We start from the raw sequence: 57,671 nt of genomic DNA, 5'->3' as shown, positions 1-57,671 counted from the left end.
ATCTAACAGAATAAATCAAAACTATGTGATTATCTGTAGTGGCAAGAATCAAACTTAAGCTAGGGGAAAATGAGATTGAGGTTGACTCTAGAGATTTTTATGTAGATAATCAAACCTTGGGAGAAATCATTGATAACATTTCACAGCATTTACCAGATAATCAAGCAAAAATCGTTTATGAAACCGATTCCATTCAAAAACCAACTGAATCTGGGCACAACACTCACTTTGGTCTAGAACATCTAGATGATGCTGAAGCATATGAGCCAGAATTTAATGAACCAAGATACATTACCCCTCATGAAATTAAATCAAAATTAAGAATTTTAGAGACAAGTAGATTCTTTGATTCTCCAAGAACAGTCACTGAAACTGTACAACAACTCAGAGAATATGGGTGGGCTACAGGCCCATTGGATGTATCGAAAGCTTTAGCAAAAATGGCTTTAAATAAAGAAATTATGAAAAATTCTAGTGAAAATAGAACCCATTATTTTACTCAAGAACTACTAGTAACTAACTAAAATAATAATTACATTTTTCACAGTTAGAAAAAACTTCACCATCTAAATGATCAAAATGAGTATTACATTGTTTACAAGTATGATGCATATCAAAATATCCGTCATCTTCCACTTGTCCAACTCTATTTGATTCAAGTTCAATACTTTTGCATTTTATACAATGACAACTGCATTCAATTTTCATGAATTATTCTCCAACAATGTATGTATAATTGTAATACATATACAAATTATTGGAAAAGAAAAGGGAGATTCCCTTGGAAATTGATGACCATTTCAAACTTTTTGGGAAAGAACCATGGGAAGTAGAATATGGAGAAAAATGCCCTGTTTGTGATGTCCGAATCGATGAATATGGCTTTTGTAGTTGTGGTTCTAGTGGAGATTGAATTTTTGAATAAATGGTACCAAAAATACCATTAAAAATCCTATTACAAGTGGAGCAATAATAGGAAATTCAGGAATTGCTGTAGTTCCTATGATTACAATTTCTCCCGATGTTTCCGGTTTCATATTAAGCCAAACATGAGTTCCGTTGTTGTTATATTCATGAAAATAAATTTTTTCATCATTAAGAAATACTGAATATGGTTTCCATAACAATTCCAATGGAATTAATGTTGTTACAAATCTATCTTCATCAGAGACATTAAAAGTAATACTTTTTGTTGGTTGATCAAAATTAAATTTTTCAATATTAGAGTGACTGTTAATTTCTACTATAAACTGTTTTTCCTCCCATTTCACATTTTCTAAAATTTTTGGTTCATTGATAGAATATTCTAAAACCATTTGGCATCCATGACATGTAATTCCTTTTTTTTCATCCAAGTATACCGGACTACCATTTGCAAAAATCAGATCAACCTCTTCAGGCAAAATAAACGAAGTTGTTTCAAGATATCTAAAATTCCATGCCAAAACATTATTTTCTTGAATGAGTGCATCTTCAATATTGTATTTTAAAATAGAATTTTCATTAGATGGCATTATCAATACCCCATTATTGGCTCCAATAACTGAGAATTGTTGTTCTTTACCATGTTCATTTGTTACTTGAATATTTGAGATGGTTCCATTAACTAATTCAACCTGTTTTGGTGTGTTTGCTGGGTTTATCACATGCTTAACGTGAACGTCACCTGCTGAATTTATGACCACTTCAACAGATCTCTGTACGGCTTTTTCTCCCACTGAAATTTGTGCGTTAACCATAGGAATTATAGATATTATCAATAAAATTACTAAAAAACCAAAGATCTTTACTTCCATTTATTCCACTGTTACACTAATCATAGATACTTTTTCTAAAGGGCAGTCATTACCATCTCTTTGAAGATTTACAATTTTATCTGCAACATCCATTCCTTGAATTACTTCACCAAAAACAGTATATTGTCTGTCTAGGAATGTACTGTCAGATGTTACTATGAAAAACTGTGAACCTGCACTATCTGGATCTTGTGATCTAGCCATGGAAACTATGCCACGTAAATGAGATCTTGAATTGAATTCAGCCTTTATGTTGTATCCTGGTCCACCCATTCCCCATGAACCTTTGTTATTGGTCTTAGTATTAGGATCACCACCTTGAATCATGAATCCAGGAATTACTCTGTGAAAAAGAGTTCCATTGTAGAATCCATCTTTAGCTAATTTTTCAAAATTTCTTACAGTTTCAGGAGCCAACTCAGGCAAAAGTTTAAACGATATTTTTCCTAAGTTAGTTTCTATATTTACTGTGACCAACAAAAGATCAAATATAATTATATCATAAGAGTCTTGTGAAAAATTCTTCAAAATTTCTTACAGATTTTTAATGTATTTTAAAAAATTCATACACGCCAAACATTTCTTGTAGATATGCTATATGTAAAAACTTTTTAAGAATTTTCTTTTTTTCAAAGTCAAAATTTGGATTTATTAAATATTATAATTCTAAAATTTAGAAAGTTATAGTCTTATATAGAACAATTAAAATTTAGAATTCGTTGAATCGTACAAACCAAAGCACGATAATTAAAGAAGCAATTAATTCTTATCTTGACAAAGGGGTAACCGACAAGCAGGATATCTACACCAAAGTTGTTGATGAACTTGGTGTTCCAAGACCTACTGTAAGAAGAGTGGCACGAGATCTGAGAACCGAACTATTACAAAAGATCCAAATCTTACAATCTGACATGCCCAAAACAACTACTGCCTCTGAAGAAGACGAATAAATTCTGCTCTTTTTTCTTTTTAATTATATCTTTTTATGATTTTTAGCATTACCATTATAAATAATGAATTTTTAGAACAAATATGGGATATTTGGGAAATCATTTGGCCACTGTTTCTACAGGAATTTTTGCAGCTGTACTTACAGGACTTTGGGCATTTTGGGATTTATCACCAGTGCTGGATTTCGTATTTCTGATGGCTGTTCCAATAACATGGTTTATGGTTTTTACATGTTGGATATCTCAAAAAAGCACCGATTACATGCACAATCATGCTCCTTCTCATGCTAGAACTGAAAAAAAAAGCTTGATTAATACACAAACTATTCAAACAACAACTAGTGGTAATCAAATAGGTCTTTCAGAAATAAAACAAGTTCAATCTGAATTATCTACCGAACTTAATAGCTTAAAGGAATTTGTAAAACTAAAAGATGGTGAAATTGAAAGATTAAACCAAGAAATTTTAAATTTACAAACACTTGTTCAAATTGAATCATTAAAAGCAGAATTGACTAATCTTAAAATGTTAGCCTCTAAAAGAAAATAACTATATCTAATTTTTGCAGTGAGAACACTCTATGCCATGATTTTTCTTACAGCTAGGACAACTAACTGCTCCTCCATAATGACATTTACATGAACACAATTCTGTTGGATCTTTTTTCAAACTCATTAATTTCGTTACCATATAATGTTAATATTTTGGTTTTATTTTTTTAAAAACGAATAGATCTTTTATTTTAGATTATCTTTAACATATCAATACACTAGTTTCGATATAATTTAGAAGCTATTTGTAAAGTTTCGTCTACCATTTCTTTTAGTTTTTTCTGTCCATCTGTATCTGAAAAAGAATTTTCAGTAATACATTCTGTAGTAAGAAATACTGGTTTTGGGTTTGTTATTACTCTGAAATATGATAATAATTGTGTAACCAACGTTTGAACATTTATAAAACCAATTGTACCAGCGCCCAAAATTGTAATCCCTGCAACTTTTCCCAGAGTTTTTTTATAATTGATATATTCAAACAGATTTTTTAATGCTGAACTAAAAAATGAGTTATAGATCGGTGTACCAATTAACCATACATCTGCATTTGTAATATCATCAACTGCTGCCTTTGTAATATCGTTATATTCTTCATCTGGTCCTCTATAACATTCAATTTGACCTTCAGAAAGATTAATTAATTTTGTTTCTTGGTTTTTTGATTTAACATATTCATAGACATATCTCATAATTATTTGTGTATTAGAATTTTTTCTTGGACTACCAGAAATTACAACTATTTTCATATTTACAACTAATTGTCTCTATATTTAAATTCCAATAAAAATTTGAAACAAAACGGGTTTGGAGGGCTTCGATCCCTCGACCTGTAACTTAGGAGGCTACTGCGCTATCCATGTTTCGCGTCAAATTGACTCTGCGCCACAAACCCAGCAAAAAAAACATTCTTAATTATTTAAGCGTAATCCATATTTTCTTTGATCATATTTTGAATACTTTTCCAATTTTCATTTTCTTTATCATTCCATTTTTCAAAGTATATTACATCTTTCAAATCAAGTCTTGGTAACCAACCTACATTTTCAAGATCTGGTTTTTCTGCAAAATCTTCTACATACCCTAAACACAAGTATGCAACAGGAATAACATGGTCTGGTAATTCTAGAGTTTTTTTTAGCATTTCATTTGACAGTATACTTACCCATCCAAGACCAACACCTTCTGTTCTTGCTGATAACCACAAATTTTGAATTGCACAACATACACTATACAGACCAGCTTCTGGAATACTTGATCTACCAATTACAAATGGACCAAATTTTGTAGGATCATAAGTTACACAAAGATTTACCGGCGATTCTAAAATTCCTTCTAACTTAAATGAAAGATATTCTGATTTTTTTGGATTTTCTATTAATTGTGATGAACGATTTTTCTCTTTGTTAAATGATTCTTTGATTTTCTTTTTTGTTTCAATATTTTTTATTAAAACAAAATTCCACGGTTGAGAAAATCCTACTGATGGAGCATGATGTGCAGCATGAAGAATTTTTGATAAAATATCGTCTTCAATAGGTCTTGAGGTAAAATGTGATCTCACATCTCTTCTTGAATAAATTGCTTTGTAGAAACCTCTTTTCTCCTCTTCAGTAAAATCACTAGTCATCTATTTTATTCCTCTTTTCTTTTTATTCATTCTTTTGTTAAACGTTAATAATTCCCCCTCATGTCTTGTACTTCAATGGGCCGGTAGTCTAGCTGGTTAGGATACTGCCTCGACACGGCAGTGATCGTGAGTTCGAATCTCACTCGGCCCACTTTTTAATTAGTAACCAGTTTTGAATTCTTTCTCAGATTCACTCCATGAAGTTTGTGTAATAATCATCCCTTCAGCTGTAAAACTAGTAATTTTATCATTTATCATATCCTCATAGATTTCCGAATTTACATCAGATTTACTTAGAATAAACATATTTTTCAAAGGAACTTCTGCGCCTGAATAAATTGCTGCTCTTCCTGGCATAGCAATATCAGCTGTGGAATATAACCCTGAACCCAATAATACTCCATTACCATAAAGCTGATAATCTATTGTTGAAACGGTTAATGTTGTATCACTTGGATTTTTTATCAAAAATGTAACATCCATTTTTACTTGATTGTTTTCCAAGTTTATCTCTCTCAATTCTACATTTGTTAATTCAATTTTAACTTGTTCAAGGTCAACATTGTCCGATGTAAAGAAAACAATTCCACCCATTAACGCAAAGACTCCACCAATTGCCGCATAAACTGTCATTTTGCTTTGAAGTGCCATTTCAATGTCTACAGATTTGCACAACTAAAAAAGGTTGTCAAGATCCAAATACATAATATTTGAATTAAAATAGAATAATCTATGAGTGCAATAGAACAAGCTATTCTTACTTGGATTCATCTTGTTTCTGCAGCAATATGGGTTGGAGGCTCCCTTTTCATTGGAATTGTATTCTCACCACTTCTAAAAACGTTGAGCAACTCTGTTGAAGAAAGAATGCAAATAATGATTCGTGTTGGAAGACGATTTAACAAAATTGCAGTTCCGTCATTAATTATTCTCATGGCAACTGGATTGTATAGCTCATATGCCCTTCTTAGTAAACCGGATTTGCTTGTTGGAACAAGTTATGGCACATTTCTAATAATTAAAATAATACTTGTCGTTGCACTGATTGTAACTTATATAATTCATGTACGAGTTATTCGTAAAGATATAGAAGTTAAAATCATGTCTAACCAAATGTTAGCACCTGAAATTCAAAAATTAAGGAAAAAAATAATAATTCTAGGAGAAATTACTGTAGTTTTGTCAGTTGCAATACTATTTTTTGCATCATTACTTGATGCTGGAGTCTGAAATTCCTTTAATAATTATCTCAAATCCTCCGTTTATCTTCCTAACTCCATATTTACAACCTGTAATTTTTGATGTTACAAACAAATTTGTTTCCAAATGTTTTGTAATTTCTCTAACTTGAAATGTTGTTTTTTCATTTCCTAAACTTGCGGGAACAACCAACATGTCTGCTAAATTATCGTCTACTGCCAAAGAATTTATAAATTTACCAAATTCTACATCAAATCTTTGCATTTTTTTATCAAATAACGTATCAACTCCTATAATTGAATTTTCATCAATACTATAAATCAGCAACGATGCCCCTGAATCAATTGCTTCTTGATTTTTTATTTTAATCTCAACAATAAAATTCTTATCAACTAATTTTCTTTTAATCCATTCAATTTGATCCTTAATCTTCTCTTCTGATATTTTTGAAAATGTACAAATCAATTTTACATTATTAGTTGTTCTTTTTGTAAATGATATTGATTTTAAATGTGAAGGATATACTTGTAAACAAATTTCTCCTCCTCCTCTTGAATAATATCCACGTTTAGTTAATTTAAGTGAAAATTTTATTCCCATTCTAGAATATGCTTCTCTTAGAACATGTTGAGTATAATCAATTGTAGGACTCCAAAGAACATCTGTTCCACCTTTAATTATTAAATTAAGTTTTTTTTGAGAAATAGCAACAACAGGAATCAAAACTTGTAAAATTAATGAAATACTTCCAGCTGTTCTTACATCTTCAACTAATTCTAAACTTTCAATATTATTTGGAATAAATTTTAATTCTGTAGATCCAATCTCTGCTCCGATAACTTTAGCGTTTGCTATCTTTTGAAGAATTATTATTGCAGTAAGATGTTGTGGTCTTATTCCCGGAATTTTTCTATTTTCTCTAATATTTTCTAGATGAATTGGTTGTTTAGTGATACATGAAAGTATAATAGCCGAGCGGATAATTTGTCCACCACCCTCACCATATGCTCCATTGATTTTTAGAAAATCCACAATTGTTTTTGATAATTACTCTTTATGATAGTTTTTAAAAACAGTCCTTCTATATCTATTTATGAATGGCTTATTGATAGGAAGATTCCAACCTTTTCATTTAGGTCATCTTGAAGCTTTACGTTTTGCATTATCAAAAGTTGATAAATTATGGGTAGGCTTGGGCAGTTCTAACAAACCCATAGAAAAAAATAATCCATTTACTGCTGAAGAGCGAAAAGAAATGATTCTATCCTCAATTGATGATTCAATGAAAGAGAACATTTCTATTTTTTTTATCCCTGATGTAGACAATCATGTAAAATGGATTGAGAAAATAGATACAATAGTTCCAAAATTTGATATAATTTTTTCTAATGATGAGTTAACAAAACATCTGTATTCTAAAAGAACAACTCAAGTTGTTTCTATTCCATTTTTGAACAGAGATAAATTATCTGGAACCAATATCCGAGATCTAATTGTTAGCGATCAAAAATGGGAGGATCTTGTTCCTGAAGGTACAAAGAATTTCTTGATAAATACTAGTGCTAAAGAGCATTTAAAAAATCTCTAATTATAAATAAACCCCATATTGTATTGACACAGATAACATATGGAATATCTTTCAATGCTTCCTGGTCCAACAAATGTACCTAATAGAGTAATGAGAGCAATGCTTGCACCTATAATTAATCATAGAAGTGATGATTTTGTTGAATTATACACTGATGTTGTGAAAAAAACCCAACAAGTTTTTGAAACACAAAATGATATTGTTGCTTTATCTGCATCTGGAACTGGTGCAGTAGAAGCAGGTGTAGTAAATTTAGTTAAAAAAGGCGATAAAATTATCATTCCAATTAATGGAGAATTTAGTGGCAGACTGTCACAATTAATTGAGAATCAAGGAACTAATGTTATAAAACTTCAAACCCCACCAGGGCAAAATGCAACTTTTGATCAAGTAAAAGAAGCATTTGATAATAATAAAGATGTCAAAGCTTTCTATGTTGTTCACAATGAAACTTCAACAGGGACAATGGTAAATTATCTTGATAAAGTATCTGATTTAACATCAAGAAATGACGCATTCTATGTTGTAGATTCTGTTTCATTACTTGGTGGTGCACAACTTCCAGTTGATAAATGGAATATTGATGTATGCATGACTGGTGCACAAAAAGCAATTGCTGCCCCACCAGGTATTTCGCCAATTTCTGTTAGCGCTAAAGCCAAAAAATACATGATAGCAAATCCACCACCAACAATGTATTTCAATTTAGCAAGATATTTCAAATATTATGATGAGGAAAAACATACTCCTTTTACACCTGCACTTCCATTACTTTATGCATACCGAGAAGCATTATCCATAATGTTGGAAGAAGGATTACAAAATGTCTTTAAACGTCACAAGGTTTGTTCTGATGCGTTATATTCTGGATTGAGTGCAATGGGTCTTTCTCCATTTGCTAAAGAAGAGGATCGTTCAATTTCAATTGTAGCATTGAATTATTTGGATGGACTTGAAGACAAAACTTTCAGAAATACACTAGCTGATAAATTCAAAGTATTAGTTGCAGGTGGATTTGGAAATCTTAAAGGTAAAGTATTCCGAGTTGGATGTATGGGAGAAGTTAGTCCCTATCATGTAATGAGAACAATCTCCGCAATTTCATCCACCTTAACAATGATGGGATATGATGTAGATGCTCAAGTGGGACTGAAGACTGCAGAAGAAAAACTAAAAGCTCTTTAAAATCATGTTAACTTAATATAAGGAAATTCGAGACCGAACACATTGACTTTCAATAAAGGCTCATTAATTCTAATTGATTATACTGCAACGGTAAAAGACAGTAACGAGGTTTTTGATACAACCATTGAAGAAAATGCAAAAAAATATTCTATTCATGAACAAAATGTCAAATATCAACCAAAACTAGTTTCTATTGGTGAAATATCTTATCCTGTTCTGAAAGGATTGGATGAAGCACTTGCAAAAACCTCAGTTGGGGATAAACTAGTTGTTGAAGTAACACCTGACAAAGGTTTTGGTGAAAGAGATGCTGGCAAAGTTAGAATGATACCTGTTAGGAAATTGGGAGAAGATGCAGAAAAAGTTTCAGTAGGTGATACTATTGAAGTTGATAATAAAAGAGGAATTATTCGTTTTATTGGTTCTGGTAGAGTTCAAATAGATTACAACCATCGATATGCAGGAAAAACAATTGTTTTTGATGTAAATGTTATACAATCACTTGAATCCCCAAGTGATAAAATTGACTCAATTCTTAAAAATAGACTTCCGGTAGAAGACACAAAAATTTCGTTTGATTTGAAGGATAAAGAAGTAAATATCGTAATACCTGAAGAAATTTTACGTGCTGATGGTTTACAAATTATGAAACATTTTATCCAGCTAGATATTTTTAAATTTGTTCCAATTTTGGAAAAGATACACTTTGTTGAGACACATATTAATAAAAAAACTCAAGAAAAGAAATCTGAACCAAAAGAAGTACCTGAACCAAAAGAAGAAGTATCTAAACAAAAAACTGCTTAAATTAAATCACTTTACTAGACTTTGCAAGATTTCTTGCTCTTCTTTCTGTCATTTCTATTTCTTTTAGAATTGTATATCTTTCAGGCCTCAAGTCTTGCGCAATCATTAGTGCATCTATGATTTGCTCTTCGTTTAAACCAATTTGTTTTGCGGTTGTTGGAGCTCCTACATCTTTTAGTGTTTTTATAATTTTTTTCCAATCTTGACCTTGAAGTTTTGTAATCATTATTGCGCCCAATCCACATTTTTCACCATGAAGTCCTTTTCCAGGTGCAATTTTATCTAGTGCATGAGAAAAGAGATGTTCTGCACCAGAACATGGTCTACTGCTTCCAGCAATACAAGATGCAACTCCTGCACTAATGAGAGCCTCTACAATTACTCTTGCATCAAGTCCTTTCTTTGCATAATGACTTGATTTTTCCATTACTATCTTTGCACTCATTATGGCCAAATTTGCTGAATATCTCCCATAATACTCTCCAGTTTTATCACGTCCCAATTTCCAATCTTTTACTGCACATATGTTTGCCACAAGATCCCCACATCCACTTGCAAGTAATCTGGCGGGTGCTTTTTTGATTATGTCTATATCTACAAAAACACCTAAAGGAGCTGTTGCAATAATTGAATGGGGTTTGTCACTTTTTATTGAAACAAATGGACTTGCCATTCCATCATGTGATGCTGCCGTAGGCACACTAACAAATGAAATATCTAAATTAAAGGCAATTAGTTTTGCTGTATCTACAGAACGACCGCCACCTATACCAATTATTACATCACTACGATCTTTTTTCACCTCTTTTTGAATTTCATTTAAAGTGTTGATCTGATTATCTTTTGATGTATGCCAAGTAAATTTGATTTTTTTAAATTTTAATGATTTTTCAACTCTTTGTTTAATGATTTTTTTAACGTGAATTCCTGAAATTAGAGAAACTTTCTTTGGTTTAGTTAGATTATGTAGAAATTCTCCAAACTCACTAATATTTTTTTCACCTACAACAATCTGCCTTGGTAATTCCATTGTATGTGAATACATGCGATCATGATTTTTTCTCATTATTTATCATTTCAGGGGATCAAAAAGTTATTTAAAAGGGTTAGATGCCATTTACTTTATCTTAATAGGTGTATTTTGTCAAATAACGTTGAAGAAAAAATTCTGCATGGGACCACCACTGTAGGTATCAAGGCTAAAGACGGTGTTGTATTATGTGCTGATATGAGAGCTAGTGCTGGCTATTTTATTGCAAATAATAACACAATGAAAATTCAGAAAATCGATTTACATGCAGGATTAACTTTGGCTGGAGGCGTTGCAGATGCACAAAACATTGTTGATATTTTACGTTATCATTCTAATCTTCATAGAGTGGAAAAACAGGAACCAATCTCAATCCACTCACTTGCAAGACTTTGCTCTTTAATATTCCATCAGAATAGAGGTTATCCATTTATGGCTGATATCTTAGTTGGTGGTTTTGATGCAAATGGGCCTGCATTATTTAACATTGACATGTTTGGTTCAGTTGAGGAGAAATCATATGTTACAACTGGTAGCGGTTCACCAGTAGCATATGGTTTGCTTGAAGAAGAATACAAAAAAGATCTAACAATTGAGGAAGCCAAGAAAATTGCTTTACGAGCTGTTAAAGCTGCAATAGTTAGAAATATTGGTACTGGAGATGGAATTAACATCGCAGTAATGGATAAAGATGGATTCCGTCTTTTAACCGATGAACAAAAAAAAGCAGTCATCGAACTTTAGTGATTTAATGCAAAAAAAACAATTACAAAGAGATTTAGATCCTAGTAGCCAAAGTATTATGGCAACCATACTGCAAAGTATACCCAAGGAAGCAAGTGTTACAAAAATAGAATATGAAGGACCAAGAATTGCTCTTTACACAAATACTCCACGGTATCTGATGGAAAACAATGATACAATATCCAATCTTGTAAATATAATTAAAAAACGAATTGTTGTTAGAACTGATGAATCAATAAGAAAACCTGAAGAAGAAGCTAGAAAAATCATTGCAGAATATGTTCCAAAAGAAGCAAATCTACAAGCAACTCTTTTTGATGCTACAACTGGTGAAGTATCAATTGAAGCAAAAAGACCTTGGCTATTACAAAGAAATGCAAAAGAATTCAATCATGTGGAAGTAACTGAGATAACAGGCTGGAGATTACGCATTAGAAAAGCAACAACCATACCATCACGTACAATTCAAACAATTAATGCAACTCTAAAACAATCTTCCTCTGAAAGGAGTAAACAGCTTAAACAAGTCGGTGATGAAATTTTTAGACCTCGGTTATCTCCAAGAACTGAAGTTTCGCTTTATACTCTTGGTGGATTTGGTCAAGTAGGACGATCTTCATTACTATTATCCACACCTGAAAGTAAGATCCTAATTGATTGTGGCATAAATCCTGGTGCAAGATCTCCTATGGATGCATTTCCTAGATTAGACTCGCTCAATATCACGCTAGATGAACTTGACGCAATAGTCATTGGGCATGCACATTTAGATCACACTGGATTTTTACCGACTTTATGCAAATATGGTTATAAAGGTCCAATTTATTGTACTGAACCAACACTTCCAATGATGAATCTTATTCAGTTAGATGCAATCAAAGTAGCATCTGCTCAAGGTAGAACCCCAATTTATGCTGAACGAGATGTAAAACAGATTATGAGACAAGCAATTACATTACCTTATGGAACAGTTACTGATATTTCACCTGATATTAAACTAGTTTTTGCAAATGCTGGTCATATACTAGGTTCTGCCTTGTGTCATTTTCATATTGGAAATGGAGTTCACAACTTTGTTTATTCAGGTGATATTAAATTTGGAAAGAGTATTTTGTTCGAAGCTGCTAGTTGGAATTTCCCAAGGGTTGAAACATTATTGATTGAAAGTACGTATGGTCTTAAAGAAGATATTCAACCAACTAGACAAGAAGTAGAATCTGCATTCATTAATGCTGTTAACAACACATTAGCAGATGGAGGAAAAGTTCTGATACCTATTCCCGCGGTTGGACGTGCACAAGAAATCATGATGGTAATTGATCATTATATGAAATCGGGTGAAATGATCGAAGCCCCTGTATTTACTGAAGGAATGATATCTGAAGCATCAGCAATACATGAATTCTATCCTGAATATCTTGCAAGAGAACTTAAACAAAAGATTCTAGAAACTGATGATAACCCATTTGATTCTGAATACTTTACAAATATTGAACATGGAGATGCTAGAGAAGAACCAATGAGAGATAACTCCCCATGTATTATCTTAGCAACATCTGGAATGTTAGAAGGTGGACCAGTTTTAGAATATTTCAAAAATATTGCACCTGATAAAAAAAATAAAGTACTGTTTGTTTCTTATCAAGTTAATGGAACTTTAGGAAGAAGAGTTCTTGACGGTTCTAAACAAGCAACCATGTTGGGAAAAGAGGGAAAAGTTGAAGTTGTCTCAATTAACTGTGGTGTGGAAAAACTAGATGGATTTAGTGGGCATAGTGATTATAATCAATTAATGTCATTTGTGCAAAGACTAAGACCAAAACTTCGTCGTGTGTTAGTTAATCATGGTGAACGTAAAAAATCAGAAAACCTTGCTATGAATATTAGAAGAATGTATAAAGTACCTGCACATTATCCGCAAGTCCAAGAAGCGATAAAATTATTTTAGATCATATTCCGGTTTCCAGATCTTTATACTTGATGGTGCAACAATAATTCGCTCTTCTCCTAATCTGGCTATCTCTGCATCTGCAGCTTTTGCAATAGAATACAATTCTTCTACAACTTTACGAAGCTGTTCAACATCCTTTTGTGCTAATGGTGTAACTCTTAGAATCAAAATCATATCTTTTTTTATGTCCTCTTTGATAGAATGAATATCACTGATATCTCTAATTGTTATGGCCTTGAGATATGTTGGATTTTCTTGTTTTTGCATCCTTGTTGAAAATGAGATTTACTCACTCAAAAACTCTTCCTTAGTTTTAACTAATTTTTTAAAAAATTCACGCCTACATTCTAAATTTAATATAATATTCTTCTATTGCACAATTTGAACTAATTTCTTCAGATAAATTATCATTTTTGACAATAACAATTCCCTGCTCATTTTCTGGTGCATCTGAATATCTTAGAGTTACAGATGCTGCAAATTCAATATGAGATTTTGTATTCTTACCACGTAATATTGAAACTGGCCCTACGTAATCTTTCGCTTCAAATAAAATATCTCCTGGTAATGCTAATGCTTTGATCATTTCATTTTCATCTTTATTTCTTCCAACAACAAATTTTGTTTCTTCATCTAATCTAAAATGTCTACCAATTTTTAATAAGTCAATATCATTAATTGTTGGAGTTTCAATATGTTCAAACAAATCTTTAGCTTTAATTCCAAACTGTGGTTCTGTTAACAAGCAACCCCCTCCTGCATTAGGTGGATTTTCAATACCATATTTTTTTGCCATTTCTAATTGATTTCTTCGTGTTCTCCCTTTGATCATTCCAAGATCTTCTCTTTTGATCAAACCATTTTTTTCAGGATCTGTTGCTGGAAGTAATCCTGCTGATAACGGTCTAACAATTTTTCCAATAAGGTTTGAATCTTTTTCAATCATTCTTAATGAATCTAAATGTTGACTCATTGGACGTTGGCCTAATACTTCACCTGATATGATAAATTCTGCACCAATTTCTTCCATGTGTTTTTTTGCCGCATCAAACATCATAGTTCGACAATCAACACATGGATTAAAACCAGCACCAATTCCATGTTTTGGATGTTTTAACATCTCAATGTATTCATCACCAAGATATACTGTCTTTAAATTAACATTTAGATCATCTGCTCTCTCTCTAATTTCAAATCCACACCCTCGCCCACAATCAAAATCACAAAAAGGAGTTTTTATTGCAACAGCTGAAACTTCAAAACCTTGCTCTTGCATTATTCTTACTGCAAGTTGACTATCTAGACCACCTGATAGTAAGGCAACTACTTTTTTTTTCTCTTTTTTTTCTGCCACAAAAAATTAATCTAATTTTCCATATACAAACTTTACATCAAACATAAATTAAGAATCAAAGATATTTTTGTATGAAGCAGAGAAGAAAGAATCTTCTAAAATTTGCTCAAAAAATTAATTGTGATACCTTGGTCACTTTTGAACCTGAAAATTTGTTTTACATGACTGGATTTTGGGGTGAAGCCATTGGATTACTTGAAAAAAATGGAAAAACTACCATTATTACACCAGAACTAGAAGTAGGTAGAGCAAAAGAAGAATCTGAAGATTGTAATGTAATTACTGCAGAACGTGGAACCGGCTTGCTTTCTTCTTTGATTAAAAACATAAATAAAAATCAAGTTTGTACTGATTGTCAAAACTATTCTACTATGATGACCCTAAAGAAACATGTTCCTACAATAACATCAAATACGGAACCGTTTTACAATTCCCGAATAATTAAAGAAGAAAAAGAAATTCTAATACTTAAAAAAGCATCAAAAATCATAGATGAAATGTTTGAGATTTGTTCGAAAAAAATGAAAGTAGGTCAAAAAGAATCAGAATTGCAGACAATTTTGATGACTTATGCGATGGAACAAGAAATGTTTGACACTGGATACAAGTCTACACTCAATCCCTTGATAATTGCTGGAGGTCCCAACGGTGCTCTTCCTCATGCCCAAGTTACTCAAAGAAAGTTCAAAAAAGGTGATCTTGTGGTAACTGATCTTACATTGAGATACAAAGGATATGTTTCAGATGCAACTAGAACATTTGCTATTGGAAAAATTTCATCGGAAGCAAAAGAAGCATATGACATAGTTAAAGAATCTCAAAATCTAGGTCTAAAAGCTGTCAAACCAAATGTAAATTGTAAAGAAATAGATCTTGCATGCAGAAAATATATTGAAGAAAAAAATTATGGTAAATACTTTATCCATTCAACTGGTCATGGGATTGGATTAGAAGTACATGAGCTTCCAACTATTTCTTACAGAAGTGATACAAAATTAAAAAAAAATATGGCAATTACAGTAGAACCTGGAATCTATATTGAAAATAAATTTGGAATCAGGATAGAAGATTCACTAATTGTAAAAGAACGACCAATTGTAATGCACAAATTTACTAAAAATCTAGTCACAGTTTAAGCTTAATCATAAAAGTCTACTAAATCAATAATGTGTTTTGATTCTGGATTATTTGAAGTAAGTTTTTTAGAACTTGTATTTACATTCCAATCATAATTTATTTCTCCTTTATGTGATTGAAAATTCAAAACAACTCTATATTCATCTGAATCTATTTTTAATATGTCTAATTTAATTTTGGTTTTTTTATCATCAAAAATTTTCTCATCTGGATACTCTTCTTTAATTTTGGTTTCAATTGCTTTTAATACTGTTAGCCCTGTTTCATTTGGACCATTATACTTCATTAGAATATCTACAATTTGTTGGTCTTCAGATCCAAGTTCTGGTATACTATTTTCTAGATTCTTTTCTGATAATACTCCATATGCTGAAATTACAATTAATGCAATGGCTGCAAGGTAAAATGGTGCCCTTTTTCGCAGAAATGCTTTAAAATCTGATTTTTTTGGTTTTTCCTCTTTTTTCTTTTTATCTTTACCCATTTCTTTCTCCTTAGAATCTCTAGTATTTAGCTGTTGAAATTAAAACTTGCCAAGGGAATAGAATTTGACCATTTTTCTTTGTATATTTAGCTGTTTTCTCTTTTACTAATAATTTCAATTCCTTTCGTTTTGAATATTCTAAAGCATTTAGTTTTTCTTTTAGTGGCTTTGGAATGTATTTTATGTAATTTTTCCAATATTCCTCAAACACTCCAGGATTGTATTGAAAAAGAAATTCTTTTACTATAACATTTGAAAATCCTGCTTTAGAAATTTCAGATCTTAATGCAAATTTTGTTCCAAACCTATCTAGATCTGGTGAATTTGGAGGAACATAATCTGGAATGTATTTAATTACTGAATCTAAAATACTGTTAAAAAATGGAACATTATTTCCATGAACTGATATTCCAATTTTACCTGATTTTTTGAGGCTATTTCTCATGTTTTTTAATGCTTTTTGAGCATTTGGAAAAAAGAATAATGCATACTGACAAGTTACAACATCAAATTTTTTAGAAAAACTAAATTTCTCTGCATCGATATTTAGAAAAACTAAATTTGATTTATTATCATTCCATTTTTTTGCAATTTTAATTGCAGCAATTGAAGTATCTATGCCAACAACATATCCTGAATTATGAATTTTTTTTTGAATTTCTTTTGTTAAAGCACCTGTACCACATGCAAGATCTAGTACTAAATCACCTTTATTGATGCCAACTAATTCAATTAATTTTTTACTGCTTTGAAATGGTCCCTTGTTTACGCTTGCCCACTTTTTATGATAACGAGGGGCAACTTCATTCCAAATTTTCATATTCCTTTGTTTGTATTCAAAATGAATCAATTTCATTTGTATAACTTTGATCTATCAAGTATTTTATGTAATCTCTTGAAGATCATCTTTTTGTATTTTACTTGTCTCATGATAATATCTATGTTCAATTATCGCTAATTTTTCTTTTAATTTGTTGTATTTTTGGTTTTCTATTTTTTTTAAATTCCTTATAGTCAGGTAAGTTTTCGTAGTTCTAATTTCTTCATTCTATGTTTAATTCTATTTGTTTTCTAATAAATTTGGCAATTTTTTGTTTTTTCATCCAACTTGTTGAAACTACTTTTTTAGAATTTATGATAATTACTTGATTATTTTGAGGATTTTTTTTATATTTCAGTGAACCAATATCATTAGCTATTATCATGTCTGATGATGAATCTCTTAATTTTTTTTGTGCAGATTTAATCAATTGATTTTTTGAAACGTTTGCTTCTGCTTTAAAACCAACCAAAAATACGCTCTTTTGATATTTTTTGATTTGATCTATAATTTTTGGTGATTTTTTGAGATTAATTCTTAATTCTGATTTTGAACTTTTTATTTTATTTTTACTTGCTTTCACTGGAATATAGTCAGCTATTGCTGCTGCCATGATAACAATATCAAATTTTTTCTTTAATTCTCTTCTAATTGCATCGTGCATATCATTACTAGATTCAACATTGATTATTTTTGCTCCCTTTGGTGGTTTTTCTTCTCCCGGACCATAAACAAAAGTAACTTTAGCTCCTGCAGAAATCAATTCAGATGCTAAAAACACTCCCGTTTTTCCTGAGCTAAGATTTGTTATTACTCTTACAGGATCAATATATTCAATTGTTGGGCCGGCAGTTATCAACACTTTTTTATTTTTTAACACTGAAGAAAATCCAAACTTTGATAGAACATATTCTAAAACATCCTCAGGTTCTGAAGCTTTTGCTTTACCTTCAATCATATTGGGAGCCAGAAATTCAATTTTGTTTTTCAAATAGTCTATGTTTTTTTTAACTGCCAAATTATCATACATTGATGCATGCATGGCCAGACACATCAAAATTGGAATTTTTGATCCAAATCCTACAGTAAGTATTGTGGAAATTGGGGTATCATCAATACCATTTGCTAATTTCCCTAATGTGTTTGCCGTAGCAGGATATACTATTATAAGATCTGATTGATTATAATCTGCTAACCTAATATGCTCTAATTCTCCTGTCAGCTTAGTTATTACTTCATTACCTGTAGCCCATTTGAAATATTCAGGTTGCACTAGCTTTGTAACTGCATTGCTTGTTACACATGTTACATCGGCACCGTGTCTCATAAGTAATCTTGCTAATTCAATTGCTTTGTATGCTGCAACACTACCTGCAACGCAAAGCACAATTTTCTTGCCAGATATTTCTATACCATGTGAATTGACAATATCTAAAGATGGATGATCTTTTTGCTTTACCTTTTTTTTAACTACCAATTTGCTCACGTAATTTCTTTAACTCTTCCTCATTCATTGAGAACCAGTTTTCTTGTGCTGGAAATATGCCTGATTCGACATCTTTCTTATAATTTTCAAGCGAATTTACTATATCTTCAGATAAATTCATGTATCTTTTTGCAAATTTTGGCTTAATCTTATCATACATTCCTAACACGTCTTGTACTACCAACACTTGACCGTCACAGCCTGCTCCTGAACCAATTCCAATAGTTGGTATACTGATTGTTTCAGAGATTATTTCAGCTACTTCATGACTTACCATTTCCAATGCAATACTAAATACACCTGCATTTTCTAGCTCTTTTGCATCGTCAATTAACTTCATTGCCGAATCTTTTGTTTTTCCTTGTATTTTGTATCCTTCTGAAAGTATTGCTGTTTGAGGTTGCAATCCTATATGTCCCATTACTGGTATTCCTATATCAACAATTTCACTAATCGTTTCTGCCATAACCGAACCTCCTTCCAGCTTTACTGCATCAGCACCAGCTTTGATCAACCTGCCAGAATTACTTATTGCGTCTTCAATACTTGTTTGATATGACATGAATGGTAAATCTGATACTAGTAGAGAATTTTTTCTTGCTCTACTTACTGCCCCGGTAAACATACACATTTGATCCATTGTCACTGAAATTGTATTTTCATATCCTAGTATGACCATTCCAGCACTATCACCTACCAGTAACACATCAATTCCTGCTCTGTCACATAGAGAAGCTAATGTGTAGTCATAACTTGTAATTACTGAAATTTTCTTTTTTTCTTTTTTCATAGTTAAAATGTCTTGGACTGTTTTATGCAATCTTAGCTCTCCTTGTTAAATTATTTTTGATTTGATTTACACTTTCTATAAGATTTTTCTTATTGTCAAAATTAGCAATAATTTTTTGAAGATTTTTTTTATTGTTTTTTGACATTTTTTTACATTCCTCAATAAGTAAATCAATTGCCCTAGTTACATTATCTACAATTGTAATGTTTGCAGTCTGTGAAGTTCTTGATAGAGGATTTAGATCAAATGTGATGACCGTTTTTCCGACTTTTCTTAATGCCATTGTTCTATCCCCATCTTCTAATGGTACTACAACAACATCAGCAACAAAAATTCCATTCTTATCTACAATTCTTCTTGCAGAATCAATACCTGACAGTTTTGTTGATGAACTAATTCTTGACCCTAGAATTTCTAAGGCACCATTTTTTTTAAGAGTCTTAATAATTGCCCGCTTTCGATTCTCATTAGCATAGAATAGATTTACTTCAATTTTTGCTTTAATTTGTTTTGATAATTTCACAATTTGTTTAGGGCATAATGCGGCAACATTCCCATTAACTGAAATTACAGGCGTTTCAGCTAATAGGAGTTGTGCAGCTGCAGCTTTGATTGCACGTACTGCAGTTTTTCCTGTTTTTTCACCTAATAGATAATCAAAAGCTTCTCCTCTACCTTGTGCCAAAAGTCCTTCTTTTGCAACCAATCCGTTATCAAATCCATTAACTAGTTTTTCACGTATTAAAAGTGATTTTGCTCTTGGATGTGATTTAGGAATTATTTGCATGTAATTTCAATTAATTATAAAGTACTCTTGCTCCAACATTATCTAATTCTGATTTTATTATAATTCCATTATCATATTTTTGTAAAATTTTCAAAATTTTGGATTCATTTTCTTTTGGAATCATAGAAAAAATAGTTTCACCAAAGAGTGCAATTCCACATTTAATATTATTTTCAGAAAGATCTCTAACTAATTTCTCCATTCTAGGTGTCATCACATCTACATATTTTGCAAATTCTAAAGACATGTCTTGAAAATGTTCATAATTTTTTGATTCTAATAGTTTATCAACCATTTTTCCACCAAGACCATTAATTTGTGCTAAACGCTCTTTGATGAATTTGTTTGTAGATATGGGGGAGAAACAGATCATAATTACAGACATTTCATCTGTATCGATTTTTTTAATAGACCCAATTCCTGGTGCACCAGGTTTTACACGAATTTCAAAACCTCCATGATATGATGCTAATACATCGCCTAATCCTGTTTTACAATTTACTTCAGCATTGTGTGCAATTTGTCCAATTTTTATTTTATCTAATTTTGTCTCAAGAACCCTATCTAATGCAAATGACAATGATAAAGCAACAGCACTGCTTGATCCTAAACCATACCCGACTGGAATTGATATGTTGTGCTCAATATCAATAAACTTATTTGAAAATTCACCAAGCTTTAGAAATTCATTTAACACATATTTTGAAACATCTGTTTTATCTGATTGATATCCATTAGTTGTAATTCTAAAATTAGATTTTTGATTATTTCTTGTATTTATTTTCACTTTGGTTGTAACGCCTTCTTTAATTGAGAAGCCTGCGCCAGTAGAACCTAAATTTTCTAAAGCATCATGTTGGTCTTCTAAATGGGCTTTGAAAAAACCAGTGATATGTGCAGGACAAAATGCTGTAGCCTCCATTGATCTAAGTTTAAATTTTACATAAAATATAAGAATATGGCTTAAATTAATTAAATTAATATAAATTGACTAAATTCATTCGTCGCCTGCAAAGAATAGGAAGCAGTATCCTAGTGTCACTTCCAAAAGAATGGGTTGATACTAATCATCTTGATAAAGGTAATCAAGTGGAAATTGAAACTGGACAGGACACCATTTCAATATCTGCAAATAAGGATACACGTCCAACAAAAGAACTTGTAATTTCTTACCCATTACCACAAGAAGAAAATATTGTGGCAAATATCACTGGAGCCTATCTCTTAGGATATGATATAATTCAAATAAATTCAAAATCAATTATTCCTGGAAAAGATAGAGAGGAAATTCGTAATTCAATGAGAAGATTAGTGGGAATGGAAATAATTGAAGAAGCTGCATCTCATATTAATATGCAATTTCTTTTAGATGCAACAACACTTAATCCAGAAAAAATTCTCAAACGAATGAGTTCAATCGCACTTGGAATGTATGATGATGCATCTAATGGATTAATTTCAGATGATAAATCTAATCTACAAACATTATCAAAACGTGATGTTGAGGTAAATAGACAATATTTCTTACTTGTCAGATTGATTAGAAGTACACTTGTTGATAAAAGATTAGCTAATGTATTCAATTTAGAAAATATAGATATACTTGATTATAGAGTTGCAGCAAATGTTCTTGAAAATGCAGGTGATTCTATTGTTGAACTTTCTATATTTATTTATAATTCATCTTTATCTACTGAACTCTCTAAAAAAATATTTGATACTGTAAAAAATTTTAATACACTTGCTGAAAAATCAATCCTTGCATTTACAAAGCCTGATAGGCTTTTAGCAATTGAAGCCATATCTTCACATAAACAATATGAAGAAAAATTAAGCTCACTACGAATTACATTTGGAAATAAAAAAGAAATTCCAATAGAATTTTTTGATTTATTGTATATGTATGAACGAATTGCACAATCATGGGCAGATGTAGTAGATCTTGTTCAACCAATTTATAATGAATAATTAAAATAATTTCTTTTTTGCAGCATATGTTAAAACTGCACATATCGTTTTTGAATCTTGAATTTTTCCAGTTTTAATCATTATCAATAATTTTTTTAAATCTATTTTCACTACTGATAATATTTCATCTTCATCTAATTTTAAATTTGCAATTTTCTTTAATCCTGAGGCTACAAAACAGTGAATTTTCTCAGCATTATAGCCAATTGACGGATAATATGTAATTAATGGAGTCATCTTCTTTGCTTTATATCCTGTCTCTTCTTCTAATTCTCTAAATGCGCATTTAATCGGCTCTTCTTTTTTTTCTAATGTTCCGGCAGGAATCTCTAGGACATATCCATATGGAAATCTATGTTGTTTAACAAGTATTACTCTATTCTCTTCATCAAAAGCAAGCATAGCTGCTGCACCTCTGTGTTCAATTACTTCTCTTTTGACTAACCTTCCCTCAATTTTTCCTTCATAAACACTAAGACCTAAAATTTTTCCATCATAGATCTTTGTTTTCTTCATATAATATCTAAAAAATAATTCTTATTTAATTTGTTTGATATATAAGATGCAATTTTGGTGATTTTTTAAAATCTCTAATTGCTTTTTCTATCCATTTAACGTAAAATGAAATCTTCTTTGGTATGAACAAATCAGCTGATTTTACATTTTTTATGGTTCTTACTTTTTGTGTAAGTTCATCCATCTTGAAAATATTATCACTGTACATGAACAGAACAATCTGATTTTTTGCTATAAATGGAATTTGTAAATATGATTCAGAAAATGAATTATTCAAGTTTCCTAATGTTTCTTTCAGATCACCATCTATCCAAGCTAATACAGCATAAGGGATGAAATCTTTTATTTTTTTAGGATCATAAACTAATGTAAATTGAATACCTTCATTCCTATGTAATTTTTCTATACATCTTGTTATTGTTTTTGTTGACATGTTAGTGGTTTTTGCAACTCGTTCAATTTTCTGTCTTGGATCTTTTATCAATTCTTCTAAAATTTCCAAGTCTGTTTTTGTAAGATTTGAATTGAACCCCGGATTTTCTGCCTCAAAAATGGATAATACTCTCACATCTTTCATCAATTTTTTTGCAATCTCAATTTTTTGCTTCATATTTTCTTTTATCGTAATACCACAAACTGTTATTCCCCCAATACATGGCACGACAAAATATGGTTCACCAACAAGATTTGTTTGCTCTAAAATCTCATTCATGTTTTCACCTATTACAACAATGTACAAAACACCATAACCCAATACAGGAGGCTCTACTTTGATGAAAAACTCTTCAATAATCTTCTTTTCTTGCATCTTTTGGATTCGAGTTCGAACTGCTCCTCCAGAAATTCCCAATTCTATGCCTATTTGTCTATCTGATTCTCTACAATTATTCAATAACCTACTTAATATTTTCATGTCTAAATTGTCCATTTCATCACTTATTTTTTTCCTTATGATACAGAAAACACTAATCTATTATAAAATTGTCTATATTATTAGCACTATAGATGATAGACATTAAATATTAGACTATTTTATATTTTTTGTGGATTATAGGCTAAAACTTGCCAAACGAATGCTATTCAATAAAAAGGGTAGTTTGATTGGAGCTGTACTAGCTGTTACAATTGGAATTTTGGTTATTCATGTTAACTTTGTAATCTTTCAGGGATTGTTTGATGCTATAGTTAGGGATATTAGTGATTATAGAAATGGCGATATTCTTGTAACTGATGAGGCAGATTATATCGATAAATCTGATCTGTCAATTGTGAATTGGTTTGAAAGAATACCTTATGTTGCGGGGGCAGCGCCGCGGCTTTCATCAAGTGCTGAAATGAATATGACAAAAAATGGAAAACTAATTGAGGAAACTAGAGTGCCAATAGTGGGTGTTGATCCATTTCGTGATATTAGAGCATCTACTGTTCATGAAACTGTTTCAGAAGGAAACTATGTCTTTTCAAGAAATTCTATTGTGTTAGGATCTAATGTGGCAGCAGATCTTGGAGGAGCCGAAGTTGGTGATAGTGTTAAAGTTCTTGTTGTAGATAGATTCGGAGAAGATCAGATTAGAAGATTCACTATTTCTGGAATTGCAAAATCACCTGGAGGTCAGGGATTTGATTATACAGCTGTTGTACATATTGATACTCTACGTGATATGATGAATAGACCTGGAGATACTGGTTCATTTATGGTGAAACTAAACGATCCTTCGAAAGCATTAGAGGTAAAAGAATTCTTTTTAACATCATTTCCTAATGATGATTTTCTCGCAGAAACCATAGAAGAATCAGCTGAAGAACAACTTGCAGGTTTTAGATCTGGTATTGCAATGATTAGCATGATAGGTTATTTTGGAATGATGTCATCTGCATTTGCAATTCTTACAATTCAGATGATGTTAGTCAATGGAAAAACTAAAGAAATTGGAATTATGAGGGCAATTGGAGCCAAAAGAAAAGACATTCTAATAGTCTTCATTTTTCAAGGAATGATTATTGGAGCAATTGGTGCTGGAGTGGGAACTGCAGCAGGATTGGGTTATACTTTTTATGCAAAAGAAACAAAAATGTCATTTAACAATAGTTTACCTCTTGAGGTTAGCTATAACTGGGAAAAGATCATACAAACTGCCTTGACTTCCTTTGCTTTGGCAATTATTGCATCTTTGTATCCTTCGTATAGGGCAACAAAGCTATTACCCGTGGAGGCGATGAGAACTGTCTAAAGTACTTGAAATTACTAATGTTAGTAAGATTTACGGAGAAGGAGATAGTAAAGTCAAGGCTCTTGATGATGTATCATTTTCAATTGAGAGGGGTGAACTTGTCCTAATTGTAGGAAGTTCCGGTTCTGGAAAATCTACATTACTTAACATTATTGGATTGTTAGATCATCCATCAAATGGAAAGATCTTCATTGATGGTGTTGATACCACAACACTTGATGATAATAAAATTTCCTCATTTAGAAACAAAAAATTAGGATTCATCTTCCAATTTTCTAACTTACTTACTGATCTTTCTGTTTTAGAAAATGTACTGTTACCAAGACAAATTGGAGGAACTGATGGCATTGCTGAAAAAGAAGCTAGAGATTTATTAAAAGCAGTAGGGCTTGAAGACCAAATGAATAAACGTGCAAACAAGATTTCAGGTGGACAAGCTCAAAGAGTAGCAATTGCAAGAGGATTAATCAACAAACCCGTAATTGTTTTAGCTGATGAACCTACAGGCAATCTTGATTCTGTAACTTCAGAAACAATTGTTCAACTAATGAAATCAATGGCAAAAAAACTTAATCAAACATTCATTATAGTTACACATGATAGACAACATTTTGGTGAAGTAGATAAGGTGATAACGATAAAAGATGGTAAGGCGTTTGAGGGCGAACAACCATCTGAAATGGAGGTCATAATATAATGAATGTAAAACTCTTGTTATCTTTGTTTGTAATAGGATTTGCACCATTTATTTTTAATAACTCTTATGCACAAATCATCTCAGGAGGGTTTGGCAATTCTCCTTTTGAAAGAGACTATGGAGATGTCAAATTCCTTGATGCATACTTTGGAACAATAGATGAGAAATTTGAGATTGATGCAGGTGACAAAAATGTACCATTTACTGTAGTAATGGCAAATGTTGGAACTCAGGATATTACTGGAATACGAGGACAACTGTCTCTACCTCTTGGATTTTCAGCCTCAGATGGACCTGGTTCATTAATTTATGGTGACGCTGATTCAAATTCTCTTGCTGGAGAAAACTTTCATCTAACATTTTTTGTTGATATAGGCAATAGTGTTAAAGTCCAACAATATCCTGGTACGGTCAAAGTTGACTATTCACGACTTCGTGAGTCCGGCGTTCGAACTGCGTTTGAGAATTTTGATTTTAAAATAACTGGAGAAAGTGTAATAAACATCCGTGCACTAGATCCATTCCTTACATCTTTACAACAAAACCATGTAACAATTGAAATTTCAAATGATGGAACTGCACCTATTTCAAGTGTTAATGTAGTACTGCAAAATACGCAAAGTGAAAGAGCATCAACTACCCAATCTATTACTAATATAGAGAATGTTGTTGTTCTAAATACCGATTGGGAAATTGGTGAAATTGATCCAAAATCAAAAAAACTAATTGAACTTGACATATACGTACCAGAATCTTTGAAAGGTGATACACTTCGTGCACCCATTGAAATAACTTATTTTAATGCACATGGTGATAAGCAGACTGTTTCACGAATAGCTGATTTCTATGTTAAAGGCCTCATTGATTTGTCCATATACAATATTGATGTCATTGAACTATCTGGTACACAGATGGTAATTGGAGAAATAATTAATGAAGGAAATGAAGATGGATTATTTGGTTTTGTATCTATTGAACCTCGTGGAGATTCTAATATCAAATCAAATACCCAATTCATTGATGAAATTGAAATTGATGCCCCTGTTCCATTTAACATTCCTATTGAGTTTGATGGTGAGCCAAAATATGGGGAACATGACGTCACCATTACTGTACGATACAAAGATGGTGTTAGAGATGAGATCTTTCAACCACATGATGCAACAATATTTGTTAAAGAACCATCAAATGATGACGACTCTGGTCCAGATTTAACCATGATTACTATTCCAATTATTGCGGCAATAGGCATTGGAATTTACATAATACGCAGGCGTAAAAAAATAACAACTCCTACAAGCTAGGTGTTAAATCTCAAATCTAAAATGAGGAAATAGATTCATTCAAATTGAAATTGAACATAATTGTTCTCATTGTGGTTTTCGCAGTAGGAGGTTTGGTAATCTCTTTGGGATTTCTTACAAATCAAAAATATGTTGAATCCCCTGAAATTTCTAATCAATATGAGAAATTAGAGACATACAAAAATGAACTCGAAAAAATCAATCAATATAATCGACAAATTCTAAAAGACCTAGAAGAAAGAATTAAAAATTCTAATGATGTTCATCTAGAGAATATTAATGAAGAGATTGCAGTAATAGAAAAAGTAATTGATCAAAATGCAGCAGAGCTTGAAGAGGTAATCAAAAAATTATCTCAAATGGATTATGATCCCTGATCTAACAATTTTCAATTCTAAAACTTGTATTTATTTTATCATCCACTAAGGGAATGTTAATGGTTATATGTCAAAATATATTTTCTTTTTTTATAATATTGTGTAATCCAAATTTTTTCTGTTGTACTTCTAAATTCATATAGTTGCTGACAAATTTCTTTTTGTTGGAGACACATCAGAAACTAACATTTATCGGAGTGATTTTGTTAGTTGTAACGTTTTTGATCAACTACTATCATCAAGAGGTTCATCCTGGGATTGGACTAAACTATGCATATGTTACAGGTATTGCAATGCTGACGGTCTTTTCAATTAGTTTCATAATGTTTACAAAAGATCGGCTAAAGACATCTTGAGATTTTTTGCCTGTTTAATGATTAGTGTAAAATTACAATTTTAGAAAAACCATTCATTTCATCTATTGAATGTATGAAATTTATATCAAAGGATTAGTAGAAATTTTCAGTTAGCGGTAAATACCAATTTATAAAATTCAATCTAACCATCAAAGTACAACATATTTTTGGTCTTAGGCTGAAGCACTTTACAGACCGTAAGGTTATATGCAATTACTAGATCTTGCGATCATGCATGGGGATGAAATTGAAGTTCCAAAGGAATTGCGAGAATTTATGCTAGAAGAAGCAGAAGAAACCTTCCTTGGACAAAAAAATGGAGCATATAAACAGTATCGTTATGGTAATTTACACATTAGAGAATATGACGATAAATTTTTGGTTCATATGGATAGAATAGACCCCAGAAAAGATCCAGTTGGACATTTAATTCATGATGCACCTGAAGTTCTAATTGGTTTGGCATGTGCAGTTTTTAGTGGTTCACAAGTTGCAAAAAATATTCTTAATAAAAATTCGAAAAAACAATCATTTACAGTTGGTCTTATATCATCAATCATTTCTGGATATGTGGGATACACAACAGCAAAGCAAATTAAAAGTTATTTGGAGTAACCTAAATGTCTACAGTTAGAATTATTCAAATTTTTATCAAACTCTTACCGTCAGTTTTGGCGTTACGTAGAGATAGAAAAATTTGGATTAACCAAAAGAAAAATGAAATCGATTTAGAACAATTTCGAAAAAACGCTCGTAGAGCTCTTAACGTATTCATTTCACTCGGACCAGTCTATATCAAATTAGGTCAATGGCTTTCTTCGAGGGCTGATATATTGCCTCAACCATATCTTGAAGAACTTGCAAAACTCCAAGATAGTGTTCCTGTAGTTCCTTTTGCTCAAGTAAAACCAATAATTGAAAAAGATCTTGGCCCAATTGATGAAAGATTTGATGAAATAGATACTAATTCCATCTCTGGTGCATCAATAGGGCAAGTTTATCGAGGTTCTATTTTAGGTCAACAAATTGTTATCAAAGTAAAAAGACCTGGAATTGAAAAAATTGTTGAACAAGATCTTAAAGTTTTAAAAAAAATCCTTCCACTGGCATTAAGATTTGTTGATCCAAATTTACGTTATTCAGCAAAGGCCATGCTTTCCCAATTCATTGAAACGGTTTACGAAGAGATGGATTACACTATAGAGTCTAAAAATCTTAAAAAAATTAAAGATGACATGAAAGGATCCAACCAGGTAATCGTGCCATCTGTTTTTGATGATTTTTCTTCAAAAAACGTGTTAACAATGGAATATCTCCCCGGAATCAAAATCACAAATGTTCAGGCACTTGATGAGAAGGGAATTGACAGAGAACAGCTAGTCATTGATGTTCATAAGGTTTTTTTTACCATGCTTCTAAAGCATTCCATTTTTCATGCAGATCCACACCCTGGAAACATCGCAGTAACTGATGATGGAAAACTAATTTTGTATGACTATGGAATGGTCGGAAAGATAAATAATGAAACCAGATTCAAACTAATTAGGCTCTATCTTGCACTAGTTGAAAAAAACCCTTCTAGAGTTGTTAATGCAATGAATGATCTTCGAATGCTAACTCCTGGATATAATAGATCAGTAATTGAAAAAGGAATTGAACTTTCGATTGGTGCAATGCATGGAAACAAACCTGACAAAATGGAAGTACAAAGTTTGATGGAACTTGCAAATCAAACCATGAGTAAATTTCCATTTGTTTTGCCAAAAAATTTAGCCTTGTATATGAGAATGGCTTCCATAATTGAGGGAATTTACAAAACACACAACGTTGATTTCAAGTTTGTCAAAGTCTTGAAAAATATTCTTGAGGAGGAAAATCTTATTTCAAGAGCATATGTTGAAGAATTAAAGATCTCTTTTGACAGCTTCGCAAAATCTATTGATTTTGCGCTACGAATTGGACCTGAAATGGAGAAACTTCGGGATGAAGTTTCCATCTATATGAAAAAAAGAAAGCCAATGATCTTAATCAGTGGAAGTATATTTGCCTCTGCAATTTTTGTAGGCTCTACGTTTTTGTTCCAGTCTAGCCAATCTTTGGGTTTAGCTGGGATGGTTAGTTCTGGTTTGATAATGATAGTTTCTGTATTATTTAGAAAATACTAGATTATTCTATTGGGATATTTTTTCCTTTTTTTGTTACGTGGATAATTAATGTAAGCACACCATTTTCATATTTTGCAGACTCTATTTTTTCTTCACCTTGTTTAATCTCGATTGGAAGTCTAATTTTTTTATCAATCACACTTGGTCTCTGATTTGAAATCAATGTATCTGCTTCCTTTTCATCAACTTCTTTTTGAGCCTTGATGGAAAGTATATCTTTGCACAGGGTCAACTTGATGTTTTCTTTGTTAAATCCTGGAATGTCAATTACTACTTTGAGATTATTTTCATTCCGATACATGTCAATTGGTGGTAAAACAAATTCATAAAATTCTCTTGATTTGTTTCCGATCTCTTTGATTACATCGTTAACTAGTCCCATTTTGTGCTATGTACTCCATTTTTGGTTATAAACCTTGACAGAATTTAACGTAGCATAATGACGAAAGTTGGTTATTTGAAAATCCTTGATAGTTCAAATTCGGTTAGGAGTACAATGAATATGGGGTTAGGACAGAGCGGCGAAAATTAACGTGTCCGAAAGAGCACCTGAACAAGATCTTGATTGTTTTTAGGCTTGTGTTATCATCATTTGTTAATTATGAACCATTGTCTTCATTATTTTCAGTGTTGACAGATTTTCCAATACTGTTTTCCTTGATTTTACAACAAACCTTGTTTTTATTACTGAATATTGATAACTGCTATTGATAGATTTTTAATTAATTAATTTCTCTGTTTTGATAACTTATGATAATTGTAATTGAAGGCGGAGACCAAGCAGGAAAACTAACTCAATCAACTATGTTGGAAAAAGCCCTTAAAAAAAGAAAGGTCAAAACTAAACTATTCAATTTTCCTGACTACAAAACACCAATTGGAAAAGAAATCAGACAATATTTGAGGGGAAAAAGAAAATTTCCTCCACAAGTAATTCATTGTTTATTGGCTGCAAATAGATGGGAAAAACTTGACGAGATTTTAGTAGCCCAAGAGAAAAATTCTGTTTTGATTATGAATAGATACTACCACTCTAATCTGGTTTATGGAATTGCAAATGGTATGAAACAAAATTGGCTTGAAAATCTTGACGCTGGACTTCCAAAGGCAGATCTTGTAATTTTACTTGATGTTACACAAAAAGAATCATTTCGTAGACAAAAAACTAATCGTGATAAGTTTGAAAAAAATAAAGAATTTTTAAGAAAAATTTCTACAATTTATCATATAACTGCTAAAAAGAAACATTGGAAAATAATTGATGCATCAAAATCTAAAGAAGAAGTACACGAAGAAATTATGAAAGTTTTCTCAAAGAAAATAGGATTATGAAAAAAATTTATCTAGATATTATTGATCCAATTCATGATTTCATTCGTGTCTATGAACATGAGCTATCAATAATTGACAATCCTATTTTTCAGAGATTAAGACGTATTAGACAGCTTTCTGGTGCTCATTTAACATATCCATCTGCTCAACATACAAGATTTGAACATTCACTAGGAGTAATGCACATTGCTAGCCAAGCGGGTCATGCATTAAATGAAAAAGGAATTTTACAATCTGATGATATTGAAATTCTTCGCCTTGCAGGTCTCTTACATGATATAGGTCATGGACCATTTTCTCATTTATTTGAAGAAATAATACAAGAAAAAAAAATCTCACATGAAGATTTTGGTAAAGAAATAATTTTAAATTCTGAAATTGGTGATAATTTATCAAAAAATGGTTTTGATAAAAAATTGATCACAAAAATTGCTTTTGGCGACTCTAAATTTCAATACATGAATGAAATTATTTCAGGTGCACTTAGTGCTGATATGATGGATTATTTACTTAGAGATGGTTATTTTACCGGTGCTGAACATGCTAAAATTGATCATAAAAGAATTACACAATCACTTGATGTACATAAAAAGAAATTAGCTTTGGAACGTTCTGCATTGTATTCGTTTGAATCTATGATGCATTCTAGATATCAAATGTTCAAAGCAGTATATTTTCACAAAACTGTACGCGCGGCTGAAGTAATGCTTATTGAAGCATTAAGATTAGCTGATGATGAATTTGGATTTACAACTTTTAACTTAAATGAATTTGTTAAACTCACAGATGAGTATGTTTTATCAACTATAATTTCATCAGAATCTTCAAAATTAAAACGTTCTAGACAACTTGCGCAAGACTACCAAAACAGAAAATTGTTAAAATGTGTTTATGAACGAATATTGACTAGTCAAACTAACTTGAAAAAAACACGTACTGATGAATTAAGAAATGAAATCTCTAAAAAATCAAAAATTGATGAAAATGAAATTTTTGTAGATAGTTCTGTTACTCCATCAATTCCTCTTGCACCATCAAAGAATGAATCTAAATCTATAATTTTGATCACTCATGAGAATGGACAACAATCTTCTGCAAAAGAGATGCCTATTTCAGAAATTCCTGTGGTTTCAACCATTTTTGGATTCATGAATATACTTAGAATTTATACTAATCAGAATCACAGAAAAAAAGTTGAAATTGCCGCAAAATCAATCCTAGGTGAGCTAGAATGAAAAAACGAATTGTCATCAAATTATCTGGTAAAGTTTTTGCTATGGATAATGTCAAAGTGCTAAAAGACTATGCAGAGTTTTTAGTAAGAATCAGTAAAATTTGTCAACCAATTGTTATTGCTGGTGGTGGAAATATTGCACGACATTATATTTCTCATGCCAGATCCTCTGGAGCAGATGAATCAACACTAGATGAACTGGGAATTGAAATATCTAGACTTAACGCAAAACTATTGATTTATGCATTAAGAGCAAAGGCATATTCACATCCACCAACTACTCTACAAGAAGTCAGGCATGCAGTAGATGATGGATTAATTGTTGTAGCTGGTGGTTTGCATCCAGGTCAAAGTACTAATGGTACTGCAGCTTTAATTGCCGAAAAAATACATGCAGAGCAATTTCTTAATGCTACTGATGTAGATGGGGTTTATGATATGGATCCTAATAAATTCAAAAAAGCCAAAAAATTTAAACGAATTGATCTTAAAAATCTGAAAAATATGTTAGTTCATGAAGATTCTTTAGCAGGTGGATATGATTTGATGGATATTGTTGCTCTGAAAATCATAGAACGTTCCAAAATTAAAACAAGAATATTAAAGGCGGAACCAAAAATCATTGAAAAGGCCATTAGAGGTGCAGATGTAGGTACTCAAATCATACTACCTTCAAAATAATTTCTGTTAAATTTCGTTTTGTATAGTAATTCTTGTCTCAGACCAGATCTGAATCTCTTTTTCTGAATATTCATCAATTCCTAATTCTCGTAGTTTTTTGAAAATTGATATAGCTTCTTCTTTTTCCATTGCTTTTGATTGAGCCTTTGTAAATCCATCTTTATCTACAATTACTGCTACATATCCATCGGCTGAACTAATCACTGCAGTGAATTCTTCTTCTCCTACTGGATAAAATACACCATTAATTTTTTTCGTTGTCAAAGTTAGCATTCCAAATCCAGCAACCTCAAACATTTTCATCTGTGATTTACTTGCTCTTTGTTTTCCTTGTTGTACCGCTTGAAAATACTGCATAGTTTCCTTCTTTCCTCAATAATATAATAATCATGTTAACATTTAAGATGTCTAAGGAATATGAAAAATTATGAATCCTAAAATCTTTGTTGGTATTGCTGTAGTAGTACTGGTTATGATATTAGGTGGAATTCTTTTGGTAGGACCTACAATAGTCATACCTTCTCAAGAAGATTCTAGTCAAATTGAAGGTGTTCCAGAAGTTAAACCTCTTTACATTGAATTAGAAAATATATCAGTTGAAAAAATTTCAGAAAGAACTGCTGAAATAGATATTTCGTTTAAACTTTCAAATCCTAATCCTCGTGCTGTAATTGTCCAAATGATGGATTATCAATTATTTGAGACAAATTATTCTGATTCTGAACAAATTTCAGGAGGTGGAATAGGAAGTAGACCAGAGGGAATGGTTGAATTTGGCTCAAATTATTATACTCTTCTTGGTGAGAATTCAATAATTCTAAGAGATACTATTACATTAAGAGGTTCTGAAAACACTCCTGAATTATGGACAATTCTTAAAAATAATGATCCATCTTGGAGAGTTTCAGGTGATGTATTTTACAATTTAAGCTCTATGACTAGTGGACAAGAAAATATTCTTCATTTTGAATTTACCAAATGAATTAGTATAGTATCATAAAATTCTAAAATTACGATAGTTTATTTTTAGACAAAGAATATTGACAAAGTTATAAAAGGCCGTAAGATGCCTTTTTATCAAATGGCAGAAGCAAGTATGGCCGCATTTGGCGCAGCAGCTGGAGTTGCAATTGCACTAGCAGTAGTGTGTTTCGCGTTACGTGGTAAAGGACATCCAGAATCACTAGATTAACCAAAAGGATTTTTTCCTTCACAATCTTTTTGATTTATGTCTGGACTATTTGTCGCTCATTCCTAACATCTCAGCTAAAGACATCTGTTTGGAATTCTTCTTTTTCATGAAACATCTCTCATAATATTGGCATTCAGAACACTCTGTAGATGGCTCTAGTATTGGCAATTTTTGCTCCTTTAGAAGATCATTTAGGACCCTTACCCTTCTAATTATTTCTTCAAACATTTTTTTGTTTCGTGTTAATGAAAATGTTGTCTCTTTTCTATCTCCTGAAATATATACAACAATTCCATCATATTTATTATATATCCACATGCATGCGTTAAGATACAAAACGTCATTTGCTTGAGGATTTTCCAATTCAGTTGCTACCGGTCTGAATAAAATAATAGTATCATCAACTATCATATCTACTTGTCCTTTAAGATTGATATCCTCTATAGCAAATTCTTTAGGTTCACTTCCATACTCTAGTTTCCTTAATAATCCTGAGAGAAGATCATTGAATCCTCTTCTTTTAACCTCTTGAGGATCTACTCTGTCATAGTAGGAACGCCTAAGACATTGAACTACTTCATGAAGATGAATAGTTTGGATATCTTCTGAATTTATCTGGATCTCTAACTGTTTTCCAATAGATTCAACAGCGCTTTTAATGATCTTTTGAAAATCTCTATCTCCCATCATGATATTTTACCTTCTTAAATAGCCTCATTTAGTTTAGCTCATTATCTTAGTTATGATCTTTGAAATTCTTCCTGAAAAAGCTAATATCATAAAATGAATTCCAAAACCAATTACTGCTCCTATGATTAGTTCACCTGTCAAAAAATAAATTCCTAAGAACAATGCTAATGGTGGCAATGTGAAAATCATTGCTAAAAATGAACTAACCCAAATGAATCTGACTAAAACTTCTGTAGAAACTTTAGTTTTTTTCTTTGGAAAATTAAACATACTAGAATCCTATTCTTCCTCTAGGATTAACTTTGACATGGTAATCTCAGTTGGTATTTTTTGTTCGACAGCAAAAGCAATTGCTGCTAGATTTCTAACTTCAAAGGAAGTCAATTTAGTAATTCCAATAATTGTTCCAAAACTAAACATTTTTCTGAATGATCCAAGTGATGAACTGTATATTGCCATCTCAAATGCTCTTTCAAATTCTGCAATAGCATTCAATTCATCTTCTACTTGTGGTACTAAATCCTTATATTTTGTACTAGATAGTTCATTGAATGCATCTCTTACTGTAGCCACTGCCATCATTCTTTCTAGTAATCCTCTTGCAGGTGGATTAGTACTAATAATCATATCTCTAATTTGTTCTTCTTGCAATCCCCAGAACTTTCCTCTAATTACAGTTAAAATATTGTAAAAGTCAATATCCATTGAAACAAGTTTTGTTGCTTCTTTATCTGAATAGTTCTTCATTGCATCAGCAAGATGCTGATATAATATTTTATCAAAATATATATCAAATATTTGCACATTCTTTTTTTCATTATATAATGCTGCAGCCTTTGCAATCTCCTCTCCAAATTGAACTGAATTCAAACTTGCGACAGCTTCTTCAAGATCTTTTGAAACTAATGCTTTGATTACAATATCTCTTTGTTTGATTAATTCTTCTGCATGAAGATTAACATGAATCTCAATTTCTTCTTGAGATTTTCCTAGAACTTTACCTTTCAGAATTAATTTTAGATTTGATATAATGAATTTCATATAATATGCATCTAATACACCTGAATTTCCTGATGTCTTTGCAATGGAGTAATGAACATCTGCCAGTTTACTTCTTAAAGCTGATTCGATACTTTGTGAAGTATATGGTTTTTGAACATCTGCTACAGAATCGGCATACACTGTATTTTTGATTCTAGTCATTAATTCTTCTAAATCTCTTGATTCTGCAAGTGTTTGGAAATCAGCCTTTGTCAGTAATTTGCCTCTTTTACTGTATGCTTTAACTGAGGCATAGACATTCTTTGATGATCCCATATATTGGAAACAAATACAAATAGATTTTAATGTTTAGAATCAATATGTGATAGAATCTGTAATATTCTTCTTTGATTATCTTTACTGTGTGACAGTATTGATTTTATAAATTTTAAATTACAATTTAATGGAAATTCGTATACTTTACTAATCTTTTCTAACGTGATTGGTATTATATCCTTTCCATTCATACATCTTGTGGATGTATATTTTTCTAACAATAAAAAACACAAGTCAGGATTAATTGTATATAATAAATTCAATTCTTCTCCCAGATCTTGTTGATGTGTAAGATCTGTAAAGTCTATTTTCATTTTACTGTCTTCTATACAAAATAACAATAATGTGCCTATTTTTGTTAATTTGTAATATCCTGTACCTTCTCTTTGTAGTAAACGTGGTCCTCTTTTGAGTGGAATTCTTCCTTCCTCTTCAATTATTTTTTGAGGTAACAATATTTTTTCAATATCGTCATAAACACCAGAGTAAGAATTCTTCCAAGATTGTTTATTCTCCATACTTATCTTTCTTGAAATTTCTACTTTTGTTCTCTGGTTTGGAATATGTGTGGTTCCAATAATTTTAATTATTTTCCTTTGTCTTTTTGCCTTCCCAGTTAGTTGGTTTGTTAACTTAAAGGTTTCAAAAAGAGATGTTTTCAACGTGTCTGATGTTATATTTTATCTTATAAAATATTAATCTCACAATAATTTGATTTACAATAGTAACACAATTTATTAATAAAAAAAAAATATCTTTTTAAATGGCTTCGCTTGAGGTTAGAAAGTGAAAAATCAAAAGATTTCTCTTATCGTAATGTTTACAATAGTTTCAGTTATTTCTGCTGCTGCAATGACTCAGGCTTATGCGCAGTCTACATCTGATGGGATGGATGGTTATGTGCTTGGAACTTCTGGAATATACACTGGTAATCCTCATGAATGTTGGTATTCTGATGATGATGGTAACATGTTACCTTGTAGAATTGACACTGGTGACACAGCTTGGATGTTGACTGCTACTTCTTTGGTACTTTTGATGAGTCCTGGCGTGGCTGCATTTTATGGTGGTCTTGCTAGAAGTAAGAACGCTGTTAATGTTTTCGGTATGACTTTAGTAATTATGGGTGTAGCCGCTGTTCAATGGCTTGGATTTGGTTATTCATTGGCATTTGGTCCTAATTATGAAGCAGGTAATGCATTTATGGGTGCACTTGACTATGTTGGATTCAATAATGTTTCTCACTTTGCCCCACTTGGTTCAGTAGGTCCTTGTACTGATACATGGTCAGCTGCATATCAAATGAATGCAATGGTTGATGCGGATCAATGTAGCCAAGATTGGCCTGGTACTATTCCCCATATGCTTTTTGCAGCATTTCAGGGAACATTTGCAATAATTACTCCTATTTTAATTATTGGTGGTATTGTTGACAGAATGAAATTCAGTGCAGTTTTGATATTTGTTATAGTTTGGTCTACATTTGTCTACTATCCAGTTGCTCATTGGATATGGGGCGGTGGATTTATGTCAGATGGAACACTGGATTTAGATCCTTCTCTCTCACCTAGTTATGTGCTTGATTTTGCTGGAGGGGCAGTTGTACATATTACTGCTGGATTTGCAGCATTAGCTGCTGCACTTGTCTTAGGAAGAAGAATGGGACTTGGAAAGGTTCCAATGGAACCCCATAATGTTCCATTGGTTGTTTTAGGTGCCGGTATTCTCTGGTTTGGTTGGTTTGGATTTAATCCTGGAAGTCAAGTTATGGTTGATGGTGTAACTGTCAGTGCTTGGATGGCTACTAACATAGCTGCTGGAATGGGTACCGTGACATGGGTATTATTAAGTTGGGCTCATACCGGAAAACCAAGCATCATTGGTGCTGCTACTGGTACCATTGCTGGATTAGGAACCATTACTCCTGCGTCTGGTTGGGTAGGTCCGATGGGTGCGTTGATTATTGGAATTGCTGCTGGTGCTGTATGTTATGGTGCAGTAGCATTTAAGAATGCTAAAAGATGGGATGATGCTTTAGATGTTTGGGGAGTTCACGGTATGGGTGGATTGACCGGAGTTATTCTTGCTGGTACCCTAGCAAGTCCACATATTTGGGATACTGGTGGTGATGGTATCGGTGCATGGACTGGTACTGCAGAGGGTATGGAACAACAAAGCATCCAAATAATTGGTGCTGTTATAGCTGTTGGTTATACTTTAGCGGTTACGTTCGGTATTCTTAAAGTGATGGATTTAGTATGGCCTGGTGGTATCAGAGTAACTCCTAGGGAAGAAGAGATAGGATTAGATTTAGCACAGCATGGTGAACGTGCTTATGTTAATGAATAACAGATTAAGGTATTATTAATTTGTAATATTCATTGTTTTCTATGTTAACATATTCTATCTAGATTGAGAAGCAATAAGAAAAAATACTGTCTTGTTTTAATTTCTAGATTTGTTTGTGATTTGAGATATTTGAAAATCTCTGTCTTAAAAAATTATTTTAAAATTCTACTTGTTATCTATATCTTTTTTAACAACGTAATATTAACAGAAACATGAAAAGATTGGAAACTATAGTTAGGAGTGATAAACTATCTGAAGTGGTTAGTGCAATTAAATCTACAGGTGCAAAAGGCGTAACTGTAACAAGCATAAAAGGTCAAGGTTCTGGAGAGCGACCTATGCTTCGAAGCGGTAGAGGAACAACACAGTTTAGAGCTGAATATAATATTATGGACTCTATCATGACCGTTGTAGATGATTCTGAAGTTTCAAAAGTTATTTCAGCCATATCTCAAGCTGCATATACTGGGAAGAGTGGTGATGGAATAGTAATTGTTACAGATGTTGATCAGGTAGTTAATATTGCCAGTAAAAAGACAGATTCATCAGCACTTTAGTATCAAACAAGAAATTTTTTTAATTTTTAATTTGAATAACTGTTTATCTATATTGTGAGTATAATCAAAAACATATCTTTAATATTCTAATATTTAGTGTATGTAATTTTTTGATTTATTATGTATTATTTAGATGTTCAATAGTTTACTAGATGAGAACCGCTTCTAAAGAATGTTAGCAGTGATTTTGGTATATCCCAATAGAGAATATCAACAAATCAAATAATACATCTTCTCTTTATTTGGTATCTAGTGCAAATCAATTTAGATTGCATTAATTTACTTCAATCATGTTGATTTCTGTAGAAGAACTTTACTCAATTCTTACTGATACTGATCTGATTATCGTTGACACTCGTTCATTCAAAGAATACTCTGAAGGTCATATTCCTGGGGCTGTTCATTTAGATCTATTTGCATTTCATTGGATTGATACAACAAAACAAGGAATTGAAAATTTTGATAATCAAACACAAAAACTTCTTTCATTTCTAGGAGTCACACCAGAAAAGAAAGTTGTCTTTTATGATAATGTCTCTGGAATGCTTGCAGCACGAGGTGTTTGGATGTTGATGTATTTTTCTCATGAAAATGTATCAATGTTAAATGGTGGAATATCAAAATGGAAAAAAGAAAACCTTTCACTTGAAATCAAACCTAATGGTTTTAAACCATCTATTTTTTCAGGAAATATCAACCCAAATATAATATCAGGATTTGCGTATATTAAAGATAATCTAAAAAATGTAAAAATCATTGATGTTCGTTCTCCTGAAGAATATGATGGTAGTATTATCCGCGCAGCTCAATCAGGTCATATTCCAAATTCAATTAATGTTGATTGGAACAAAAATATCAATGATGATGGTACCTTCAAAAATAATGATGAATTATCTAAATTATATAACTATCCAAAAGACTCTGAAATTATCACTTATTGTCAGGGTGCATATAGAGCTGCCAATACATTTCTAGTTTTGAAAAAACTAGGATTCAAAAATGTTCGAGTTTATCTAGGTTCTTGGGGAGAATGGGGGAATAAATTAGAACTTCCTGTTGAAAAATAGTTTTTTAATTTTAACTCTTCTTCCAAATGAATTGGTTGTAAATCAATTCTGGTCTAATTTGTCTAAATGGTTGTGAACCGCCTACATACCATTTTGTAAAGAATTCATACAAATGTAATCTGAGAGACTGAATATACACAATTAATCCTTCAATCATCATAATTCCTAAGTTACCACCAATGATCATAGCTATTGCTCCGCCTGATTCAACACCTCCTAGAGATGAAAATGCATTGTTTACTGTCAACAATAGAGCCGCATGTACCAACAACATAATTCCAAGTCGAGCATAACTAATTGTATGCGCTAAACTTTCAACTGTCTTTCCTAGCAAAACCTCCATGATTACACTTGCCGGATCTGCTCCATCTTCTGGATGTTTCTTTGCATGTATTACACCTCCAACCATCATTATGATCATTGATGCAATTACAATTACAACTGCAATTCTTGTAATTATCCAAACCTGTGCCCAATCTCCAAGAAACATAGTTACCCAAGGAACAGCTTCCGTGTGAACTCTGGAATACATGTTCATTACATCATATTGGGAGCCAATAGCACACATCATTATAACTACAATACCACCATAAAGTGTGATGTTTGGAATTGCTTCGGTAAATACTACTAGTTTATGACCTTCTTTTAGTAATCTGATTACACGTAAAGTCATTGCCCAAACTAGATGTATAATTCCAATGAATAATGAAACTTTGAGAATGTTGATTACTTGTTCAAATGTTAATTCGGCAACACTGAGAATACCTACTATCCAACTAACTGAATGCAGTGCTCCTCCTTCTTCCAATAACCCTTCAAATGGACCCATATGGTCAAGATGATATCCAAACGCTTCTCCTGCACCTACACCAGCTATAGCTGCTGAGGCACCAGAAATTGCAATAAGCATTCCCCACCTAGAAAGTTCTCCCTGTCCTTTGAATTTGAATAATAAGCCTAATCCCATTAGTAATAACCCATGACCCATGTCAGCAAACATCAATCCATAAAAAATTGGCCACATCAAAGCAATCATAGGTGTTGGATCTGGTTCTCCAGACTTCGGAATTCCCTGACTTTTTGTGATTACTTCAAAAGTTTTAACGAATTTTTTATTATCAAATAATGTTGGAATTTCATCTTTTAATTTAGGATCTGTTATGTCCTCTACAACTGACATCCATTGTTTTGTAACATTAGTAAATTTAGATTCCATTTTTTTTGGAATAAAGCCTTGAATTACTGCAAAATTCTTTGTTCCTCCAGGTTTTCTTAGAGTCTCAAGTACGTCTTTTGCAACTTGTGCTTTTTCATGAATAGAAAGAATATCTCGTCTGATCTTCTTTGTTAATCCCGATAATTGTTTTTTAATTGCTGCTTGTTTTATAATTAATTCTTTGATTTTTGCTTCTGCAAGTGCATAAGCTTCACTTGGAATTTGTGGAAATCCTTCTGGAATTTTAAAAGTAGTTGAATTAAAACTTCTTAATACTTTTAGAACTTTCTCAGAATCCTCGGTACCAGAAATTACCAAAATTGCTGATTTTTCCTTATTTTCTAAATCATATTTGTAAATTGTAACATCCTCAAGGGAACGACTAATCTCATCAAAGTCTGCAGAATTAATTACAAAGAGATTTGCAAAAAAATATCTCATTAACCCAAATCCAGAAAGATCTATCTTCATTTTTCTAATTATTTCTAATGTATCTTTGAGTGCCTTGTACTCTTCAATTGATAGTCTAGTATCAGCGGCATCTCGTAATAATTTTGCTGGCTCATCGATAATGGAAGGAGCCTCTTTGCTTAATTGCTCTACCATCTCTTCTATTTCATTAATTTCATAATCTTTTTTCTTAATCACAGTTCCTTTGAATAATATCTCCATAATTCCTACCTCTAGAGGAATTCCCATTCCTTTGACCACATCGTCGATTGACTGGAAAGTCTGTTGTGCTTTTAATAAAAGATCATCAATTTCAGGAGTTACCAGATCATTAGCAGAATCAATTTTATGATACCACTCAAATTCGGTTAATCTTGAAATTGCTCTTGGAGACTCATTTCTTGGTAAAATTATGGTTCCTAATTTTAGATCGGCTGTTCCCAAGACAAATTTTTGATATTTTTATTGAGTTTAATATCTTTCTGATTTCCATCCCAAACATTAAAATCCGTTATAAGTCAACTGCACCTATTGGCATCTAATTCCGCATTAGAAAGTACAATTGACAAAATTCTAATAAATACTGAAAAAAATATCATTTCTAACATAAAATTAGCACTAGATGATTCACAACAAAATCTAGATGCTGCTATTCCAAAATTAGAGAGTGAATACAATAAAATTATTTCTGATGCCAAAAAAGAGGCTGATAAAATTGGAAAACAGATCACAGGAAGCTCAGACATTGAAGCCAGAAATAAACAACTTTTAGCATTAGAGGAAGCAGTTGATAGGGTATTTTCTACAGCATTGGACCAAATTGCAAATACTGATCGCAGTGATGATTATTCAAACTTGATTAAGACTTTAATTAAAGAGGTAATTCAAATTTTGGGTACTTCAGAAATTTCAATTTCTACAAATGCAAAAGACAAAGATGTTGTCCAGCAGGCATTATCTCAATTTTCAGGAGCTGAATTGTCATCTACAACAATTAATTGTCTTGGAGGAATTAAAGTAAAATCTAAAGATGGTGCAATGACATTTGATAATACGATCGACGCAAGAATTGAACGTCTGAAGCCTTTAATAAGGAAAGAAATTGCAGCAAAATTCGGAGTGGGAAATTAAAAAATGGCAGCTCAAGGTAGAATTGTTTGGGTAAGTGGCCCAGCTGTAAGAGCAGACGGCATGTCTGATGCAAAAATGTATGAAACTGTAACTGTAGGAAATTCAAAATTAGTAGGTGAAGTTATTAGACTTACAGGAGATGTCGCATTTATTCAAGTATACGAATCAACAAGTGGTCTTAAACCAGGTGAACCTGTAATAGGTACCGGAAACCCACTTAGTGTATTATTAGGTCCTGGAATTATTGGACAACTTTATGATGGAATTCAAAGACCACTGAGAGAATTATCAAAAGCATCTGGTTCTTTCATCGGAAGGGGTATCACAACTACTGCTGTAGACATGACAAAAAAATATCATTTTGTTCCTACTTCAAGTAACGGAGATGAAGTTAATGCAGGAAATATCATTGGAACTGTTCAAGAAACGGATCTTATCGAACACTCTATTATGGTTCCACCAGATCATCCAGGTGGAGTTATCTCAAACCTTGTATCTGAAGGAGATTATGATTTAGAAACTGTACTAGCTACTACTGAGAAAGATGGACAATCAATTCCACTCAAAATGTATCATAGATGGCCTGTACGAAAACCACGTCCTTACAATAAGAGATATGATCCAACTGTTCCACTCTTAACTGGCCAACGTGTTATTGACACATTCTTCCCAATTGCAAAAGGAGGAACTGGTTCAATTCCTGGAGCATTTGGAACAGGAAAGACTGTAACATTACACCAAATTGCAAAATGGGCTGATTCTCAAGTTGTTGTTTACATTGGTTGTGGCGAAAGAGGAAATGAAATGACTGAAGTATTAGTTGAATTTCCCCATCTCAAAGATCCACGTAGTGGAAAACCATTGATGGATAGAACTGTCCTTGTAGCAAATACTAGTAACATGCCAGTAGCAGCAAGAGAAGCAAGTATCTACACTGGTGTTACAATTGCTGAATATTATAGAGATATGGGTAAAGACGTTGTACTTGTAGCAGATTCAACAAGTAGGTGGGCTGAATCACTCAGAGAAATGAGTGGTAGATTAGAAGAGATGCCTGCAGAAGAAGGATATCCATCATATCTCGCATCAAGATTAGCAGAATTTTATGAAAGGGCAGGTCGTGTTCAAGCAACTGGTAGTCCAGAACGTGACGGTTCAGTTACTTTGATTGGTGCTGTATCTCCATCAGGTGGTGATTTTACGGAACCAGTCACAACTCACACAATGAGATTTATCAAAACTTTCTGGGCTTTGGATGCAAAACTTGCATACTCTAGACATTACCCATCAATCAATTGGATGAACAGCTATTCTGGCTATCTTGCAGATATCGCAAAATGGTGGAGTGAAAACATTAATGAAAATTGGTTTAGCATTAGAAGTGAAACTTATGGTATTTTACAAAGAGAAGATACATTAAAAGAAATTGTCAGACTCTTAGGTCCTGAAGCCTTACCAGATGAAGAAAAATTGATTCTTGAGGTTGCAAGAATGGTAAAGATTGCTTTATTACAACAAAACTCCTTTGATGATGTTGATACTTATTGTAGTCCAGAAAAACAATTTAAATTAATGAAATTATGTGTTGATTTTTACAATAAGGGACAACAAGCACTAAAAGACGGTGCAGCATTATCTGACATACGAGAACTAGGTATAGTAAGCAGTTTGCTCAAAGCAAGAATGGATGTAAAAGATGATGAGATGCCAAAACTTGATCAATTAGATAAAGATATGCAAGAACAATTCAAGTCAATTTCAGGAGTGAAAGTATCAAATTGACGGCAGAAGGTGGAGTTCAATACAGTAAGATTGCAGAAATCAAGGGCCCTCTAGTTGTTGTAGATGATGTTGAAAATGCAGCATTTGATGAACTCGTTGAAATTGAAACTACTGAAGGGGAAAGAAGATTAGGTAAAGTTCTAGAAGTAGGAAACGGTAAAGCAATTGTTCAAGTCTTTGAGGGAACAACTGGATTATCAATCTCTGGAACTAGCGCAAAATTTGTAGGTAAAGTTATGGAAATGCCAGTATCAAAAGAAGTACTTGGCAGAGTTTTTGATGGGCTAGGAAGACCAAAAGATGGACTGCCAGATCCAATTGCTGATAAATTTGTAGATATTAACGGAGAACCAATGAATCCAGAACAACGTGAATATCCAAAGGATTTCATTCAAACTGGTGTATCTGTAATTGATGGATTGATGACTCTAGTTAGAGGACAAAAACTTCCAATCTTTTCTGGTTCTGGTATGTCTCACAATCTTTTGGCAGCACAAATCGCAAGACAAGCAAGTGTTGTTGGAACACAAGATGATTTTGCTGTAGTATTTGCAGCAATTGGTGTGCAGTACAGTGAAGCAGAATATTTCAGACGAAGTCTTGAAGAATCCGGTGCACTCAAAAGAAGTGTTCTATTCCTTAATACAGCAGATGATCCTGCAATTGAAAGAATCATTACACCACGTGTAGCATTAACTGTAGCAGAATATTTGGCATTTGAATTAGGAATGCACGTTCTAGTTGTAATTACTGACATGACAAATTATGCAGAAGCATTAAGAGAGATTAGTGCAGCTAGAGAAGAAGTTCCTGGAAGAAAAGGATATCCTGGTTATCTTTACACTGACCTTTCAACACTTTATGAAAGAGCAGGAAAACTCAATGGAAGAAAAGGAAGTGTTACACAAGTTCCAATTTTATCAATGCCATCTGATGATATTACACACCCAATTCCTGACCTTACTGGTTACATTACAGAAGGACAAATAGTAGTTGGTAGAGATTTATTCAGGCAAGGAGTTTATCCACCAATCAATATTTTGATGAGTCTTAGTAGACTGATGAAAGACGGAATTGGTAAAGGAAGTACTAGAGAAGATCATAGTGAAGTTTCTAATCAAGTTTATGATGCATATTCTAGAGCACAAGAAGTAAGAGCACTAGCAGGTATTGTAGGTAAAGCAGGACTAACTGAAATTGACCTCAAATACATGGATGTAGGTGATACCTTTGAAAAAGAATTCCTTACACAAGCAACTGATGAGAACAGAACTATTGAAGAAACACTTGCACTTATGTGGAAGATTGTATCAAAATTACCAAAGAATGAGATTACTAAAATTAAAGACAAGTACGTAGAACAGTATTACAAGGAAGAATAACTAAATGTCATTTGGACAAAACGTTGCAGCAACAAAAATTGAACTTTTTAAATATAAAAAATCTACTCAAATTGCTGTAATGGTTCAGCAAATTTTAGATGATAAACGTAAAGTTCTCTTAAAAAATATTGAAGAGATGATTCAAGAAGCATCTAAAGCAAGAGGTGGAATATGGGAACCATTACAAGATATTTACACATCAGTTAACGAAGCATATTTGGCATTAGGAACCAATACTGTTGACTCTGTAGCAGAGTCTACTCCACCTGTAATGGAAGTAGAAGTTCATGTGAGAAGAGTTGTTGATGTTAAAATCCCTGCACTTACTGTTACAGAAAAAGATACAAAATCAATGCCTTATGGATTTGCAGATACAAATTCTTCAATTGATAGAGCAGCAAAACAAATCAAAGAATTGATGCCAAAAATTTGTAAAGCAGCAGAATATGAAAATTCCATTTTTAGTCTTGCAAAAGCATTAGAAAAAACGCAAAAATTACTAAATGCGCTTGAAAATGTCATTATTCCTCAATACAAAGATAATATTAGATTTATTCTCTCTACTCTTGAAGAAAGAGAAAGAGAAGAATTCGCAAAGTTAAAAAAAGTCAAGGCAAAGATGGAAAGTAGATGATAATGGCAAAAGAAGAAATAAAAAAATTACTTGAAAATTCTAAGAAAGAATTAGATGTAAACTATGAAGATTTTGTAAATTCCATTAAAGACGATCTAAAATCATTCAAAAAGAAAACACTAGATCGAGTTTGAGTCAAATATCTCATCATGATTTAAATATGGACCCAATGGAGTCTGAACGTAAATGAAAACTATCGTCATGTTACTTTTGGCAGCATCAGCAATTTCAATTCTAGGTTCAACTGGAATTGCATTTGCACAAGAAGATTCTGCATCTAGTGGTGACTCTATGAAACTTCTCGGTGCTGGTTTAGCATTTGGTATTGCAGCAGGAGGAGCAGGAATAGGTCTTGGTCAAGTAGGTGCAGCAGGTCTTGCAGTCATTAGTGAGAACCCAGCTTTACAGTCTAAGGTATTCATCTTCGTAGGTATGGTCGAATCAATCGCAATCTATGGTATAGTTATGATGTTTATCATCTTAGGACAATAGTCCTTACAATATCTTTTTCAAATTTTTAGGTTTTTTAATTATATTTTAGCTTGTTTACATCTAAAACTCTGGCGCAGTATCTGCACTTGAGAACTCTCCCTTCTTTATCAATCACATCCATAACTGATTCAATATATTCTGTACTGTTTGTAATACAATCTGGATTAGAACATCGGAATATCCTATCTATCTCATTTGGTAATGAAACTCTTCGTTTTTCAACAAGTTTGTATTCTTTTATCATGTTAATTGTTGCTTTTGGGGCAATGACTGCAAGCTTGTTTGTATCATCATCTTTTAGAAACTTATTTTCTACCTTGATAATATCTTTTTTCTTAAATTTTCCACTTGGTACATTCAAGGCAATGGTAATTAAACTACCGTCTTTCCCATCTATTCTTAATGCATTAAGTACCTGAATACCCTTACCTTCATCAATATGATCAATTACAGTTCCTTCCTTAATTCGTCGAACCATTAGGTCGGACTGTTCCATCAGAATACTTTGTATAGTCACCTGTATATATTATTGAAAGAATGAACGAGTTCTATCAAAAAGACATTATCTCAATTAAAGACTTTAACAAAGAAAAACTTGAAAAAATCTTTACATCGACAGATAAAATCATTCAACTAAATTTAACAGATAGAAGAGAAATTTGTAAAGGTAAAACTTTAGGTTATTTGTTTTATGAACCAAGTACACGAACTAGACTTAGTTTTGAATCTGCTATGGCATCAATTGGTGGAAATTCATTAGGAATTTCTGATATCTCCTCATCATCAACTCAAAAAGGCGAAAGTCTTGCAGACACTGTACGAATCATGTCGATTTATTCAGATGCTCTAGTTTTACGCCATCCTTTAGATGGTTCAAGTAGGTTTGCATCAGAAATTTCAGAAAAACCACTTGTCAATGCAGGTAGTGGTACAGAAGAACATCCTACACAAGCAATTCAAGATCTATTTACAATTAGAAAAGAAAAAAAAAAGATTGATGGTATAAAGATTGGGATTGTAGGTGATCTAAAGTATGGACGAACTGTTTATTCTCTATTATATGGACTTGGAAATTATGATGTTGATGTGCGTCTAATTTCTCCTGAATCCCTTAGAATTAGATCTGATTCAACTTATGAAATCAAAAAGAGATTAGACTTTATTGAATCTCCAAATATTGAAGATCACATTGATGAACTTGATGTTCTTTATGTAACAAGAATTCAAAAAGAGCGATTTCCAGATGAAGAAGAATATCTAAAAGTAAAAGGAAGTTATGTTGTCGGATTAGATTTACTAAAACAAATGAAAGATGATTCAATAATTTTACATCCTCTTCCAAGAATAGATGAAATTTCTGCTGATGTTGATAAAACAAAAAATGCCAAATATTTTGAACAAGCTGAATATGGAAAACATACTCGTGCTGCTTTGTTAGGCTTGATACTAAACGAGAATGGTTTTTAATTCTAAGGTAATCCGTATTCCATATATCTAGAGAGATTTCTCTGTAACTAGATGACAGAAACAAAAATTATCCCTATTTTTCCATTAGACTTGGTATTATTTCCTCGACAAGAACTTCCTCTTAGAATATTCGAGCCTCGCTACAAACAGTTAGTTGATGATTGTATGCTTGGCGACGGACAATTTGGAGTATGTTTGATTGATGAAAATAATTCTATAAAAGGATGGAATTCACCCAGAATGATAGGAACTATCGCTAAGATAACCAAATGTGAAGATGTTAATCTAGATGGATTACAACTTCACATTGAAACAATTGGAAGAAACTCATTTCAAATTAAAAGAATCATCCCGCCATCTATTCCTCAACCTGTAAACTATGATCCTCTTTCAGTAGAAGGACATCAGGAAATATCTGAAATGCATGAGAAAATTGGAATTAAAGAGAAAATGTACATTCAAGCTGAAGTTGAAATGCTTTTGGAAATAGATGAAAATATTTCATACGAAAAATGGGAACAATTGGTTCAATTATGGAAAAAGAAAATTATCTCACAGGCATTACCTCAAATAGTTGAACCACATGCATTAGATCATGTTTTGGAACAATATTATCTTAATACAGAAACACCTACAATTGACTATGTTTATTCATTATCTGCTCTTGGTGCAAAGGATCCAAATGAACTTCAACCAATATTGGAGGCAAGAACAATGGATGAACTAATCCAAAAAGTTGAGGAATTGCTGACAGTAAAATAGGTCCGTGAAAAAGAAATAATGATGAGATTAATCAAATTTAGCGTTTTAATGATGGCTTTATGCTTATTGTTTCCAGTAAGTAATGTTTTTGGACATGGCTTTGGAATTGATACGATTTCTTCAATAAATGTACAAGGAAAAGAATTATCTGTTTCAGTAGAAATGCCAATGGTTTTTGAAAATGAACAAGAGCAAATTACAATTACTGCAACAGAAAAGAAAACAAAAGAAAATGCAAAAAATATCACCTTTTTAATTGGTTTATTTCATGATGATAAAATGATCTTTAGAAATTACTTTTTTGCAGAAAATGGTATTTTGCCAATTATAGTAAGACCAACACAAGATAATGAAATTACAATTAATGGTGAACAAGACTCTCTACTTGGAGCTTGGCATAGTACTGAATCTAATCCTATTGAAATTACTGGGCCTTTGTTTAATTCGAGTGGTCTGTACAACTTTGAGATTGAGATAAGAACTATTGATGAGCCTACAAATATCATAGAAAATTCTGGTATCTATAATGCTGATTTGAGCATAATTGAGACCATTTCTTTCATTCAGAAAGATTCTGAAAATAACGATGTAGAATTCCGTTCAAAATCTTATTTTGATACAATTTCCAATTTTAATTATGATTTTAAGGCTAAACAAATTACATTTGAAATGCCATTTGATTGGAGCGAAAAACGAATGTCTCATGTATCAGTAGTACATGTAGAAACTCATTTCCCAAAAGATTTCGTCGAGTTTTTGTCTCCTAGTTATTCTGGATACGTAAATGATATTGAACTATTCAATTCTTCAGTATCAGTTGATGATTATACCGAAGATGATGAGAGGATTGTCCATCTTGTATTGTTGCAAGATCATTTACGATATTTAAAAAATGAAATGAAAAAATCTGATGAACCATTTCCTGAAAATATCAAATTTACAATATCTGCTAGTAATGATGTATCTTTTCCATTAGAAGCGTATACAAAAAGTGAGGACTTTAAAGTAAACCTTTCATGGGATCCTTTGACTGTAGAGCCTGGAATTAATACAAATTTTATTTTTACAATCAGAGATGGAAAAACAAATGAACCCCTACGAAATTCTGATTACACAATTGTAATTATCCAAAATGGAAAAGAAATTCATCGTGTGTCTGGAACTGCACAAATAGGTGGAGAATTTGAAAAATTCACTTTTGCAGAAGGTCAGACTGGCCCTACAATTATTAAATTTGAAAATATTCGGAACACAGGGCAAGAAACTGAATTTGCGCTAGTTGTTGCACCAGAATTTGGAACTATTGTATTACTGATATTAGCAATTTCAATAACCAGTATTATTTTTATAACTAGAAAAAATTCACCAAATATCTAAAGCGTAACTAGTTTTACGGTATCCATGTTTTTGTTTATTTGGAAATCTTTTGTTATTGTAGAGACTTTCTCTGCATCTCCATCTATTAGAAACAACTCCATGCATTTTTCTTTTTCAATTTTACTGTGAAGATGTGTTGTAATTAGATCTTCAAAATTATGAGTAATTCCAGAAACAACATGATCAAATTCATCATTATGTACTACCAAAAGAATTGCATGAATGTTTCCAGACAAATCAGCTTTTTGTTTTTCTTCAGAAACAAATACTCTAATTCCCGCCCTGATAGCCTCTGACCTACCTGAAAACCCCATTGATAATTGCAGCTTGTCTAGTTCTGAGAGAATTTCATCATTTAATGAGATTGAGACTATTGGCATATATCTAATGTTATTAATTATCTTATAAGTTTAGCAATTAATCTTATTAATAATTTATATCTTTATTAATAATCATAAGTGAATTGCTGCGTGAATCTTCAGATAAAATTTGCAATAATTGCCATATCGGTTATAATCCCACTAAGCTCAATTGTAGTTTATGGAACTAACTCTTATCAACAATTTACAACAATTGATAACTCAAAATTACAAGTCATTGCATCATTTAACCCTCTATACGAATTCTCAAAAAATGTTGGACAAGAAAAAGTTGATGTTATTTTACTTGTACCAGTAGGAGTTGAACCACATGATTGGGAACCAACTGTTAAAGATGTACAAAGAATGCAAAAGTCTGATCTAATAATTATAAATGGACTTGGTTTTGAAAATTGGGTTGATAATTTACAAGAAACTAATTACTCTGGTAAAATAGTTGATACAAGTAAAGGAATTCCAATCAAAAATTCTCATGCTGAAAATTCTCATGCTGAAAATTCTCATGCTGAAAATTCTCATGCTGAAAATTCTCATGCTGAAAATTCTCATGCTGAAAATTCTCATGAAATTACAGATACGCATATTTGGCTAAATCCTGTTTATGCAAAAATTCAAGTACAAAACATAGCGTTTGCTTTTTCGCAATCTGATCCTGAAAATAAACTATATTACCAATCCAATGCAGCAAAATATGTAGAAAAATTAGATTTACTTGATTCAAAAATTCGAGATGAATTATCTGACTGTAATCATGATTTTGTATCTTTTCATAATGCATTTTCTTATTTTGCAGAAGAGTATAATCTTAATCAACATGCAATCATTTCATCAAATTATTCGCATGGAGAAGTAACAGCAAAAACTCTTGAAAATATAATTTCAACTTCTAGAGAATTAAATATCAAAGTAATTTTTAGTGAAGAAAATATTGATACACGCACATCAAACATAATTGCAAATGAGATAGGAGGCAAAGTATTAATTTTATCACCACTGGAAGTTTTATCTGATCAAACATACATATCTAAAATGACACAAAATCTTGAAAATCTAAAGGAGGCATTATGTTGATAATAGAAATCAAAGATCTTACTGTTCAATACCCTGATATTAAGGCACTAGATAATGTGAGCCTTAGAGTCAATCAAGGCGACTTTTTAGGTATAATTGGTCCTAACGGAGCAGGAAAATCCACCTTATTTGATTCAATGTTAGGACTCAATACAAACTATATGGGAACGATCAAATTTTTTGGTGAAGATATCAGAAAATCAAAAAATTATCTTAAAGAAATTGGATATGTACCACAGAAACCAATTTTTGAGAAAAATTTTCCCGTCACTGTTAGCGATGTGGTAAGAATGGGATTAAGAAATGAATCTAATGAAAATAAAATTGATGAAATTTTACAACAATTATGGATACATGAACTTCGTAATAGAAGAATAGGTGAATTATCTGGAGGACAACTTCAGCGAGTATTTATTGCAAAAGCTTTGGTAAACAGTCCAAAAATCCTCATTCTGGATGAACCTGTTACAGGAATTGATCAACAAAGTATAGAATTATTTTACAGTATACTTCGTGAATTAAATTCAAAACAAAAAATCACTATTATTTGGTCTTCTCATGATCTGGATGCTGTTAATCAACTGGCAAATCATGTAGCCTGTCTAAATAGAGTATTATTTTTCCATGGAGAATCTGAAAAATTCTTTTCAAATGATGAACTCATCAAACAATATTCTGAGGCTTCAATGCAGGAGCATATGCATCATCATTAAGAATGACTCTAGAAATTTTGTCATACAGTTTCATGCACAGAGCATTAATTTCTGGAGTTGCAATAGCAATCCTTTGTTCAGTAATTGGACTGTTTTTGGTATTACGCCGGTATTCATTATTTGGTGATGCCATAGCACATTCTTCATTTGGAGGAATTGCACTAGGTTTGCTGGCAGGAATTTATCCTCTATGGACAGCTTATGGTGTTTCAATAACTAGTGCTCTAATCATTACAAAAATCAAGGACAGATACAACATCTCTGGTGATGCATCAATTGCAGTATTACTGTCATCAGGAATCGCAGTTGGGCTTGTAATTATTGGCTTTTCAGGAGGATTTACAATAGATATCTTTAGTTTTCTATTTGGAAGTATTCTTCTAGTAAGTGTAAATGACACAATACTAATCTTAGCACTTACTGGTGTAATTCTTATTGTAATTTTATTACTTTATCGACAAATTCTTTATTCCACATTTAACGAGGAACAAGCTAAAGTCAGTGGAATTCCTGTTGAAAAAATCAATTATTTGATTGTGTTCATGGCAGGACTAACTGTAGTTACATCAATTCAGTTAGTTGGCGTACTGTTAATTTCTGCTTTGTTTGTAATTCCTAATGTTACTGCAATTATGTATGGCAAAGGATTCAAACAGACTGCTATAATCTCTATGAGTTTTTCAGTCTTCTCTGTAGTTATAGGAATCTTAATTTCTTATATTTTTGATATAACACCTGCTGGAACAATTGTATTATTAGCAATTGGCCTCCTTGCTGGAACAATTGGAATAAAATCTGCTGGCTTGTTATCTAAGCATTAATCAACGAATTTAATCTTCTTTTATCTTTAACACTTCTTACAAAAAATAATGATGTTGCAATAATTCCCAATGCAATAAGCGGTGAAACAACTTCTGTATACTTTAATTCAAAATTATTGGATGATCCTGTATATGAAGCAACAACTGGAATTTCTGTAGTTTTCACAGTTCCAATTTTATTTGATTGTTGTTCAACAAACCACACGTTATCATCACTATCAGATGTCATAAACTGAATAAATGTATTCTCTGTAGGTATTGGAATTTCAAGCAAGTTATTGTTGTCTGGATCATAAACTCCAATTTTATCTACTGTATGTTGAGCAAACCAAATATTGTTGTACTTATCAAATGTCATACCAAATGGTAATGCATCTTTGTTTGGAATTAAAATCCGCTCAAATGTCCCTAAAATTGGATTAAATTTGGTAATAGCTAAACCTGTATGTTCTGCAATCCATAGATTTCCTTTATCATCAAAAACCAATGATTCTGGACCTTGAAGTATAATGTCTGTAGAAATTTGCACTACCGAATTATCTTGAGGATTGATGAATCCTATTTTACCTGCACCCGTAGTACTATACCAAACCTTTCCATCCTCATCAATTGTTAGAGCAAATGGCAGTGATTCTTTTCCTGTAAGTACAATTTCTTCGAATTTGTTAAGGTCTGGTAAATATTTTAGAATTCTATCTTTATTGACAATTGTAATCCAAATATTATTCTCAAAATCAGATTGGATGAAAAGTGGTGTATTTTCTGAAATTAAAGGATCTAGTTTTGGAAGAGTTTTTGTTGTAATCTGTTTACTTTCAATATCAATAAATCCAATTTGATTCCGCGGTGTATCTGTAAACCAAATTCTTCCTTTATTATCTTGAGTTAGAAATGTGGTTACCAATCCATCAAATGAATATGGAGTAAATTCTTTTGTTTCAAGTGAAAATTCCCATAATCGTGGTGCTGATGCATCACTAATCCATATGGAATCTTTCCCATCATATATTGGAAATAGAGGCTTTGCATTTTCAGGAAATTCATATTCTGTAATTTTAGTTTGAATGTCTGTTAATCTTGGTTTTACAAATAGATTCAAAATCTTTGATTCATTTGCATTATCAGTTCGTTTGGCTTCAATCTCAATCAACCATTCCCCATAAAATCCAAACGTTAATTGCCCTTGAAATTCAATTGGCTTATTTTCTTCATGCTTGATTATATCCATTGGAATTTCAATCGGTGAAATATTCTTTGATGGGTTGGATATCTTTACCTTTACTTCATTTGAATCGTATAGTTGCTTGTTATCAAAGTCAGTCACTTTAACTACAATAGTGTTTGTTCCACTAGAGAATGGTGTAATGTTAATATCGAATTTTGCATTTTCTGTAAATTCTACTGTATTAAATCCATAAGCAATCTCTTGGGCATCAACTTTTTGAATTTCGCCTGCAGGTAATGTTCCATTCGTTAGTAATGCTACAACTCCAAGAAGAATAACTCCTAACATAGCATCAATTTTGAGTGATCTATTTAGTTTTTTGTGAACTGAAATTTTTCCTGATGAAAAATTTTTTTCAGCAGTTTTTTGAACGTTAAATTGGAAAAATGCTCCAAACCCAAGTATCATTATTGCAATTGAAATTTTTAAAATAATCAATTGACCATAAATTGATTCAGTGATTATTCCTAGATCTGATTCTAAGAACCACATAAGTGTTGGTCCTGTAATTATAATAATCCCTACTGAAATGATAAATGCCATCGAAAATCTTGGAATCATCACCAAACTCATTTTTTCTCGTTTTGATTCTTTTAATTGTGAAAATGTTGGTAGTAAAGTAAAAACAAAATAGAATATTCCACCAATCCACACTGCTGATACCAAATTATGCATGTAATCTAAAACTAATGCAGGTATTTCTCCACTGGCTGCACCGTGTCCAATCATACTAGAAGTCCCAATTAATGCAAGCATAGCTATAAGCAATGGTATTTGATTTTTCTTTGATAGAATTTTCTTCCTATCTAATGTAAACCAAATCACCAGTAAAATTATTGTAATGATCATCCTGATAATCCAAGTAAAACCAAAATCTGTCTGAATTGCATCTATAACCGAAGCCTCTAATCTTATTGATTGTGTTGCAATCATCAAGATATTTGAAACAAAAACTAACATTAAACCAATTCCTGTGATTGACATGAATTTACTATGGTGAAATGATTCTATCTTATCAAATTCTTCTTTGATTAACTGCTTATTTTGAGTTTCCCAAATTATTAATGACGCAATAACTGCACCCAAAATAATTGTCTGACCTACAAGTCCTGGAAACCTAGCTCCTGCTTCAGGTAAAAATATAATTTCTGAAGATCTCTTTTGTTCAAACAAAGATGGATCAATTATAACATCTCCAACTGCAAACTGAAATGCACTTGGAACTAAATGCCCATCAACTTTAGAGAGTACTTTAGTTGTTCCAGTGTAAATCCCATCTTCTAATGGCGGAGTTGTGACAATAAGAGATAACTCGCCTTCATAGTAACTAGTATCTTTATTATCAATTTGATTTCCGTTATTATCCAATACTTTAATTTCGCTAAAGTTTATGTCAACTGGTTCTGAAAAAAATACAATTATTTCTGTAGTACCAGCAGGAGAATTTGATGTCAGACTTGGAATTGTTTCTTCTGTAAACGGATGGGCATATACAAATGGAATAGAAATAAACGAAATAGCTAGAAGAGCAATCAGTATTTTTTGCATTTATTCTTCAAGTCATAGTTGATAATTTAAACAGTTTTCATTATTTCGGTCTTTGTACCAATTCACGTAAAGATAATAACGTGTTATTGCAAAATGATAGTAATGAAAATGGTAATTTTTGGTATTATTGGTTTATTATTTTTTGTAGGAATACTTGTACCTTCATTTGGACATACTACTGTTCATGTTGAACAATATCAAATAGAGGCAGGTTGGGGAATTGAACCTCCTGTTGTTGGAATACGAAATGATCTTGTCTTTAAAATTACTCAATCTGGTGAAACTGAAGGATCATACAAAGGAGTTACTAGTGTTTTCAAAGATGTAGATACTACTGTTATGTTTGGTGGGGCTACAAAAAAAATTGATGTAAATTCTGACCCACGACCTGGATACTATTTTTCTCCAATTATTCCAACTAAAACTGGTACCTATATGGTTGAATTCAAAGGTGAAATAGATGGAACTGTGATTGATATAAAAATTCCAATTGAAGATGTAGAGTCTACTGCAGTTTTAGATTTTCCTCCGACTACCGCTGAAGGAACTGGTGATGTCATTGCTCTAAAAAATGCTATTTCATCATTGCAACAAGATGTTTCAAAACTAAAATCTGATGAGAAATCTGTTTCTTCTTTAGATGATGGAGCATCTTATGACTTTGCAGTATTTGGATTATCAATTGCAGCAGCAGCAATTATCTTAGCGATAATTGCATTAATTAAAAGAAAATAAGAAAAGAGGAATTCCTAAAATTTTGGAATGACTCTAGATTTTGCAGTTACTGCTACGATGCTTATGATTGCAACAGCTAGTATCATCATTGCAATTGTACCAAATTCTGGAACAACGTTTGAAAATACTACTTTTTCACCAATTGGCCCTGTTTTAGGATC

Annotated in this window: 68 protein-coding genes and 2 tRNA genes; 40 read left to right on the top strand and 30 right to left on the bottom strand. The window is 32.1% G+C overall.

The features are described 5' to 3' along the window. The first annotated feature begins 38 nt into the window (after positions 1-38). Positions 39-524 carry a hypothetical protein gene (locus tag OEM44_02200; GenBank protein ID MDH3515612.1) on the top strand — a complete coding sequence of 162 codons (486 nt, stop codon included), beginning with the start codon at positions 39-41 and terminating at the stop codon, positions 522-524. Here OEM44_02200 and OEM44_02195 read toward each other — a convergent pair. Then, positions 517-708, bottom strand: a complete 192-nt coding sequence (locus OEM44_02195) for a hypothetical protein (protein MDH3515611.1) — start codon at positions 706-708, stop codon at positions 517-519. The two genes, OEM44_02200 and OEM44_02195, sit on opposite strands and share 8 nt — an antisense overlap. Before the next feature lie 73 nt (positions 709-781). Here OEM44_02195 and OEM44_02190 point away from each other — a divergent pair, with 73 nt between their 5' ends. Beyond that, positions 782-913 carry a hypothetical protein gene (locus OEM44_02190; GenBank protein MDH3515610.1) on the top strand — a complete coding sequence of 44 codons (132 nt, stop codon included), beginning with the start codon at positions 782-784 and terminating at the stop codon, positions 911-913. Here the strand turns inward: OEM44_02190 and OEM44_02185 are convergent. Together OEM44_02185 and OEM44_02180 are read right to left on the bottom strand one after the other, a co-directional pair. Next, positions 900-1,796, bottom strand: a complete 897-nt coding sequence (locus OEM44_02185; protein ID MDH3515609.1) for a hypothetical protein — start codon at positions 1,794-1,796, stop codon at positions 900-902. The two genes, OEM44_02190 and OEM44_02185, sit on opposite strands and share 14 nt — an antisense overlap. Beyond that, entirely contained in the window at positions 1,797-2,273 is a 477-nt protein-coding gene (locus tag OEM44_02180; protein ID MDH3515608.1) for a peptidylprolyl isomerase, read from the bottom strand. A gap of 242 nt (positions 2,274-2,515) precedes the next feature. On the opposite strand from OEM44_02180, the gene OEM44_02175 reads away from it, so the two are divergent. Then, complete coding sequence (locus OEM44_02175; GenBank protein MDH3515607.1) at positions 2,516-2,746, top strand: hypothetical protein; 231 nt, start codon at positions 2,516-2,518, stop codon at positions 2,744-2,746. An 82-nt stretch (positions 2,747-2,828) separates the two neighbouring features. Continuing rightward, the gene (locus tag OEM44_02170; protein ID MDH3515606.1) at positions 2,829-3,296 is read left to right on the top strand and encodes a hypothetical protein; all 468 of its coding nucleotides are present in this window, start codon (positions 2,829-2,831) and stop codon (positions 3,294-3,296) included. Between the two features lie 220 nt (positions 3,297-3,516). Here OEM44_02170 and OEM44_02165 read toward each other — a convergent pair whose 3' ends face one another. From OEM44_02165 to bluB, 3 genes are all read right to left on the bottom strand, one after another. Continuing rightward, on the bottom strand, positions 3,517-4,047 hold the full coding sequence (locus tag OEM44_02165) for an NAD(P)H-dependent oxidoreductase (protein ID MDH3515605.1): 531 nt from the start codon (positions 4,045-4,047) through the stop codon (positions 3,517-3,519). 53 nt (positions 4,048-4,100) lie between these two features. Further along, positions 4,101-4,193, bottom strand: a tRNA-Arg gene (locus OEM44_02160). Between the two features lie 24 nt (positions 4,194-4,217). Then, positions 4,218-4,928 (bottom strand): 5,6-dimethylbenzimidazole synthase, encoded by a 711-nt coding sequence (bluB, locus tag OEM44_02155; protein MDH3515604.1) that lies wholly within the window; start codon positions 4,926-4,928, stop codon positions 4,218-4,220. Positions 4,929-5,005: 77 nt separating this feature from the next. Between bluB and OEM44_02150 the strand changes: the two genes are divergently transcribed. Next, positions 5,006-5,079 (top strand) — tRNA-Val (locus OEM44_02150). Between the two features lie 8 nt (positions 5,080-5,087). Here OEM44_02150 and OEM44_02145 read toward each other — a convergent pair. Beyond that, positions 5,088-5,579, bottom strand: coding sequence for a hypothetical protein (locus OEM44_02145; GenBank protein MDH3515603.1), 492 nt, complete (start codon positions 5,577-5,579; stop codon positions 5,088-5,090). An 81-nt stretch (positions 5,580-5,660) separates the two neighbouring features. On the opposite strand from OEM44_02145, the gene OEM44_02140 reads away from it, so the two are divergent. Continuing rightward, the gene (locus tag OEM44_02140; GenBank protein ID MDH3515602.1) at positions 5,661-6,158 is read left to right on the top strand and encodes a CopD family protein; all 498 of its coding nucleotides are present in this window, start codon (positions 5,661-5,663) and stop codon (positions 6,156-6,158) included. Here the strand turns inward: OEM44_02140 and rtcA are convergent. After that, the gene (gene rtcA, locus OEM44_02135) at positions 6,138-7,160 is read right to left on the bottom strand and encodes an RNA 3'-terminal phosphate cyclase (protein ID MDH3515601.1); all 1,023 of its coding nucleotides are present in this window, start codon (positions 7,158-7,160) and stop codon (positions 6,138-6,140) included. The genes OEM44_02140 and rtcA overlap by 21 nt on opposite strands. A 61-nt stretch (positions 7,161-7,221) precedes the next feature. Between rtcA and OEM44_02130 the strand changes: the two genes are divergently transcribed. The 3 genes from OEM44_02130 to OEM44_02120 are packed head-to-tail and all read left to right on the top strand — an operon-like array spanning position 7,222 to position 9,708. Next, on the top strand, positions 7,222-7,716 hold the full coding sequence (locus OEM44_02130; protein MDH3515600.1) for a nicotinamide-nucleotide adenylyltransferase: 495 nt from the start codon (positions 7,222-7,224) through the stop codon (positions 7,714-7,716). 39 nt (positions 7,717-7,755) lie between these two features. Next, on the top strand, positions 7,756-8,901 hold the full coding sequence (locus OEM44_02125; GenBank protein ID MDH3515599.1) for an alanine--glyoxylate aminotransferase family protein: 1,146 nt from the start codon (positions 7,756-7,758) through the stop codon (positions 8,899-8,901). Between the two features lie 42 nt (positions 8,902-8,943). Beyond that, positions 8,944-9,708, top strand: a complete 765-nt coding sequence (locus tag OEM44_02120; protein ID MDH3515598.1) for an FKBP-type peptidyl-prolyl cis-trans isomerase — start codon at positions 8,944-8,946, stop codon at positions 9,706-9,708. 1 nt (position 9,709) lies between these two features. On the opposite strand, the gene OEM44_02115 is transcribed toward OEM44_02120, so the two are convergent. Then, entirely contained in the window at positions 9,710-10,774 is a 1,065-nt protein-coding gene (locus OEM44_02115) for a sn-glycerol-1-phosphate dehydrogenase (GenBank protein ID MDH3515597.1), read from the bottom strand. Positions 10,775-10,849: 75 nt separating this feature from the next. On the opposite strand from OEM44_02115, the gene psmB reads away from it, so the two are divergent. Continuing rightward, a complete protein-coding gene (gene psmB / locus OEM44_02110; protein ID MDH3515596.1) occupies positions 10,850-11,482 on the top strand; it encodes an archaeal proteasome endopeptidase complex subunit beta in 633 nt (210 codons plus the stop codon). Positions 11,483-11,489: 7 nt separating this feature from the next. Next, on the top strand, positions 11,490-13,430 hold the full coding sequence (locus OEM44_02105; GenBank protein ID MDH3515595.1) for a beta-CASP ribonuclease aCPSF1: 1,941 nt from the start codon (positions 11,490-11,492) through the stop codon (positions 13,428-13,430). Here the strand turns inward: OEM44_02105 and sepF are convergent. Beyond that, a complete protein-coding gene (gene sepF, locus OEM44_02100; protein ID MDH3515594.1) occupies positions 13,422-13,700 on the bottom strand; it encodes a cell division protein SepF in 279 nt (92 codons plus the stop codon). The two genes, OEM44_02105 and sepF, sit on opposite strands and share 9 nt — an antisense overlap. Positions 13,701-13,773: 73 nt before the next feature. Continuing rightward, the gene (locus OEM44_02095) at positions 13,774-14,787 is read right to left on the bottom strand and encodes a tRNA (5-methylaminomethyl-2-thiouridylate)-methyltransferase (GenBank protein ID MDH3515593.1); all 1,014 of its coding nucleotides are present in this window, start codon (positions 14,785-14,787) and stop codon (positions 13,774-13,776) included. Between the two features lie 71 nt (positions 14,788-14,858). Between OEM44_02095 and OEM44_02090 the strand changes: the two genes are divergently transcribed. Beyond that, on the top strand, positions 14,859-15,923 hold the full coding sequence (locus tag OEM44_02090) for an aminopeptidase P family protein (GenBank protein ID MDH3515592.1): 1,065 nt from the start codon (positions 14,859-14,861) through the stop codon (positions 15,921-15,923). A gap of 2 nt (positions 15,924-15,925) precedes the next feature. Here the strand turns inward: OEM44_02090 and OEM44_02085 are convergent, their stop codons facing one another. The 6 genes from OEM44_02085 to OEM44_02060 all read right to left on the bottom strand — a co-directional run bounded on the left by OEM44_02085 (position 15,926) and on the right by OEM44_02060 (position 21,213). Next, a complete protein-coding gene (locus OEM44_02085; GenBank protein ID MDH3515591.1) occupies positions 15,926-16,408 on the bottom strand; it encodes a hypothetical protein in 483 nt (160 codons plus the stop codon). 19 nt (positions 16,409-16,427) lie between these two features. Further along, positions 16,428-17,264 carry a methyltransferase domain-containing protein gene (locus OEM44_02080; protein ID MDH3515590.1) on the bottom strand — a complete coding sequence of 279 codons (837 nt, stop codon included), beginning with the start codon at positions 17,262-17,264 and terminating at the stop codon, positions 16,428-16,430. Positions 17,265-17,451: 187 nt separating this feature from the next. Then, positions 17,452-18,705, bottom strand: coding sequence for a bifunctional phosphopantothenoylcysteine decarboxylase/phosphopantothenate--cysteine ligase CoaBC (coaBC, locus tag OEM44_02075; protein ID MDH3515589.1), 1,254 nt, complete (start codon positions 18,703-18,705; stop codon positions 17,452-17,454). Next, positions 18,695-19,534 (bottom strand): 3-methyl-2-oxobutanoate hydroxymethyltransferase, encoded by an 840-nt coding sequence (gene panB, locus OEM44_02070; protein MDH3515588.1) that lies wholly within the window; start codon positions 19,532-19,534, stop codon positions 18,695-18,697. Before panB ends, coaBC begins: the two co-directional genes overlap by 11 nt. Next, the gene (locus OEM44_02065) at positions 19,527-20,291 is read right to left on the bottom strand and encodes a 4-phosphopantoate--beta-alanine ligase (protein MDH3515587.1); all 765 of its coding nucleotides are present in this window, start codon (positions 20,289-20,291) and stop codon (positions 19,527-19,529) included. The genes panB and OEM44_02065 overlap by 8 nt, the downstream gene beginning before the upstream one ends. Positions 20,292-20,301: 10 nt before the next feature. Beyond that, complete coding sequence (locus tag OEM44_02060) at positions 20,302-21,213, bottom strand: GHMP kinase (protein ID MDH3515586.1); 912 nt, start codon at positions 21,211-21,213, stop codon at positions 20,302-20,304. Between the two features lie 65 nt (positions 21,214-21,278). Here OEM44_02060 and OEM44_02055 point away from each other — a divergent pair, with 65 nt between their 5' ends. After that, positions 21,279-22,259: a phosphate uptake regulator PhoU gene (locus OEM44_02055; GenBank protein ID MDH3515585.1), complete on the top strand. Its 981-nt coding sequence runs from the start codon at positions 21,279-21,281 to the stop codon at positions 22,257-22,259. On the opposite strand, the gene OEM44_02050 is transcribed toward OEM44_02055, so the two are convergent. Together OEM44_02050 and OEM44_02045 are read right to left on the bottom strand one after the other, a co-directional pair. After that, the gene (locus OEM44_02050; protein MDH3515584.1) at positions 22,260-22,775 is read right to left on the bottom strand and encodes an NUDIX hydrolase; all 516 of its coding nucleotides are present in this window, start codon (positions 22,773-22,775) and stop codon (positions 22,260-22,262) included. A gap of 25 nt (positions 22,776-22,800) precedes the next feature. Then, the gene (locus OEM44_02045; GenBank protein ID MDH3515583.1) at positions 22,801-23,703 is read right to left on the bottom strand and encodes an AsnC family transcriptional regulator; all 903 of its coding nucleotides are present in this window, start codon (positions 23,701-23,703) and stop codon (positions 22,801-22,803) included. A gap of 115 nt (positions 23,704-23,818) precedes the next feature. Between OEM44_02045 and OEM44_02040 the strand changes: the two genes are divergently transcribed. From OEM44_02040 to OEM44_02010, 7 genes are all read left to right on the top strand, one after another. Then, positions 23,819-25,006, top strand: a complete 1,188-nt coding sequence (locus OEM44_02040) for an ABC transporter permease (protein MDH3515582.1) — start codon at positions 23,819-23,821, stop codon at positions 25,004-25,006. A gap of 106 nt (positions 25,007-25,112) precedes the next feature. Continuing rightward, on the top strand, positions 25,113-25,703 hold the full coding sequence (locus OEM44_02035) for an ABC transporter ATP-binding protein (GenBank protein ID MDH3515581.1): 591 nt from the start codon (positions 25,113-25,115) through the stop codon (positions 25,701-25,703). Next, positions 25,703-27,007 (top strand): hypothetical protein, encoded by a 1,305-nt coding sequence (locus OEM44_02030; GenBank protein MDH3515580.1) that lies wholly within the window; start codon positions 25,703-25,705, stop codon positions 27,005-27,007. The genes OEM44_02035 and OEM44_02030 overlap by 1 nt, the downstream gene beginning before the upstream one ends. Before the next feature lie 44 nt (positions 27,008-27,051). Next, the gene (locus tag OEM44_02025; protein ID MDH3515579.1) at positions 27,052-27,384 is read left to right on the top strand and encodes a hypothetical protein; all 333 of its coding nucleotides are present in this window, start codon (positions 27,052-27,054) and stop codon (positions 27,382-27,384) included. A gap of 164 nt (positions 27,385-27,548) precedes the next feature. Beyond that, positions 27,549-27,740, top strand: a complete 192-nt coding sequence (locus OEM44_02020) for a hypothetical protein (protein ID MDH3515578.1) — start codon at positions 27,549-27,551, stop codon at positions 27,738-27,740. 231 nt (positions 27,741-27,971) lie between these two features. Next, positions 27,972-28,355: a hypothetical protein gene (locus tag OEM44_02015; GenBank protein ID MDH3515577.1), complete on the top strand. Its 384-nt coding sequence runs from the start codon at positions 27,972-27,974 to the stop codon at positions 28,353-28,355. 5 nt (positions 28,356-28,360) lie between these two features. Next, positions 28,361-29,905 (top strand): AarF/ABC1/UbiB kinase family protein, encoded by a 1,545-nt coding sequence (locus OEM44_02010; GenBank protein MDH3515576.1) that lies wholly within the window; start codon positions 28,361-28,363, stop codon positions 29,903-29,905. A 1-nt stretch (position 29,906) separates the two neighbouring features. Here the strand turns inward: OEM44_02010 and OEM44_02005 are convergent, their stop codons facing one another. Beyond that, positions 29,907-30,287, bottom strand: coding sequence for an Hsp20/alpha crystallin family protein (locus OEM44_02005; GenBank protein MDH3515575.1), 381 nt, complete (start codon positions 30,285-30,287; stop codon positions 29,907-29,909). Positions 30,288-30,655: 368 nt separating this feature from the next. Between OEM44_02005 and tmk the strand changes: the two genes are divergently transcribed. From tmk to pyrH, 3 genes are read left to right on the top strand one after another with little or no spacing between them, the layout of a single operon-like run. Next, on the top strand, positions 30,656-31,237 hold the full coding sequence (tmk, locus tag OEM44_02000; GenBank protein ID MDH3515574.1) for a dTMP kinase: 582 nt from the start codon (positions 30,656-30,658) through the stop codon (positions 31,235-31,237). Further along, positions 31,234-32,472 (top strand): HD domain-containing protein, encoded by a 1,239-nt coding sequence (locus OEM44_01995; GenBank protein ID MDH3515573.1) that lies wholly within the window; start codon positions 31,234-31,236, stop codon positions 32,470-32,472. Before tmk ends, OEM44_01995 begins: the two co-directional genes overlap by 4 nt. Next, positions 32,469-33,152 (top strand): UMP kinase, encoded by a 684-nt coding sequence (gene pyrH, locus OEM44_01990; protein MDH3515572.1) that lies wholly within the window; start codon positions 32,469-32,471, stop codon positions 33,150-33,152. Before OEM44_01995 ends, pyrH begins: the two co-directional genes overlap by 4 nt. 6 nt (positions 33,153-33,158) lie before the next feature. Here pyrH and OEM44_01985 read toward each other — a convergent pair whose 3' ends face one another. Beyond that, positions 33,159-33,509 carry a hypothetical protein gene (locus OEM44_01985; protein MDH3515571.1) on the bottom strand — a complete coding sequence of 117 codons (351 nt, stop codon included), beginning with the start codon at positions 33,507-33,509 and terminating at the stop codon, positions 33,159-33,161. A 70-nt stretch (positions 33,510-33,579) separates the two neighbouring features. On the opposite strand from OEM44_01985, the gene OEM44_01980 reads away from it, so the two are divergent. Beyond that, a complete protein-coding gene (locus tag OEM44_01980) occupies positions 33,580-34,134 on the top strand; it encodes a hypothetical protein (GenBank protein ID MDH3515570.1) in 555 nt (184 codons plus the stop codon). A 255-nt stretch (positions 34,135-34,389) separates the two neighbouring features. Here the strand turns inward: OEM44_01980 and OEM44_01975 are convergent, their stop codons facing one another. Genes OEM44_01975 through OEM44_01960 form a run of 4 tightly spaced genes read right to left on the bottom strand, consistent with a single transcriptional unit; the run spans position 34,390 to position 37,013 of the window. Beyond that, positions 34,390-35,034 carry a hypothetical protein gene (locus OEM44_01975; protein ID MDH3515569.1) on the bottom strand — a complete coding sequence of 215 codons (645 nt, stop codon included), beginning with the start codon at positions 35,032-35,034 and terminating at the stop codon, positions 34,390-34,392. Positions 35,035-35,067: 33 nt separating this feature from the next. Then, positions 35,068-35,304: a hypothetical protein gene (locus OEM44_01970; GenBank protein MDH3515568.1), complete on the bottom strand. Its 237-nt coding sequence runs from the start codon at positions 35,302-35,304 to the stop codon at positions 35,068-35,070. A gap of 9 nt (positions 35,305-35,313) precedes the next feature. Next, the gene (locus OEM44_01965; GenBank protein ID MDH3515567.1) at positions 35,314-36,351 is read right to left on the bottom strand and encodes a V-type ATPase subunit; all 1,038 of its coding nucleotides are present in this window, start codon (positions 36,349-36,351) and stop codon (positions 35,314-35,316) included. A 26-nt stretch (positions 36,352-36,377) separates the two neighbouring features. Beyond that, positions 36,378-37,013 (bottom strand): hypothetical protein, encoded by a 636-nt coding sequence (locus OEM44_01960; GenBank protein ID MDH3515566.1) that lies wholly within the window; start codon positions 37,011-37,013, stop codon positions 36,378-36,380. A gap of 124 nt (positions 37,014-37,137) precedes the next feature. Here OEM44_01960 and OEM44_01955 point away from each other — a divergent pair, with 124 nt between their 5' ends. From OEM44_01955 to OEM44_01945, 3 genes are all read left to right on the top strand, one after another. Further along, a complete protein-coding gene (locus tag OEM44_01955) occupies positions 37,138-38,700 on the top strand; it encodes an ammonium transporter (protein MDH3515565.1) in 1,563 nt (520 codons plus the stop codon). A 212-nt stretch (positions 38,701-38,912) separates the two neighbouring features. Then, positions 38,913-39,257 carry a P-II family nitrogen regulator gene (locus tag OEM44_01950; protein ID MDH3515564.1) on the top strand — a complete coding sequence of 115 codons (345 nt, stop codon included), beginning with the start codon at positions 38,913-38,915 and terminating at the stop codon, positions 39,255-39,257. 290 nt (positions 39,258-39,547) lie between these two features. Next, complete coding sequence (locus tag OEM44_01945; GenBank protein MDH3515563.1) at positions 39,548-40,324, top strand: sulfurtransferase; 777 nt, start codon at positions 39,548-39,550, stop codon at positions 40,322-40,324. A gap of 10 nt (positions 40,325-40,334) precedes the next feature. On the opposite strand, the gene OEM44_01940 is transcribed toward OEM44_01945, so the two are convergent. Then, a complete protein-coding gene (locus OEM44_01940) occupies positions 40,335-42,434 on the bottom strand; it encodes an ATPase (protein ID MDH3515562.1) in 2,100 nt (699 codons plus the stop codon). A gap of 87 nt (positions 42,435-42,521) precedes the next feature. Between OEM44_01940 and OEM44_01935 the strand changes: the two genes are divergently transcribed. Genes OEM44_01935 through OEM44_01910 form a run of 6 tightly spaced genes read left to right on the top strand, consistent with a single transcriptional unit; the run spans position 42,522 to position 47,411 of the window. Continuing rightward, complete coding sequence (locus OEM44_01935) at positions 42,522-43,121, top strand: V-type ATP synthase subunit E family protein (protein ID MDH3515561.1); 600 nt, start codon at positions 42,522-42,524, stop codon at positions 43,119-43,121. A gap of 3 nt (positions 43,122-43,124) precedes the next feature. Beyond that, positions 43,125-44,903 carry a V-type ATP synthase subunit A gene (locus tag OEM44_01930; protein ID MDH3515560.1) on the top strand — a complete coding sequence of 593 codons (1,779 nt, stop codon included), beginning with the start codon at positions 43,125-43,127 and terminating at the stop codon, positions 44,901-44,903. Then, a complete protein-coding gene (locus OEM44_01925) occupies positions 44,900-46,285 on the top strand; it encodes a V-type ATP synthase subunit B (GenBank protein MDH3515559.1) in 1,386 nt (461 codons plus the stop codon). Before OEM44_01930 ends, OEM44_01925 begins: the two co-directional genes overlap by 4 nt. A 4-nt stretch (positions 46,286-46,289) precedes the next feature. After that, positions 46,290-46,919 (top strand): V-type ATP synthase subunit D, encoded by a 630-nt coding sequence (locus tag OEM44_01920; protein ID MDH3515558.1) that lies wholly within the window; start codon positions 46,290-46,292, stop codon positions 46,917-46,919. A 2-nt stretch (positions 46,920-46,921) separates the two neighbouring features. Further along, complete coding sequence (locus tag OEM44_01915; GenBank protein ID MDH3515557.1) at positions 46,922-47,053, top strand: hypothetical protein; 132 nt, start codon at positions 46,922-46,924, stop codon at positions 47,051-47,053. Between the two features lie 52 nt (positions 47,054-47,105). After that, the gene (locus OEM44_01910) at positions 47,106-47,411 is read left to right on the top strand and encodes an ATP synthase subunit C (GenBank protein ID MDH3515556.1); all 306 of its coding nucleotides are present in this window, start codon (positions 47,106-47,108) and stop codon (positions 47,409-47,411) included. A gap of 34 nt (positions 47,412-47,445) precedes the next feature. Here OEM44_01910 and pyrI read toward each other — a convergent pair whose 3' ends face one another. Continuing rightward, positions 47,446-47,907: an aspartate carbamoyltransferase regulatory subunit gene (gene pyrI, locus OEM44_01905; GenBank protein ID MDH3515555.1), complete on the bottom strand. Its 462-nt coding sequence runs from the start codon at positions 47,905-47,907 to the stop codon at positions 47,446-47,448. A gap of 41 nt (positions 47,908-47,948) precedes the next feature. On the opposite strand from pyrI, the gene pyrB reads away from it, so the two are divergent. The 3 genes from pyrB to OEM44_01890 are packed head-to-tail and all read left to right on the top strand — an operon-like array spanning position 47,949 to position 51,017. Next, the gene (gene pyrB, locus OEM44_01900) at positions 47,949-48,878 is read left to right on the top strand and encodes an aspartate carbamoyltransferase (protein ID MDH3515554.1); all 930 of its coding nucleotides are present in this window, start codon (positions 47,949-47,951) and stop codon (positions 48,876-48,878) included. A 51-nt stretch (positions 48,879-48,929) separates the two neighbouring features. Next, entirely contained in the window at positions 48,930-49,640 is a 711-nt protein-coding gene (locus OEM44_01895) for an LON peptidase substrate-binding domain-containing protein (protein MDH3515553.1), read from the top strand. Between the two features lie 21 nt (positions 49,641-49,661). Continuing rightward, positions 49,662-51,017 (top strand): PEFG-CTERM sorting domain-containing protein, encoded by a 1,356-nt coding sequence (locus OEM44_01890; GenBank protein ID MDH3515552.1) that lies wholly within the window; start codon positions 49,662-49,664, stop codon positions 51,015-51,017. On the opposite strand, the gene OEM44_01885 is transcribed toward OEM44_01890, so the two are convergent. Continuing rightward, the gene (locus tag OEM44_01885) at positions 51,014-51,397 is read right to left on the bottom strand and encodes a CopG family ribbon-helix-helix protein (protein ID MDH3515551.1); all 384 of its coding nucleotides are present in this window, start codon (positions 51,395-51,397) and stop codon (positions 51,014-51,016) included. The genes OEM44_01890 and OEM44_01885 overlap by 4 nt on opposite strands. A 90-nt stretch (positions 51,398-51,487) precedes the next feature. On the opposite strand from OEM44_01885, the gene OEM44_01880 reads away from it, so the two are divergent. Genes OEM44_01880 through OEM44_01870 form a run of 3 tightly spaced genes read left to right on the top strand, consistent with a single transcriptional unit; the run spans position 51,488 to position 54,002 of the window. Further along, on the top strand, positions 51,488-52,468 hold the full coding sequence (locus OEM44_01880; GenBank protein ID MDH3515550.1) for a zinc ABC transporter substrate-binding protein: 981 nt from the start codon (positions 51,488-51,490) through the stop codon (positions 52,466-52,468). Beyond that, entirely contained in the window at positions 52,462-53,181 is a 720-nt protein-coding gene (locus OEM44_01875) for a metal ABC transporter ATP-binding protein (GenBank protein ID MDH3515549.1), read from the top strand. Before OEM44_01880 ends, OEM44_01875 begins: the two co-directional genes overlap by 7 nt. A gap of 32 nt (positions 53,182-53,213) precedes the next feature. Further along, positions 53,214-54,002: a metal ABC transporter permease gene (locus tag OEM44_01870; protein MDH3515548.1), complete on the top strand. Its 789-nt coding sequence runs from the start codon at positions 53,214-53,216 to the stop codon at positions 54,000-54,002. Here the strand turns inward: OEM44_01870 and OEM44_01865 are convergent. Then, complete coding sequence (locus tag OEM44_01865) at positions 53,992-56,775, bottom strand: CopD family protein (GenBank protein ID MDH3515547.1); 2,784 nt, start codon at positions 56,773-56,775, stop codon at positions 53,992-53,994. The two genes, OEM44_01870 and OEM44_01865, sit on opposite strands and share 11 nt — an antisense overlap. A 102-nt stretch (positions 56,776-56,877) precedes the next feature. Here OEM44_01865 and OEM44_01860 point away from each other — a divergent pair, with 102 nt between their 5' ends. Continuing rightward, complete coding sequence (locus OEM44_01860; protein ID MDH3515546.1) at positions 56,878-57,510, top strand: hypothetical protein; 633 nt, start codon at positions 56,878-56,880, stop codon at positions 57,508-57,510. A 14-nt stretch (positions 57,511-57,524) separates the two neighbouring features. Here OEM44_01860 and OEM44_01855 read toward each other — a convergent pair. After that, positions 57,525-57,671: PEFG-CTERM sorting domain-containing protein (locus OEM44_01855; protein MDH3515545.1), on the bottom strand; the 147-nt coding region annotated here is incomplete at its 5' end.

The sequence above is a fragment of the Nitrosopumilus sp. genome, assembly GCA_029862745.1.
In the GTDB taxonomy this organism is placed as follows: domain Archaea; phylum Thermoproteota; class Nitrososphaeria; order Nitrososphaerales; family Nitrosopumilaceae; genus Nitrosopumilus.
The sequence above is the reverse complement of the archived record's forward strand: the minus strand, read 5'-3'. Positions and strand labels throughout refer to the sequence as shown.

What these genes read in the sequence shown, in the direction of transcription:
- OEM44_02195 (MDH3515611.1), bottom strand. Translation starts at nt 708, where the DNA reads ATGAAAATTGAATGCAGTTGTCATTGTATAAAATGCAAAAGTATTGAA.
- OEM44_02185 (MDH3515609.1), bottom strand. Translation starts at nt 1,796, where the DNA reads ATGGAAGTAAAGATCTTTGGTTTTTTAGTAATTTTATTGATAATATCT.
- OEM44_02170 (MDH3515606.1), top strand. Translation starts at nt 2,829, where the DNA reads ATGGGATATTTGGGAAATCATTTGGCCACTGTTTCTACAGGAATTTTT.
- OEM44_02165 (MDH3515605.1), bottom strand. Translation starts at nt 4,047, where the DNA reads ATGAAAATAGTTGTAATTTCTGGTAGTCCAAGAAAAAATTCTAATACA.
- bluB (MDH3515604.1), bottom strand. Translation starts at nt 4,928, where the DNA reads ATGACTAGTGATTTTACTGAAGAGGAGAAAAGAGGTTTCTACAAAGCA.
- OEM44_02145 (MDH3515603.1), bottom strand. Translation starts at nt 5,579, where the DNA reads ATGGCACTTCAAAGCAAAATGACAGTTTATGCGGCAATTGGTGGAGTC.
- OEM44_02140 (MDH3515602.1), top strand. Translation starts at nt 5,661, where the DNA reads ATGAGTGCAATAGAACAAGCTATTCTTACTTGGATTCATCTTGTTTCT.
- OEM44_02130 (MDH3515600.1), top strand. Translation starts at nt 7,222, where the DNA reads ATGAATGGCTTATTGATAGGAAGATTCCAACCTTTTCATTTAGGTCAT.
- OEM44_02125 (MDH3515599.1), top strand. Translation starts at nt 7,756, where the DNA reads ATGGAATATCTTTCAATGCTTCCTGGTCCAACAAATGTACCTAATAGA.
- OEM44_02115 (MDH3515597.1), bottom strand. Translation starts at nt 10,774, where the DNA reads ATGAGAAAAAATCATGATCGCATGTATTCACATACAATGGAATTACCA.
- OEM44_02105 (MDH3515595.1), top strand. Translation starts at nt 11,490, where the DNA reads ATGCAAAAAAAACAATTACAAAGAGATTTAGATCCTAGTAGCCAAAGT.
- sepF (MDH3515594.1), bottom strand. Translation starts at nt 13,700, where the DNA reads ATGCAAAAACAAGAAAATCCAACATATCTCAAGGCCATAACAATTAGA.
- OEM44_02090 (MDH3515592.1), top strand. Translation starts at nt 14,859, where the DNA reads ATGAAGCAGAGAAGAAAGAATCTTCTAAAATTTGCTCAAAAAATTAAT.
- OEM44_02085 (MDH3515591.1), bottom strand. Translation starts at nt 16,408, where the DNA reads ATGGGTAAAGATAAAAAGAAAAAAGAGGAAAAACCAAAAAAATCAGAT.
- OEM44_02080 (MDH3515590.1), bottom strand. Translation starts at nt 17,264, where the DNA reads ATGAAATTGATTCATTTTGAATACAAACAAAGGAATATGAAAATTTGG.
- OEM44_02065 (MDH3515587.1), bottom strand. Translation starts at nt 20,291, where the DNA reads ATGCAAATAATTCCTAAATCACATCCAAGAGCAAAATCACTTTTAATA.
- OEM44_02060 (MDH3515586.1), bottom strand. Translation starts at nt 21,213, where the DNA reads ATGGAGGCTACAGCATTTTGTCCTGCACATATCACTGGTTTTTTCAAA.
- OEM44_02050 (MDH3515584.1), bottom strand. Translation starts at nt 22,775, where the DNA reads ATGAAGAAAACAAAGATCTATGATGGAAAAATTTTAGGTCTTAGTGTT.
- OEM44_02045 (MDH3515583.1), bottom strand. Translation starts at nt 23,703, where the DNA reads ATGGACAATTTAGACATGAAAATATTAAGTAGGTTATTGAATAATTGT.
- OEM44_02030 (MDH3515580.1), top strand. Translation starts at nt 25,703, where the DNA reads ATGAATGTAAAACTCTTGTTATCTTTGTTTGTAATAGGATTTGCACCA.
- OEM44_02015 (MDH3515577.1), top strand. Translation starts at nt 27,972, where the DNA reads ATGCATGGGGATGAAATTGAAGTTCCAAAGGAATTGCGAGAATTTATG.
- OEM44_02010 (MDH3515576.1), top strand. Translation starts at nt 28,361, where the DNA reads ATGTCTACAGTTAGAATTATTCAAATTTTTATCAAACTCTTACCGTCA.
- OEM44_02005 (MDH3515575.1), bottom strand. Translation starts at nt 30,287, where the DNA reads ATGGGACTAGTTAACGATGTAATCAAAGAGATCGGAAACAAATCAAGA.
- tmk (MDH3515574.1), top strand. Translation starts at nt 30,656, where the DNA reads ATGATAATTGTAATTGAAGGCGGAGACCAAGCAGGAAAACTAACTCAA.
- OEM44_01995 (MDH3515573.1), top strand. Translation starts at nt 31,234, where the DNA reads ATGAAAAAAATTTATCTAGATATTATTGATCCAATTCATGATTTCATT.
- pyrH (MDH3515572.1), top strand. Translation starts at nt 32,469, where the DNA reads ATGAAAAAACGAATTGTCATCAAATTATCTGGTAAAGTTTTTGCTATG.
- OEM44_01985 (MDH3515571.1), bottom strand. Translation starts at nt 33,509, where the DNA reads ATGCAGTATTTTCAAGCGGTACAACAAGGAAAACAAAGAGCAAGTAAA.
- OEM44_01980 (MDH3515570.1), top strand. Translation starts at nt 33,580, where the DNA reads ATGAATCCTAAAATCTTTGTTGGTATTGCTGTAGTAGTACTGGTTATG.
- OEM44_01975 (MDH3515569.1), bottom strand. Translation starts at nt 35,034, where the DNA reads ATGATGGGAGATAGAGATTTTCAAAAGATCATTAAAAGCGCTGTTGAA.
- OEM44_01970 (MDH3515568.1), bottom strand. Translation starts at nt 35,304, where the DNA reads ATGTTTAATTTTCCAAAGAAAAAAACTAAAGTTTCTACAGAAGTTTTA.
- OEM44_01965 (MDH3515567.1), bottom strand. Translation starts at nt 36,351, where the DNA reads ATGGGATCATCAAAGAATGTCTATGCCTCAGTTAAAGCATACAGTAAA.
- OEM44_01950 (MDH3515564.1), top strand. Translation starts at nt 38,913, where the DNA reads ATGAAAAGATTGGAAACTATAGTTAGGAGTGATAAACTATCTGAAGTG.
- OEM44_01945 (MDH3515563.1), top strand. Translation starts at nt 39,548, where the DNA reads ATGTTGATTTCTGTAGAAGAACTTTACTCAATTCTTACTGATACTGAT.
- OEM44_01930 (MDH3515560.1), top strand. Translation starts at nt 43,125, where the DNA reads ATGGCAGCTCAAGGTAGAATTGTTTGGGTAAGTGGCCCAGCTGTAAGA.
- OEM44_01920 (MDH3515558.1), top strand. Translation starts at nt 46,290, where the DNA reads ATGTCATTTGGACAAAACGTTGCAGCAACAAAAATTGAACTTTTTAAA.
- OEM44_01915 (MDH3515557.1), top strand. Translation starts at nt 46,922, where the DNA reads ATGGCAAAAGAAGAAATAAAAAAATTACTTGAAAATTCTAAGAAAGAA.
- OEM44_01910 (MDH3515556.1), top strand. Translation starts at nt 47,106, where the DNA reads ATGAAAACTATCGTCATGTTACTTTTGGCAGCATCAGCAATTTCAATT.
- pyrI (MDH3515555.1), bottom strand. Translation starts at nt 47,907, where the DNA reads ATGGAACAGTCCGACCTAATGGTTCGACGAATTAAGGAAGGAACTGTA.
- pyrB (MDH3515554.1), top strand. Translation starts at nt 47,949, where the DNA reads ATGAACGAGTTCTATCAAAAAGACATTATCTCAATTAAAGACTTTAAC.
- OEM44_01895 (MDH3515553.1), top strand. Translation starts at nt 48,930, where the DNA reads ATGACAGAAACAAAAATTATCCCTATTTTTCCATTAGACTTGGTATTA.
- OEM44_01890 (MDH3515552.1), top strand. Translation starts at nt 49,662, where the DNA reads ATGAGATTAATCAAATTTAGCGTTTTAATGATGGCTTTATGCTTATTG.
- OEM44_01885 (MDH3515551.1), bottom strand. Translation starts at nt 51,397, where the DNA reads ATGCCAATAGTCTCAATCTCATTAAATGATGAAATTCTCTCAGAACTA.
- OEM44_01875 (MDH3515549.1), top strand. Translation starts at nt 52,462, where the DNA reads ATGTTGATAATAGAAATCAAAGATCTTACTGTTCAATACCCTGATATT.
- OEM44_01870 (MDH3515548.1), top strand. Translation starts at nt 53,214, where the DNA reads ATGCACAGAGCATTAATTTCTGGAGTTGCAATAGCAATCCTTTGTTCA.
- OEM44_01865 (MDH3515547.1), bottom strand. Translation starts at nt 56,775, where the DNA reads ATGCAAAAAATACTGATTGCTCTTCTAGCTATTTCGTTTATTTCTATT.
- OEM44_01860 (MDH3515546.1), top strand. Translation starts at nt 56,878, where the DNA reads ATGAAAATGGTAATTTTTGGTATTATTGGTTTATTATTTTTTGTAGGA.